This is a genomic window from Nocardia brasiliensis (assembly GCF_042691675.1).
Taxonomy (GTDB): Bacteria; Actinomycetota; Actinomycetes; order Mycobacteriales; family Mycobacteriaceae; genus Nocardia; species Nocardia brasiliensis_D.
Window position 1 is genome coordinate 7,695,234 of record NZ_CP170507.1, and the last position, 55,761, is coordinate 7,750,994.

The 55,761-nt window shown below is 67.4% G+C and carries 56 protein-coding genes (2 of these 56 running past the window's edge); 26 read left to right on the top strand and 30 right to left on the bottom strand.

The genetic code is table 11. From position 1 onward, the window contains the following. Positions 1–52, bottom strand: partial view of a gephyrin-like molybdotransferase Glp gene (gene glp / locus ACFK0J_RS35490; RefSeq protein WP_218471705.1) — the 5' end (the start) only. 1,208 nt of this gene lie to the left of the window's left edge; 52 of the gene's 1,260 nt are visible here — the first part of the coding sequence; it begins with the start codon at positions 50–52; the stop codon falls past the left edge of the window. A gap of 211 nt (positions 53–263) precedes the next feature. Continuing rightward, positions 264–1,220, bottom strand: coding sequence for a UTP--glucose-1-phosphate uridylyltransferase (locus ACFK0J_RS35495; RefSeq protein ID WP_218471706.1), 957 nt, complete (start codon positions 1,218–1,220; stop codon positions 264–266). 79 nt (positions 1,221–1,299) lie between these two features. Here ACFK0J_RS35495 and ACFK0J_RS35500 point away from each other — a divergent pair, with 79 nt between their 5' ends. The 4 genes from ACFK0J_RS35500 (at position 1,300) to mscL (ending at position 3,545) form a co-directional block, all read left to right on the top strand. Next, positions 1,300–1,896, top strand: a complete 597-nt coding sequence (locus tag ACFK0J_RS35500) for a 5-formyltetrahydrofolate cyclo-ligase (RefSeq protein WP_378734072.1) — start codon at positions 1,300–1,302, stop codon at positions 1,894–1,896. A 69-nt stretch (positions 1,897–1,965) separates the two neighbouring features. Next, positions 1,966–2,268: an FmdB family zinc ribbon protein gene (locus ACFK0J_RS35505; RefSeq protein ID WP_378734073.1), complete on the top strand. Its 303-nt coding sequence runs from the start codon at positions 1,966–1,968 to the stop codon at positions 2,266–2,268. An 88-nt stretch (positions 2,269–2,356) separates the two neighbouring features. Further along, on the top strand, positions 2,357–3,016 hold the full coding sequence (locus tag ACFK0J_RS35510) for an SAF domain-containing protein (RefSeq protein ID WP_378734074.1): 660 nt from the start codon (positions 2,357–2,359) through the stop codon (positions 3,014–3,016). A 124-nt stretch (positions 3,017–3,140) separates the two neighbouring features. Further along, entirely contained in the window at positions 3,141–3,545 is a 405-nt protein-coding gene (gene mscL / locus ACFK0J_RS35515) for a large conductance mechanosensitive channel protein MscL (protein ID WP_378734075.1), read from the top strand. A 3-nt stretch (positions 3,546–3,548) separates the two neighbouring features. On the opposite strand, the gene ACFK0J_RS35520 is transcribed toward mscL, so the two are convergent. The 7 genes from ACFK0J_RS35520 to ACFK0J_RS35550 form a co-directional block, all read right to left on the bottom strand. Beyond that, on the bottom strand, positions 3,549–4,211 hold the full coding sequence (locus ACFK0J_RS35520) for an MspA family porin (protein WP_378734076.1): 663 nt from the start codon (positions 4,209–4,211) through the stop codon (positions 3,549–3,551). 167 nt (positions 4,212–4,378) lie between these two features. Continuing rightward, positions 4,379–5,047: an MspA family porin gene (locus ACFK0J_RS35525; RefSeq protein WP_378734078.1), complete on the bottom strand. Its 669-nt coding sequence runs from the start codon at positions 5,045–5,047 to the stop codon at positions 4,379–4,381. Between the two features lie 71 nt (positions 5,048–5,118). Next, complete coding sequence (locus ACFK0J_RS35530; RefSeq protein WP_378734079.1) at positions 5,119–5,793, bottom strand: MspA family porin; 675 nt, start codon at positions 5,791–5,793, stop codon at positions 5,119–5,121. A gap of 698 nt (positions 5,794–6,491) precedes the next feature. Then, entirely contained in the window at positions 6,492–6,986 is a 495-nt protein-coding gene (locus ACFK0J_RS35535) for a molybdenum cofactor biosynthesis protein B (RefSeq protein WP_218471713.1), read from the bottom strand. An 80-nt stretch (positions 6,987–7,066) separates the two neighbouring features. Next, positions 7,067–8,506, bottom strand: coding sequence for a S1C family serine protease (locus ACFK0J_RS35540; protein ID WP_378734080.1), 1,440 nt, complete (start codon positions 8,504–8,506; stop codon positions 7,067–7,069). Positions 8,507–8,709: 203 nt separating this feature from the next. Then, the gene (locus ACFK0J_RS35545; protein ID WP_378734081.1) at positions 8,710–10,194 is read right to left on the bottom strand and encodes an ATP-binding protein; all 1,485 of its coding nucleotides are present in this window, start codon (positions 10,192–10,194) and stop codon (positions 8,710–8,712) included. Between the two features lie 8 nt (positions 10,195–10,202). Continuing rightward, a complete protein-coding gene (locus ACFK0J_RS35550; RefSeq protein ID WP_218471716.1) occupies positions 10,203–10,889 on the bottom strand; it encodes a response regulator transcription factor in 687 nt (228 codons plus the stop codon). A 367-nt stretch (positions 10,890–11,256) separates the two neighbouring features. On the opposite strand from ACFK0J_RS35550, the gene ACFK0J_RS35555 reads away from it, so the two are divergent. From ACFK0J_RS35555 to ACFK0J_RS35585, 7 genes are all read left to right on the top strand, one after another. Then, positions 11,257–14,049: an ATP-binding protein gene (locus tag ACFK0J_RS35555; protein ID WP_378734082.1), complete on the top strand. Its 2,793-nt coding sequence runs from the start codon at positions 11,257–11,259 to the stop codon at positions 14,047–14,049. Continuing rightward, positions 14,046–14,453, top strand: a complete 408-nt coding sequence (locus ACFK0J_RS35560; RefSeq protein WP_218471718.1) for a roadblock/LC7 domain-containing protein — start codon at positions 14,046–14,048, stop codon at positions 14,451–14,453. Before ACFK0J_RS35555 ends, ACFK0J_RS35560 begins: the two co-directional genes overlap by 4 nt. Before the next feature lie 7 nt (positions 14,454–14,460). Further along, positions 14,461–14,832 (top strand): DUF742 domain-containing protein, encoded by a 372-nt coding sequence (locus tag ACFK0J_RS35565; RefSeq protein WP_029900002.1) that lies wholly within the window; start codon positions 14,461–14,463, stop codon positions 14,830–14,832. A gap of 52 nt (positions 14,833–14,884) precedes the next feature. Then, on the top strand, positions 14,885–15,451 hold the full coding sequence (locus tag ACFK0J_RS35570; protein WP_029900001.1) for an ATP/GTP-binding protein: 567 nt from the start codon (positions 14,885–14,887) through the stop codon (positions 15,449–15,451). Next, positions 15,448–16,206 carry an MHYT domain-containing protein gene (locus ACFK0J_RS35575; protein WP_378734083.1) on the top strand — a complete coding sequence of 253 codons (759 nt, stop codon included), beginning with the start codon at positions 15,448–15,450 and terminating at the stop codon, positions 16,204–16,206. The genes ACFK0J_RS35570 and ACFK0J_RS35575 overlap by 4 nt, the downstream gene beginning before the upstream one ends. A 70-nt stretch (positions 16,207–16,276) precedes the next feature. Then, positions 16,277–17,293: a glycoside hydrolase domain-containing protein gene (locus tag ACFK0J_RS35580; RefSeq protein ID WP_378734084.1), complete on the top strand. Its 1,017-nt coding sequence runs from the start codon at positions 16,277–16,279 to the stop codon at positions 17,291–17,293. A gap of 434 nt (positions 17,294–17,727) precedes the next feature. Continuing rightward, complete coding sequence (locus tag ACFK0J_RS35585) at positions 17,728–17,952, top strand: hypothetical protein (RefSeq protein WP_378734085.1); 225 nt, start codon at positions 17,728–17,730, stop codon at positions 17,950–17,952. Between the two features lie 172 nt (positions 17,953–18,124). Here the strand turns inward: ACFK0J_RS35585 and rpmF are convergent, their stop codons facing one another. From rpmF to mrf, 3 genes are read right to left on the bottom strand one after another with little or no spacing between them, the layout of a single operon-like run. Continuing rightward, positions 18,125–18,298 carry a 50S ribosomal protein L32 gene (rpmF, locus tag ACFK0J_RS35590; RefSeq protein WP_378734086.1) on the bottom strand — a complete coding sequence of 58 codons (174 nt, stop codon included), beginning with the start codon at positions 18,296–18,298 and terminating at the stop codon, positions 18,125–18,127. Between the two features lies 1 nt (position 18,299). Beyond that, entirely contained in the window at positions 18,300–18,563 is a 264-nt protein-coding gene (locus tag ACFK0J_RS35595) for a type B 50S ribosomal protein L31 (protein ID WP_378734087.1), read from the bottom strand. After that, entirely contained in the window at positions 18,560–19,885 is a 1,326-nt protein-coding gene (gene mrf, locus ACFK0J_RS35600) for a ribosome hibernation factor-recruiting GTPase MRF (RefSeq protein ID WP_378734088.1), read from the bottom strand. The genes ACFK0J_RS35595 and mrf overlap by 4 nt, the downstream gene beginning before the upstream one ends. A 95-nt stretch (positions 19,886–19,980) precedes the next feature. Here mrf and rpmB point away from each other — a divergent pair, with 95 nt between their 5' ends. From rpmB to rpsR, 4 genes are read left to right on the top strand one after another with little or no spacing between them, the layout of a single operon-like run. After that, positions 19,981–20,217, top strand: a complete 237-nt coding sequence (gene rpmB / locus ACFK0J_RS35605) for a 50S ribosomal protein L28 (RefSeq protein ID WP_378734089.1) — start codon at positions 19,981–19,983, stop codon at positions 20,215–20,217. Between the two features lie 13 nt (positions 20,218–20,230). Further along, positions 20,231–20,401, top strand: coding sequence for a 50S ribosomal protein L33 (rpmG, locus tag ACFK0J_RS35610; RefSeq protein WP_378734091.1), 171 nt, complete (start codon positions 20,231–20,233; stop codon positions 20,399–20,401). A 1-nt stretch (position 20,402) separates the two neighbouring features. Beyond that, complete coding sequence (rpsN, locus tag ACFK0J_RS35615; RefSeq protein WP_218471726.1) at positions 20,403–20,708, top strand: 30S ribosomal protein S14; 306 nt, start codon at positions 20,403–20,405, stop codon at positions 20,706–20,708. A 33-nt stretch (positions 20,709–20,741) separates the two neighbouring features. Then, a complete protein-coding gene (gene rpsR / locus ACFK0J_RS35620; protein ID WP_040738992.1) occupies positions 20,742–20,996 on the top strand; it encodes a 30S ribosomal protein S18 in 255 nt (84 codons plus the stop codon). Between the two features lie 70 nt (positions 20,997–21,066). Here rpsR and ACFK0J_RS35625 read toward each other — a convergent pair whose 3' ends face one another. After that, the gene (locus tag ACFK0J_RS35625) at positions 21,067–21,954 is read right to left on the bottom strand and encodes a TIGR01777 family oxidoreductase (RefSeq protein ID WP_378734092.1); all 888 of its coding nucleotides are present in this window, start codon (positions 21,952–21,954) and stop codon (positions 21,067–21,069) included. Between the two features lie 227 nt (positions 21,955–22,181). On the opposite strand from ACFK0J_RS35625, the gene ACFK0J_RS35630 reads away from it, so the two are divergent. Genes ACFK0J_RS35630 through ACFK0J_RS35650 form a run of 5 tightly spaced genes read left to right on the top strand, consistent with a single transcriptional unit; the run spans position 22,182 to position 27,403 of the window. Continuing rightward, entirely contained in the window at positions 22,182–23,240 is a 1,059-nt protein-coding gene (locus ACFK0J_RS35630; RefSeq protein ID WP_378734093.1) for a beta-ketoacyl-ACP synthase 3, read from the top strand. Positions 23,241–23,292: 52 nt separating this feature from the next. After that, positions 23,293–24,291 carry an AvrD family protein gene (locus tag ACFK0J_RS35635; protein ID WP_378734094.1) on the top strand — a complete coding sequence of 333 codons (999 nt, stop codon included), beginning with the start codon at positions 23,293–23,295 and terminating at the stop codon, positions 24,289–24,291. Beyond that, complete coding sequence (locus ACFK0J_RS35640; protein ID WP_378734095.1) at positions 24,288–24,956, top strand: hypothetical protein; 669 nt, start codon at positions 24,288–24,290, stop codon at positions 24,954–24,956. Before ACFK0J_RS35635 ends, ACFK0J_RS35640 begins: the two co-directional genes overlap by 4 nt. Before the next feature lie 18 nt (positions 24,957–24,974). After that, positions 24,975–26,603 carry an MFS transporter gene (locus ACFK0J_RS35645; RefSeq protein ID WP_378734096.1) on the top strand — a complete coding sequence of 543 codons (1,629 nt, stop codon included), beginning with the start codon at positions 24,975–24,977 and terminating at the stop codon, positions 26,601–26,603. Positions 26,604–26,614: 11 nt separating this feature from the next. Next, positions 26,615–27,403: an AAA family ATPase gene (locus ACFK0J_RS35650; protein ID WP_378734097.1), complete on the top strand. Its 789-nt coding sequence runs from the start codon at positions 26,615–26,617 to the stop codon at positions 27,401–27,403. Positions 27,404–27,480: 77 nt separating this feature from the next. Here ACFK0J_RS35650 and ACFK0J_RS35655 read toward each other — a convergent pair whose 3' ends face one another. Then, a complete protein-coding gene (locus ACFK0J_RS35655; RefSeq protein WP_378734098.1) occupies positions 27,481–28,050 on the bottom strand; it encodes a LysM peptidoglycan-binding domain-containing protein in 570 nt (189 codons plus the stop codon). Between the two features lie 210 nt (positions 28,051–28,260). Here ACFK0J_RS35655 and ACFK0J_RS35660 point away from each other — a divergent pair, with 210 nt between their 5' ends. Next, entirely contained in the window at positions 28,261–28,722 is a 462-nt protein-coding gene (locus ACFK0J_RS35660) for a hypothetical protein (RefSeq protein ID WP_378734099.1), read from the top strand. Positions 28,723–28,898: 176 nt separating this feature from the next. Here ACFK0J_RS35660 and purH read toward each other — a convergent pair whose 3' ends face one another. From purH to ACFK0J_RS35705, 9 genes are all read right to left on the bottom strand, one after another. Then, positions 28,899–30,479 carry a bifunctional phosphoribosylaminoimidazolecarboxamide formyltransferase/IMP cyclohydrolase gene (gene purH / locus ACFK0J_RS35665; RefSeq protein ID WP_378734100.1) on the bottom strand — a complete coding sequence of 527 codons (1,581 nt, stop codon included), beginning with the start codon at positions 30,477–30,479 and terminating at the stop codon, positions 28,899–28,901. Continuing rightward, on the bottom strand, positions 30,476–31,132 hold the full coding sequence (gene purN / locus ACFK0J_RS35670; protein ID WP_378743258.1) for a phosphoribosylglycinamide formyltransferase: 657 nt from the start codon (positions 31,130–31,132) through the stop codon (positions 30,476–30,478). Before purN ends, purH begins: the two co-directional genes overlap by 4 nt. A 58-nt stretch (positions 31,133–31,190) precedes the next feature. Continuing rightward, the gene (locus tag ACFK0J_RS35675) at positions 31,191–32,705 is read right to left on the bottom strand and encodes a DUF6350 family protein (RefSeq protein ID WP_378734101.1); all 1,515 of its coding nucleotides are present in this window, start codon (positions 32,703–32,705) and stop codon (positions 31,191–31,193) included. Between the two features lie 232 nt (positions 32,706–32,937). After that, positions 32,938–34,017, bottom strand: coding sequence for a DUF5336 domain-containing protein (locus ACFK0J_RS35680; RefSeq protein WP_378734102.1), 1,080 nt, complete (start codon positions 34,015–34,017; stop codon positions 32,938–32,940). Positions 34,018–34,213: 196 nt separating this feature from the next. Further along, positions 34,214–37,234 (bottom strand): BTAD domain-containing putative transcriptional regulator, encoded by a 3,021-nt coding sequence (locus tag ACFK0J_RS35685; protein WP_378734103.1) that lies wholly within the window; start codon positions 37,232–37,234, stop codon positions 34,214–34,216. A gap of 132 nt (positions 37,235–37,366) precedes the next feature. Further along, entirely contained in the window at positions 37,367–37,534 is a 168-nt protein-coding gene (locus ACFK0J_RS35690; protein WP_378734104.1) for a hypothetical protein, read from the bottom strand. Between the two features lie 188 nt (positions 37,535–37,722). After that, positions 37,723–38,637 (bottom strand): succinate--CoA ligase subunit alpha, encoded by a 915-nt coding sequence (gene sucD / locus ACFK0J_RS35695; RefSeq protein ID WP_378734105.1) that lies wholly within the window; start codon positions 38,635–38,637, stop codon positions 37,723–37,725. Positions 38,638–38,648: 11 nt separating this feature from the next. Further along, complete coding sequence (sucC, locus tag ACFK0J_RS35700; RefSeq protein WP_218471741.1) at positions 38,649–39,815, bottom strand: ADP-forming succinate--CoA ligase subunit beta; 1,167 nt, start codon at positions 39,813–39,815, stop codon at positions 38,649–38,651. 393 nt (positions 39,816–40,208) lie between these two features. After that, the gene (locus tag ACFK0J_RS35705) at positions 40,209–40,346 is read right to left on the bottom strand and encodes a hypothetical protein (RefSeq protein WP_378734106.1); all 138 of its coding nucleotides are present in this window, start codon (positions 40,344–40,346) and stop codon (positions 40,209–40,211) included. A 15-nt stretch (positions 40,347–40,361) separates the two neighbouring features. Between ACFK0J_RS35705 and ACFK0J_RS35710 the strand changes: the two genes are divergently transcribed. After that, entirely contained in the window at positions 40,362–41,624 is a 1,263-nt protein-coding gene (locus ACFK0J_RS35710) for a M23 family metallopeptidase (protein ID WP_378734107.1), read from the top strand. A gap of 242 nt (positions 41,625–41,866) precedes the next feature. Beyond that, entirely contained in the window at positions 41,867–43,246 is a 1,380-nt protein-coding gene (locus ACFK0J_RS35715; RefSeq protein WP_378734108.1) for a DUF1731 domain-containing protein, read from the top strand. Between the two features lie 14 nt (positions 43,247–43,260). Here ACFK0J_RS35715 and ACFK0J_RS35720 read toward each other — a convergent pair whose 3' ends face one another. Beyond that, positions 43,261–43,686 carry a hypothetical protein gene (locus ACFK0J_RS35720; protein WP_378734109.1) on the bottom strand — a complete coding sequence of 142 codons (426 nt, stop codon included), beginning with the start codon at positions 43,684–43,686 and terminating at the stop codon, positions 43,261–43,263. 74 nt (positions 43,687–43,760) lie between these two features. Further along, a complete protein-coding gene (gene pcrA, locus ACFK0J_RS35725) occupies positions 43,761–46,382 on the bottom strand; it encodes a DNA helicase PcrA (protein ID WP_378734110.1) in 2,622 nt (873 codons plus the stop codon). Between the two features lie 385 nt (positions 46,383–46,767). Here pcrA and ACFK0J_RS35730 point away from each other — a divergent pair, with 385 nt between their 5' ends. Beyond that, the gene (locus ACFK0J_RS35730) at positions 46,768–47,061 is read left to right on the top strand and encodes a chorismate mutase (RefSeq protein WP_218471746.1); all 294 of its coding nucleotides are present in this window, start codon (positions 46,768–46,770) and stop codon (positions 47,059–47,061) included. Between the two features lie 127 nt (positions 47,062–47,188). On the opposite strand, the gene ACFK0J_RS35735 is transcribed toward ACFK0J_RS35730, so the two are convergent. Beyond that, entirely contained in the window at positions 47,189–48,643 is a 1,455-nt protein-coding gene (locus ACFK0J_RS35735) for an NAD-dependent succinate-semialdehyde dehydrogenase (RefSeq protein ID WP_378734111.1), read from the bottom strand. A gap of 179 nt (positions 48,644–48,822) precedes the next feature. Here ACFK0J_RS35735 and pgi point away from each other — a divergent pair, with 179 nt between their 5' ends. Then, positions 48,823–50,460: a glucose-6-phosphate isomerase gene (gene pgi / locus ACFK0J_RS35740; protein WP_378734112.1), complete on the top strand. Its 1,638-nt coding sequence runs from the start codon at positions 48,823–48,825 to the stop codon at positions 50,458–50,460. A gap of 13 nt (positions 50,461–50,473) precedes the next feature. Here pgi and ACFK0J_RS35745 read toward each other — a convergent pair whose 3' ends face one another. From ACFK0J_RS35745 to ACFK0J_RS35760, 4 genes are all read right to left on the bottom strand, one after another. Then, positions 50,474–51,154, bottom strand: a complete 681-nt coding sequence (locus tag ACFK0J_RS35745) for a nucleoside/nucleotide kinase family protein (RefSeq protein ID WP_378734113.1) — start codon at positions 51,152–51,154, stop codon at positions 50,474–50,476. Between the two features lie 118 nt (positions 51,155–51,272). Next, entirely contained in the window at positions 51,273–52,868 is a 1,596-nt protein-coding gene (locus ACFK0J_RS35750; RefSeq protein WP_378734115.1) for a M4 family metallopeptidase, read from the bottom strand. A gap of 440 nt (positions 52,869–53,308) precedes the next feature. Continuing rightward, positions 53,309–54,928 carry an acyl-CoA dehydrogenase family protein gene (locus tag ACFK0J_RS35755; RefSeq protein ID WP_378734116.1) on the bottom strand — a complete coding sequence of 540 codons (1,620 nt, stop codon included), beginning with the start codon at positions 54,926–54,928 and terminating at the stop codon, positions 53,309–53,311. Continuing rightward, a complete protein-coding gene (locus tag ACFK0J_RS35760; RefSeq protein ID WP_378734117.1) occupies positions 54,915–55,562 on the bottom strand; it encodes a TetR/AcrR family transcriptional regulator in 648 nt (215 codons plus the stop codon). The genes ACFK0J_RS35755 and ACFK0J_RS35760 overlap by 14 nt, the downstream gene beginning before the upstream one ends. Positions 55,563–55,626: 64 nt before the next feature. Between ACFK0J_RS35760 and ACFK0J_RS35765 the strand changes: the two genes are divergently transcribed. Continuing rightward, on the top strand, positions 55,627–55,761 hold the beginning of the coding sequence (locus tag ACFK0J_RS35765) for a crotonase/enoyl-CoA hydratase family protein (protein ID WP_378734118.1). Its footprint extends 627 nt past the window's final position; 135 of the gene's 762 nt are visible here — the first part of the coding sequence; its start codon is at positions 55,627–55,629; its stop codon lies off the right edge, out of view.

Genomic DNA, 55,761 nt, shown 5'->3' on the forward strand with positions numbered 1-55,761 from the left:
GCGCGACCGCCGCGGCGGTCACCTTGATCTGCTGATCCTCAACCGAGCGCATCCAGCCCTTCCTGATCTCTTCGCACACCACCGATTGCACCGCGCGATGTCGCTCCGGCACAACCGGTTAGGCGCACGCCAGTGTCCCATCGGCGGTGCTCGCTGCCCCTTCGTGGTTACGCGAGCTACCGCCGCCGGGTCTGACGCTCACCCCGCGTGGTGAACCATCATTCGTACCCGACGGTCCACTATCGGCGAAACCGACGCCCGCCTCAGTCGTAGGCAGTCAACTGCGGATCCCAGTCGGGACCGAGCCGATGCTGCAGCCACTCCCGCAGGGCAGGGCCGTATTCGTCGCGTTCCAAAGCGAAATCGACCGCAGCTCGAAGATAGCCGCCCGGGTTGCCCAAATCGTGGCGCGACCCACGGTGCACCACCACATGAACCGGATGACCCTCGGCGATGAGCAGCGCGATGGCGTCGGTGAGTTGCAATTCGCCGCCCGCACCGGGCTCGATTCGGCGCAGCGCGTCGAAAATGGCGCGGTCCAACAGATATCGACCGGCGGCGGCGAAGGTGGACGGCGCATCGGCGAGCGCGGGCTTCTCCACCATGCCCTTGACGCGCAGCACATTCGGATTCACCGCGTCCGGCACCGGCGCCACGTCGAACACGCCGTAGGCGCTGACCTCGTCCTTGGGGACGTCGATGGCGCACAACACGGTGCCGCCGCGCTTGCGCCGGACCCGGCTCATCACGTCGAGCACACCCGAAGGCAGCACCAGGTCGTCCGGCAGCAGCACGGCGATGGCATCTTCGTCGTCATCGAGGGCCGCCTCGGCCTGGGCGACCGCGTGGCCGAGGCCGAGCGGTTCGTCCTGCACCACCGAGGTGACGTCGAGCAGGCCGGGCGCCTTGCGCACCTTCTCCAGCAGTTTGAATTTGCCGCGCTCGGCGAGGGTGCTCTCCAGCACGAGGTCCTCGATGAAGTGCGCGACCACACCGTCCTTGCCCGGCGAGGTGACGATGACCAACCGCTCGGCACCGGAGTCGGCGGCCTCGGTGGCGACCAGTTCGATACCGGGGGTGTCCACCACCGGGAGGAGTTCCTTGGGCACCGTCTTGGTCGCGGGCAGGAATCGCGTTCCGAGCCCGGCTGCGGGCACCACGGCCGTGCGGAAGCACGAGACCAGCGTGGCGTCGCCGGGTTGTCCGGCCTTTGCTGTCATGCGCATACCCTATCCATCGTCACAGCCCCTGACTCGGCGTCGAGCCGACCGGGATTCCGGCCAGCCTATGGTGATCGACATGGAGATGCCCGGTGAGCGCGATAAACATGCATGGCGCACCGAAATTCTTGCTCGACGGGCGGCGATGACTCCCGAGGAGCACGCGGCGGACGCCATGTCCCTGGTCGCGGCCGCCCGTGCGCTGGAAGTGGGCGGATGGGTCTGCGCGTACGTGCCGGTGCGCGGCGAACCGGGGTCGACGCAGGTGCTGGACGCGCTGCGGGAGGCGGGTGCGCGCGTGCTCGTTCCGGTCACCGGGCCGCCGGGGCCGCTCAATTGGGCCGAATACACCGGGCGGGAAAGTCTGCGGCGAGCCAGGTTCGGCCTGCTCGAGCCCACCGGCGAGCCGCTGCCCACCACGGCGGTCGGCTGGGCAGAGCTGATCCTGGTTCCCGCCCTCGCAGTGGACCGGCGTGGTGTGCGACTCGGCCGCGGCGCGGGATACTACGACCGGACGCTGGCCGCGGCCAGGGCGGACGCGCGGCTGGTCGCGGTGGTCCGGGACGACGAGCTGGTCGACCGGCTGCCCGAGGAACCACACGACCTGAGAATGGGCTGGGCCCTCACGCCACGCGGCGGGTTGCACCGGCTTGTCGAAGATCACGTCGCGGAATGAACGGTAGATTGGCAACGTTGGCACTGTCGGCTGTAGAGTGCCAGATGACGAAAACCTGCGGAGGATGCTGTGCCAACTTACTCGTATGCGTGCACCCAGTGTGACAACCGCTTCGACATCGTTCAGTCCTTCTCCGACGATGCGCTGAGCGTCTGCCCGGAGTGCTCCGGAAAGCTGCGCAAGCTGTTCAACTCGGTCGGCATCGTGTTCAAGGGCAGCGGCTTCTACCGCACCGACAGCCGCGGCGGCTCGGCCACCGCGAGCGAGCCCGCGAAGTCCGACGGCGCCGCGAAGGAATCGAGTTCGTCGAGCTCGGATTCCAGCTCGTCCAACGGCAGCAGCGCGGCGGCCAGTACCGCTGTGGCCAGCTGATTCGCCGAGTTATCCCCAGCCCCTTCGTTATCCACAGCTAGCCCTTTTCCGCGCTCGGCGGGTGTGTTCACGGCCATAGGATCCGGCCATGACTCGATCATTCGCCGATCTCGGCCGCGGCGGCGGCTTCCGCTTCGGGGCGTGGCAGCGACCGCCCTGGGCCGACAGCGTGCTCGCGCGGCGGCTACTCGCCGCGGGCCTGGTAGCGCTGGCGGCGATCATGTTCCTACGCGGCGATCCCGGCGCGCAACGATCCACGGTCGTCATCGCCGGACGTGATCTGGCACCCGGCCACGTCCTCGACGCGGGCGATCTACGCTCGGCTCCCCACGAATCCGCCGCACTACCCGATGGTGTCGTGCGCGATCCGTCGGACGTGATCGGCGCGACGTTGACCGGGGCGATGCGCGGCGGCGAGGTATTCACCGACATCCGCGTCGTCGGACCCCGGTTGGCCGCGGTCGCGACCGGCGCGCGGGACGCCCGAATCGTGCCGATCCGGCTCGCCGACACCGCCGTCGCCGAAATCCTGCGCGCGGGTGACCGCGTCGACGTGATCGGCGGCGAGGAGCAAGGCTCTCGGCCCGCCCGCACGCTGGCGACCGACGCCGCGGTGGTGCTGGTGTCCAGCCCCGGCGACGGACGCGGCACCAAGGAACGCGTAGTCCTGGTGGCGATGGACGCCGAACACGCGGCGGTGGTCGCGGCCGCGTCACTGCACACCGCGCTCACCGTGGTCTTCCATTGAGTTGTCCGCACATTTGCCATCAGGTCAACTAGCATCGGCCGTACCGGAAGACCGCCGAGCACCACCTGTCAGCTCCACACGCAACGCTTACCCACTCCGCCAGCTCCGGAGGGAGATATCGGCAATGCTCAAGGGTTTCAAGGATTTTCTATTCCGCGGAAATGTTGTCGACCTGGCGGTGGCGGTGGTCATCGGTACCGCGTTCGTCGCGATCGTCACCGCGTTCACCAATGGCATCGTCAACCCGATCCTGGCCGTCTTCGGCGGCAGCGATGAGCTGGGTCTCGGTTTCCGGCTCGTGGCCGACAAACCGGCGACCTTCGTCCAGGTCGGTCCGATCATCACCGCCGCAATCAATTTCGTGATCATCGCCGCGGTGTTGTACTTCGTGCTCGTGCTGCCCGCCATGCACGTGAAGAAGCGGTTCAGCCCGGAAGCTGCCGAGCTCAGCGACGCGGAGGTGCTGATTCAGATCCGCGACCTGCTGGCCGAGGGCCAGCGCAGCGCGGGCGGTAAGCACGAGTCCTGAAGTTCAGATCGTAAAAGGCTCTCCCCACAACGTCATCCAGGTGACGACCTGGTCGGTCTCGACGCTGAGACTGACGAACGCTCGCGCCTGCGCGGGTCCGCCGCAGCCGGTCAGATCGATGGTCTCGTCGGCCCAGCTGACCGAGCCGTGATTGCCCTCGAACTGATTACGCGTTTCATGCACGGTGCTCCCGAAATCGTCACCCTGCTCCAAATCCAGCACGTAGAACGACTTCAGCTGACCGGGGCCGAGCGACAGAGTCCCACCGACGGCGGTACCGGCGTTCGGCTCGATCGCATTCCCACTCCAGTCCAAACCACCGGCGGCACCGCCGCCTGCGATATCCACCTCGCAGCCCACGGTGTAACCCGGAAAGATCGAGCCGCCTTTGCCCTCGGGCGCGCCGGACAATTCGACCTGCGCCGTACCGGAGACCCACACACTGCGGTGCTCCGGAGTGGCGCCCGCGGACAGGTTGATGTCGGCTGATTCATCGACCAGCTTTATCGTCACCACCGTGCCGTCCGCCAAGGTCTTGCGCGTCTCGCCACCGGGCAGCGGGATGAAGATATCGGCGTCGGCCGCGCCGGTCGAGAACAGGCCCAGCGCGACCGCGGCGGCGGCCCCGAGTCCGGCCTGCCGCGTCAGTTTCTTACGGTTGATCATGGTTGTCGACCCCTAGCGGAACGAATTCTCAACAGCGAGTGGAGATTTGACGCCCCCGCCGGGATGCCTTCGGGGGTGGCAGGGACATCGGCGGCAGGTGGGAACAACAAACGGGCCCGTCGCGGTGGCGACGGGCCCGCTTATCTTGTGCGAGTTGATATTTGGTGTCAGCCGAGGCTGAAGGGCTGGCCCCACAGCGTCACGTAGGACATGACGTTGTCGGTCTCGACCTTGACCTTGACGAACGAGCGCGCCTGCGCGTACCCGCCGCAGCCGGACAGACCGATGGTGGAATCGGCCCAGGTCACCGAGCCGTTGGTGCCCTTGAACGTGATCTGGGTGGAGTGATCCTCGTTGCCGTAGTCATCGGCCAGTTCGCGATCGAGCAGGTAGAACGCCTTCGCCTGGCCCGGGCCCAAGGTCAGGTTGGCACCGGTGTTCGCGCCGACGCTGCCGTCGCTACCGTCCCACTTGCCGCTGCCTTCGACGCCGCCGGAAGCCTCGCCGCCGTCGATGTTGACCTGGCAGCCGACCACGTAGCCCGGACGGATCTTGCCGCCGGTGGCACCCGAGCCGGACACCTCGACCCGCGCCGAACCGGACACCCACGCGTTGCGGTGCACCGGAGTCGAACCCAGGGACGGGTTGATGTTGGCCGACTCGTTGACCAGGCGGACCGTCACGACGGTGCCGTCGGACAGCGTCTTGGTGATCTCGCCACCCGGCAGCGGCACGAAGGTGTCCGCGTTCGCGGCCCCGGTGGAGAACAGGCCCAAAGCGATGGTAGCGGCGGCACAGGCACCGGCTGCCCGCGCCACATTCTTACGGTTGATCATGTGTAATTCCCTCAGGGGTTGAGTTCGTTTCAGCGAGAAGAGTGTTCAACAATTCGTCAGTCGGACAGTCGTCAGCCAATGCTGAACGGCATCCCGTAGAGGGTGGTCTTCGAGTAGTGGTCACCGATGATCTCGACCACGGTGTAGGAGCGGGCCTGGGCGTAGCCCGCGCAGCCCTGGATCTCCATCTCGACGTCCTGGTACTCCACGGAGTAGGTACCCGGCTTGGTGATGTCCTTCAGTTCGATCTGCACGAACTTGACGTCACCGGGGCCCAGCTTCAGGCCGGCCGAGCCACTGAGGCCACCGCTGGTGAGGTCGACCTTCGCCGAAACACCAAGGGAGATCGCGTCATCGGCGATGCTGACCTGACATCCGATGATGTAACCGGTGTTGAGCTGGGACGTACCGTGCGTCGAGGAGTTGTTGGTGCCGGGGTTGTTGGTCGCGCCGTTCCAGGGACCGACCTTGCCTTCCGGGGTCTCGGTGACATCGGCCGAGGCGTTGCCGGAAACCCAGACAACGCGGCCCGCGCCGTTGGCCGCGAGCGACGGCGACACGACGGCATGCTCCCCGGTACGGGTAATGGTCACGCCCGGGCCGACCTTCTGGCCGTCCGGCAACGGCACAAAAACGTCAGCATTGGCGGCGCCGGTCGAAAGCAGGCCCATGGCCACGGCCGCGGCAGCGCCGACGCCCGCGACGCGGGCACCGCGGCGCAGACCGTTGGTGCGGTTCTCGCTCATACTTCCCCTCATCAGGTTTAAAACAGTCAGCCTCGACCATCGAGGCTGGACAGTGGTCCTCGCAGGCCCAGCTCAGTTTGTCGCCCCATTGTTGCCGGTATGTAACCAGCAATTCAGTTCGGCGCGACGCTTCGGCTGGCGACCGGAACCGAGCCAGGTTCCGCCGGGTCGACGCGTACGTGCCGTACCCGGGCCGGTGAAGTCCAGTGTGGGTGGCTCGTGGCGAACATTAAACGCTAGGTAACGGCACTGCAACGCGAGCTTTCATAAAGATCAATGTGATGTAGGTCACAGTCGAACTCATGCAAATAACGCTCGACATGCATAAATGCATTGGTGGAGACGGTCCGAGCGGCCGATCGATGCCGATGGAGTCACCAAAGTGCCAGCGCTGAATACGGGACAAGGCCGTAAGAATATCGTCAGGGTTTCGTCAAAAGTAAACAATCACGAGGAGATTACGGCGAGCCAACTTCTCAATACGCAGTTACTACGTAGATAAGGGCGTCAACCGTGGTGCGGCGGCTTCTGCGCGCGCAGCCAATCATCGGCGGCGGACTCGTCTGCCGAGCCGTCGCCGCGTTCGTCGCTCGTAGTGTCTGGGAGGGCGTCGCCGAAGATTTCGGCGAGACGCGCCGCATCCCTCGCCCGGCGAGCTGCCGGACGAGGGATGTCGTCGGAGGGACCGGAGACCGTAATTATTCGACCAATCCGGAGAGTTCGCCGATCACTTTGCTGGCCAACGGACCGAGGGTCGCCATGCCATCGCGTACCGCGGCCCGGGTGCCGGGCAGGTTGACCACCAGCGTGCTGCCGGAAACACCGGCGACACCGCGGGACAGACCGGCATCGAGCGAACCGGCCACCCGGCCGGACGAGCGCAGGGCCTCGCTGATGCCGGGCAACTCGCGGTCGAGCACCTGGGAGGTGGCCTCGGGGGTGACGTCACGCGGGGACATGCCGGTGCCGCCGACCGAGATGACCAGATCGACACCGCCGATCACCGCGGTGTTCAGCGCGTTGCGGATCTCGACCTCGTCGGCCTGTACCGACACCGATGCGTCCACGAGGAAGCCTGCCTCGGTGAGCAACTCGGTGACCAGCGGGCCGAGCGAGTCAACACCTCCATGCGCCGTTCGATCATCGACGACCACCACCAGAGCACGCCCCGCCACCGGAGCATCGATTTCCATGCTGCTCACCGTAGCGCTTGTGCCGAGAACGTCAGCGGCCGTATCGAGCAGCGGCGTCCAGCCGCCCTGCAGCACCCGCATCACCGGCCACCGTCCGCCGGTGCGCCGGTGAGGGTCACCTCGACGGTCTTGGGGTTGTTGCCTTGCTCATCGGTGTAGGTGACCTTCACTTTGTCTCCTGGTTGGTGCGAGCGAACGGCGGCGACCAGTGCGTCGCCGGTGTTGATGCTGCGGTCGTTCAGCTTGGTGACGACCGCGCCCGCGGGGATGCCCGCCTTCGCGGCGGGGCCGTCGGGAGTGACTTCCAGCACCCGGGCGCCGTTGATCGAATCCAACGCCTGGATCTTGACGCCGATCTGCGCGTAGGTGGCATGCCCGGTTTTGATGAGCTCGTCGGCGACGCGACGGGCCTGGTCGACCGGAATGGCGAACCCGAGGCCGATCGATCCGCTCTGCTGGCCTGCTCCCGGCTCACCGGCGCCGAGGCTGGCGATCGCGGTATTGATGCCGATCAGCTTGCCGTTGCCGTCGACGAGCGCGCCACCGGAATTGCCGGGGTTGATCGCGGCGTCGGTCTGGATGGCGTCGATCACCGGGTTGGCGCCCGCGGGGTTCTGCGGACCCTGGCCCTGGGTCGACACCGGGCGGTTCAATGCGGAGACGATGCCGGTAGTGACGGTCCCGGCCAGGCCGAGCGGCGATCCGATCGCAACGACCGGCTGGCCGACCTGCAGGTTCTCCGAGCTGCCCAGCTCGATCGGGGTCAGGTTGCTCTTGCCGGAAACCTTGATGACGGCCAGATCGGAGACGGGATCGGCACCGACGATGGTCGCGGGCGCCGAGCTGCCGTCGGAGAACACGACCTCCATCTTGGCGCTCGGGCCACCGCCCGCGGCCACGTGATTGTTGGTCAGGATGAGGCCATCGGAAGACAGCACCACCCCGGAGCCCTCGCCCTCGGCGCGGCTGCTGGCCACCTTGATCATCACCACACTGGGCAGCACCTTCTGCGCCACCGCCTGGGTCGAGCCCGCTGGTGCGTTGGAGACCGTGTTGACATTGGGTTTCGGCTGATCGAGCGCATTGGTGATCGGCGCGCGCCCATTGTCCGAATGGGTGGCCAGCGCGCCGACCGCGCCGCCGACGCCACCACTGACCAAGGCCAGCGCGACCGCTCCCATGACCAGACCGGTGCGGACCGGCCGCTTGGCCGGTGCCTGCTGCGCACCACCGAACTCCGGGCCGGGATACCCCGCCCCGTGCGGCGGCTGCGGATCGAAGTGCTGGGCACCGTAGTCCGGGCCGGGGAACGGCTGGGTGTGCTGATGCGGCGGTGGGTAGTGCCCCGCCGGATGCTGTCCGTCCAGGGGCCCGTAGCCCTGCGGTGCGTAGGCGGCGTCCGCCCCGTATGGCGTGCCCACCGGACCCGCCGGTGCGGCCGGGATCTGTTCGGCCGGCTTGGACAGGTCCGATGCGGCGTTCGCCGGCTCGTCCCGCCGGTCCTTCGAATCCTCGGTCATGGACTCCTCGTTTCTCCTCAGCGTCTGCCGACCAGCTTGACGACGACGACTGAGAGCGGACTGAGACCGTGCTTGCAATTGTCCGAGACTGCGTACCCACTCCGAGCGGCCCTACCGACCGCTCCCCCAGCCATACGATACGGCTCCGGCCGCCGCCGCGCGCGCCGTCGAATTCACCGGATCCGACTCCATCGAACGTTCCGTTATTCGGTCGTCGGCGCGCCCGGCTCCCCTGGTAGGACGATGCGCACCAACGTGCCGCCGCGCGGCGAGGTATCGATGGCGATGGTGCCGCCATGCTTGGTGACCACCTGTTTCACGATGGAGAGGCCGAGTCCGGAACCGGGCATGGAGCGCGACGCCGTCGTCCGGTAGAACCGCTCGAACACCAATTCCCGTTCGGCGGGCGGAATGCCGGGTCCCGCGTCGTCGACCGTCAATTCGAGCAAGCCGGGACCGGTTTCGTGCATGCTGATCCACACCTGCGCGCCGGCCGGACTCCACTTCGCGGCGTTGTCGAGGACATTGAGGATCGCCCGCTCCAGCCCGGCTTCGTGGCCGTAGATGAACCAGGGCCGCAGCCCGGCGACGAACTCGATACCACTGCGACGGCGTCGGGCTCGCTCCAGCGCGCGCTCGGCCACCTCACCGAGATCGACCCGGTCGTAGACGGTCTCGGGCGCGTCTTCGCGCGCCAGGTCGACCAGATCGCCGACCAGCGTGGACAATTCCTCGATCTGTGCCATCACGTCCGCGCGCAGCTCGACCATGTCCTCGTCCGGGATGCTCGGGGCCCCCGGTCGGCTCGACGCGATCAGCAATTCCATGTTGGTGCGCAACGAGGTGAGCGGTGTGCGCAATTCGTGTCCCGCGTCGGCCACCAATCGGCGTTGCCGGTCCCGTGATTCGGTGAGCGCGCGCAGCATGGTGTTGAAACTCTCGGTGAGCCTGGCCAATTCGTCGTCGCCGGTCACCGGGATGGGCGTCAGGTCGTCGGTGCGCGCCACTCGCTCGGTCGCCGCGGTCAGCCGCGCGATCGGCCGCAACCCGGTGCGGCCCACCGCGGTGCCCGCCGCCGCGGCCAGCACGACCCCGCAGCCGCCGACCACGAACAGCAGCCAGGCCAACCGGTCGAGCACCTCCCTGGTCGGTTGCAGCCGCTGCGAAATGACCAGCGTGACACCCGAATCGGTACGCCGAGCCAGGACCCGCTGGTTCTCGACGGTGCGCAACGATGAAGGCTGCTCGCCGCGTGCTACCGCCAGTTCCTCGGAAGCGATGGGCGGCCGGGTCGGTTGCGGCGGTACGTACGCCGGGATGGGGTTCACGGGTGCGCCGGGTGGGATCGGATAGATGATTCCCACCCCGATGTCGTTGGAGAACAACGTCGCCAGGCTCAGTGTCTGGAAGGTCATGTTGTCGATGTCGCCGTTGATCATCGTCGCGGACCTGGTGCGCAACTGCGCGTCGACATCGCCGTACAACGCGCGCGCCACCATCGCGTAGGCCGCGATCGAGGTCACGGCGACCGCGATGGCCACGACGGACGCGGCCAGCAAGGTCACCCGCCAGCGCAACGAGACCGAGCGGGTGAGCGGAATGGGTGGCCGCATTTCGGCCGGGTCGGGCGGGCGCTGTTGCTGTCCCAGCCCGGCGACCACGGGTCGCTTCGGAGCGGTTCTCGGCATGGCTTGCCCTAGGGGGGCGTCTCCCGCAGCACGTATCCGACGCCGCGGACCGTGTGGATGAGCCGTGGTTCGCCGTCGGCTTCGGTTTTGCGGCGCAAATAGCCGATGTAGACCTCGAGGGCGTTGCCCGAGGTCGGGAAGTCGTAGCCCCAGACCTCCTCGAGGATGCGGCTACGGGTCAGCACGCGGCGCGGATTGGCCATCAGCATTTCCAGCAACGAGAACTCGGTGCGGGTCAGGCTGATCGCGCGCTCGCCGCGAGAAACCTCTCGGGTCACCGGATCCAGCGACAAATCGGCGAACGTCATTGCCTCCGATGCCTCTCCCGGATCGGCAGTCGTGCGACGCAGTAAGGCGCGTAAACGCGCGAGCAATTCTTCCAACGCGAACGGTTTCGGCAAATAGTCGTCGGCCCCCGCGTCGAGGCCGGCCACCCGCTCGGATACCGAATCACGTGCCGTCAAAACCAAAATCGGAAGATCGTCACCGGTGCTGCGCAAGCGTCGGCAGACCTCCAGCCCGTCCATCCGGGGCATCATCACGTCCAAAACCAGGGCGTCCGGTCGCTGACTCGTCGCCTTGTCGAGGGCGTCGACGCCGTCCACCGCGAGGTCGACGGAGTAGCCGTTGAAGGTCAATGACCGGCGCAGCGACTCACGGACGGCGCGATCGTCGTCGACTACCAGAATGCGCATGCGACCAGTTTGACCGTATCGACTGAGAGGCGACTGAGAGGCGCCACCCGACACGCCGGGTCCGCGGTCGACCGGTATGCCGGATGACAGCACCCGTTCAGCTATCGACGATCTGGAGCTCCCTAGATCACCTGTCCAGTTAGTCTGTACACTCTAGAAGTCGTACAACGCGAAACCTGTTACGTGTAGCCATATTCGGGCACCGTCCGACCTTGTCCCTCAGATTGCCGATGGGCAGCCCTCGCGGTATGTTCCCTGCGGTAAAAAGAAGACCTTTAGTTGGTTCTCGGCGGGTAGATCCCACTTACGTTGAACAGCACGTGCCATCCCGAGGGCCCCTGCGCGGAGTGGAGGCGACGGAAGCGGAATGGAAGCAAAACCGCGTTCCTGGTATTTCAGCCTGTCCAACTTGCCGGTAACCCGGAAGGTCGGCATCGTTCTCCTGCTGCCCGTCCTACTGGCCTCTACCTTCGCGGTGTTGCGGATCAACGATGAGCTCGGCACGATTTCGCAGCTGAACGCGACCTCCGAGCAGGCGCGAATCATCCGTCCGATGCTTGCCTTCGGCGCGGCCACCGAACGCCTCGCGATCACCGCTGCCACCATGCGAACCAACCAGACGCAGGACCCGGAGCTCGACAAGGTCAGCGCCCGCTTCGATCAGACCGCGGTCGATCTGGAGACCACGCTGCGCACCGCCACCGGCGACAACCGCGTGACGACCGAACTCGGCGCCGCGATCGCGGCGGGCCGGACCATGCGCAACGGGCTGCTCAACAGCTCGCCGCAGACCATTGCCGAGCAGTCCGACGAAGTCGCCGCGCGCATCGGTAACGCCATCGCGGTGTCGCCGTCGCTCGAAGAGGTCACCATTCAGCGGTACTTCCTGCAACTCGGCGTCAGCACCAACGCGCGCCGGGTGTTCACCCAGGAATACCTGATGATCACCACCGCCGATCCCGCGCGCAATCCGGCCGTGCAGGCCAAGCTGCTGATCGCCGCCGGATCCGAGCTGGTGCTCAATGCGCAGTACGCGCAGCTCAACCCGGCCTCGGCAATCAACGCCGACACCCTGCTCAACGCCGTGCAGTCGCGCCTCGCGGCGCTCGGTCAGGGCGGTGGCGATCCCGCCGCCATCATGGATTCGCTCAACACCTCCAGCAAGGCCTACGACCAGGTCACCAACAACCTGGTCGACATCATCGATGACAAGCTGGCGAATCAGACCGCCGACGTGCGCAGCAGCGTGCTGCGCGATGTCGCGATCGTGGTCACCACGCTGCTCGCCTGCCTGGTGCTCGGCTTGGCCGTCGCGCGCTCGCTGGTGGTGCCGATTCGCCGGCTGCGCAGTGACGCGCTGAAGGTCGCGCACGAGGACCTGCCCCGCGAACTGGAGCAGGCCCGCTCCGGCGGCGCCACCCCGGAGATCGCCCCGGTCGACGTGCACACCACCGAGGAGATCGGCCAGCTGGCCCGCGCGGTCGACGACATTCATCAGGCCGCCCTGCACCTCGCGGCGGACCAGGCCCGGCTGCGCTTGCAGATCGGCAACATGTTCGAGACCCTCTCGCGGCGTAGCCAGTCCCTCGTCGAGCAGCAGCTCGCTCTGATCGAGGACCTCGAGCACGACGAAGACAACACCGAACGGTTGCAGAGCCTGTTCCGGCTCGACCACCTCGCCACCCGCATGCGGCGTAACGGCGACAACCTGCTGGTGCTGGCCGGTACGGCACTGCGCCGCGGCCAGCTGCACCCGGTCCAGCTCTCGGACATGCTGTGGAGCGCGGTCTCCCAGGTCGAGGACTACCAGCGGGTGGAGATCACCGCCGTCCCCGAGGGCATCGTCGCGGGCGAACCCGCGATCGACATCGAGCATCTGCTCGCCGAATTGATCGACAACGCGCTGCGGTACTCGCCGCCGACCACTCCGGTCACCGTGTCGGTGGCCCGCGCGGTCGACGGCGGTTACCTGATCGAGGTCACCGACCGCGGCCTCGGCATGGCCGCCGAGGATCTGAAGGTCATCAACGACCGGCTCGCCTCGGGTGGTGAGGTCACCGTCGAAACGGCGCGCCGGATGGGTCTTTTCGTCGTCGGCAGGCTCGCCAAGCGGCACACCATCACCGCCAGCCTGCGCCGCACCTCCACCATGGCCCAGCAGCCCGGCATCACCGCGAGCGTGCACCTGCCCGGTGCCCTGGTCTCCCCGCCGCTCGACGCCACCGACCCGAACGGGCAGTCGCTGCACTTCACCGGCGAGTACGCGCTGCCCGCGGCGCCGTCGCAGAACACGCAGCCGCGCAACCTGGTTCCGGTGCCGAGCCTGCCGCAGCACAACGCGCCGCGGTTCGAGGTGACCACGTCGGGACTGCCGCAACGCCGGCCTGCCATCCGGGTGGCCGAGGCGCCGGGGCAACCCGTGGTCTCGATGGCCGCCCGCAACAACACCCCGGACAGCGATCCGGACTCGCAGCCGCCGACCCAGCCGTGGTCGATCAACAACCAGAGCGACGACCGGTCCCCCTTCGGCCCGCCGACGGCGAACGAATCGAGCAACAGCCCGAACCGGCCCGCGGCCGCGGAGCAGGAGCAGAGCACCGACCTGTGGACCGAGCCGGAGCCGACGGTTGCGCGCGAGCCCGAGCGGCGCGACAGCCGCGACAACGCGGATGAGCAGCGCGACAACGCGGGTGAGCCCGCCCCGGCGACCACCTCGCGGTCCGGTCTGCCGATCCGGCGACCGGCCACCGTGCCTGCCGCCGAACCGGCTCCGCCGCGGACGCCGGAGCCCGCGATGGTCACCTCATCCCGGTTGCAGCCGGTGGCGGGTGCCTCGCCGACCCCGATCTATCAACGCATGGTCTCGGAATGGCTGGTCGAGCCCGCCACCTCGCAGGCGACCGAGACGACATGGACCTCGCCGGCCGATGCCGGCTGGATGGCCGCGGAGGAGGCCACTCGGCCGACCCCGACCGGTCGCACCAGCGGTGGGCTTCCTATCCGCACGCCGGGCGCGCAGCTCGTCCCCGGCGGCCTGGCCCAGGAAGACGAACCCGGAGCCCGTGACCCCGAGGAGATCCGGACCAACCTGACCAGGCATCTCAGTGGGGTCCGCAGTGGGCGGGCCAATGCGCAGTACAACGACGGAGGGCTTGCATGACCAACGCGAACAGCACCACGGATGAGAACCTGAACTGGCTGGTCGCCCGCTTCACCCGGGACGTGCCCGGCGTGTCCCATGCGGTGCTGGTGTCGGCCGACGGCCTGTTGCAGGCGACCAGCCCGCACCTGCCTGCGGACCGGGCCGAACAGCTCGCCGCCGTCACCGCGGGCCTGGCCAGTCTGTCGATGGGCGCGGCGTCGCTGTTCGACGGCGGCAAGGTGATGCAGTCGATCGTCGAGATGCAGCGCGGCTACCTGCTGGTGATGAGCGTGGGCAATGGCTCGCACATCGCCGTGCTCGCCAACAAGTCGCACGACATCGGCCGGATCGGCTACGAGATGGCACTGCTGGTCGACCGGGTCGGCACGGTGGTCACGGCCACCGCCCGCACCGCGGTTTGAGCGTGAGATGTCCAATCCATTCGGACCTGGACCAAAACCGACCACGCGTGTCCGACCCTATGCCCTGACGTCGGGGCGTACCGAGCCCGCGGTCGACCTGCCGATGGAGGCGGTCATCGAGACCCTGTCCTACACTGCGCATCTCGACTGGCCTACCGGTGATGTCCGCACGGATATTCTTCGGCTCGGCACGCACCGACTGTCTGTTGCCGAGATCGCCGCTCACCTGGATCGGCCGCTCGGCATGGTCCGGGTGATGATCGGCGACCTCGTCGTCGACGGCATCCTGCGTGTGCATTCGACACTGACTGACGAGGCGAGTTTCGACGAGCGCCGTTCTTTGATGGAGAGGACTTTGCGTGGACTCCGTGCCCTATAGGAAAATCGGGCCCGACACCAACACCGGCCATACCGACTCGGACAACAACCGGATGGCCTCGACGAAGATCGTGGTCGCCGGTGGTTTCGGCGCGGGCAAGACGACTTTCGTCGGTGCGGTATCGGAGATCGTTCCGCTGCGGACCGAAGCCATGGTCACCCGGTTCTCCGACGGTATCGACGATCTCGCCGACACCCCGGAGAAGGAGACCACCACCGTCGCCATGGATTTCGGCCGGATCATCCTGCCGGGCAACCTGGTGCTCTACCTGTTCGGTACGCCGGGGCAGCGGCGCTTCTGGTTCATGTGGGACGACCTGATCCGCGGCGCGATCGGCGCCGTCGTGCTCATCGACACCCGCAGGCTGGAGGACAGCTTCGCCGCGGTCGACTTCTTCGAGGCGCGCAACCTGCCGTTCCTCGTCGCGGTCAACCGCTTCCCCAACGCGCCCCGCTTTCCGATCGCCGAGCTGCGGGAGGCGCTCGCGGTGCGCGAGGGGGTGCCGATCGTCGACATCGACGCGCGCAATGCCAATGAGGTGCGGCAGTCGTTGGCCGCGGTGACCGAGTACGCCATTCAACGTCTCGCCGTGCAGGAACGCGAACAGGCGGTGCTTTGAGTTACTTCAGCATGGGCTACTGGATCATCGGCCTGTCCGTCGTGGTCTCGTGGGTCGGCGCGCTGATCGGTTTCAGCTGCGTCCGGCAGGCGGCGAAGTCGTCGACGGCCCAGTTCCGGGTGGTGTGGCAGGTTTCGGCGGCGATTTCGATCGGTGCTATCGGGGTGTGGCTTCCGGTGTTCGTCTCGATGTTGGGTGTCTCGGTGCGTGGCAGCCTGATTCGGTACGACGTGTTGAATGTCGCCGGGGCGGCCGTGGTTTCGGTGCTCGCGGTGTGGGCCGCGTTGGCGATCAACGGATCCGCGCCGCGGATACCCCGCCTGGTGGCCGCGGGCCTGGTGATGGGCGCCGGTTTGGGCCTGATGCACTTCCTGGCACTGGATGCCGTTCGGATTCAGGGTTCGACCAAGTTGACACCGATGCTGCTGCTCGCCGCGACGGCGATCGCGGTCGTGATCTCGCTCGCCGCACTGTGGTTCACCCAGACGTGGCGGTCGCTGCCTGCCCTGATCGGTGCGGCGCTGTTGTTCGCGGTCGGCGTCGCGGGCATGCATTACACCGATCTGGCCGGTCTGCGGACCCAGCTGTCGGCGACCGGCTCGATGCCGCCCGGTGAGGATTTGTTCGGTTTCTTCGTTCCGGTGTTCGTGCTCGGCATGCTGTCGCTGGCCATCCCGATCAGCGCGATCCTGATCGCGCCGGACCGGCGCACCCCCGTCCCGGTTCGGGTGGTGAAGTCGAACTCCGCAGTGTGATTCCCACGCCGGTCGCACGGGTTCGGCGATGCCACCGAAATCCTCGGCTGTCCGTTTTACAGTGAGAGACATGCGTTTCGGTCTGGACTACGCCGCGGCACGTCCGGGCGGCGCGGCGATCCGCGCGGCGGGTTTCGATTTCGTGGTCCGGTACCTGTCCCACGGTGGTCCCACCCTGCCCGGCAAACTCTTGACCCCGGCCGAGGCCGATGATCTACGGGCGCACGGTGTCTCGATCGTGTCGAACTGGGAGACCACCGCGGCCCGCATGCTGGACGGTTACGGCGCGGGCGTGGTGGACGCGCGGGCGGGGCTCGCGCAGGTGCTGCGCTGCGGTGGCCGGCAGGACCGGCCCATCTACTTTTCCGCGGATTTCGATGCCACGCCGCAGGACCAGCAACCCATCAATGCCTACCTGGATGGTGCGGCGACGGTGCTCGGACGCGCGAATGTCGGTATCTACGGCGGTTATTGGCCGGTGAGCCGGGCACTGGACTCGGGTAGCGCGACCTGGGCATGGCAGACCGATGCCTGGTCGGGGGGCAATGTGGAGACGCGGCGCAATATTCATCAGACGCTGCGCCAGCAGATCGTCGGTGGCGTGGTCTGCGATGTGAACGTGGCCGAGACGACCGATTTCGGTCAGTGGGATTTCATACAGGAGGCGGACGTGACGCCGGAGCAAGAGGCAGTGCTGCGCGATATCCAGATCCAGTTGCGCGGGCCGGGCCTGTCCGGCTGGCCGCAGTTGGGTACCGACGCGGAGGGCCGCAATCGCACACTGGTGGACGGGGTTGCTGCCGCGTTGGCCAGGATCGGCGAACTGGAGGACGAGGTCGGTGAATTGCGCACCGAGATCAGCGAGTTGGAGGCGACGACGGCCGATCTCACCGAGCAGGTGCAGCGGCTGAGCGGGCGGAATTGGCCGTGGCCGTTGTCGTTGATCGAGGGGCCCGCGGCGTTGGTCGGTGAGCAGTTGGCGCGACTGGAGTCGAAGTTGCCGGACTTGCCCGGTTTGCCGGGGCATGGCGCGGGTACGCGGGACACATCTGGTAGTGGTGCGCTGGAATCGCGTTCGACGCGATGATGTCGGCTTGCGCGGAGGGGAACTTTCGCGGCCGGAATGTTGGCGATGAGCGGGTTCTCTCGGGAACCGGGAGAACCCGCCCTCTCGCACGAGGGTACCGGCGCCAGGACACGATCGCATCACTTCATGGAGACTTTTCCGCCTGCCAAAAACCAACTCACAGTAGGTATTTCGCCTGGTAGCTACCCGATCGCAATCGCGTCGCGCACAAGGTTGCAACGTCGCCCCCACCAGGCCGGTAGCTAGCCAGTTGCCGATGTTGTGCAGTATCGAGTGCTGATCGACCACCAAGCCGATACGACGTCCTGACCGCTCGCTCGACCCTCGACCCCGTCGCGTTCGCCCCCCACGACAGCACCATCCGAGTTATCGTCGGCTGGCACAAGGCGCCCGGACGGGCGCCGCACATCCAGGTTCGTTCGAAGGAGTTCGCAATGGCCGTCAACGTGGTGCTCGACAAGGCTCTCGACAAGGCGTACGAGAACAAGTCGCTGAACGAAATCCTCTCCGCTCCGCCGTCGGCCCTCGCCGGTCTCACCGAAGAGCACGACAAGCAGCTGCTGGAGGCGCTCGAGATCAAGACGATCGCCGACCTGGCCAACAACAAGTACTTCCGGCTCGCGGCCACCCTCGCGGACCTCGCGGCCAAGGAAGGCTGAAATATCTGCCACGCCTTCGGCGCGGCGTGTCCGCGGCCCCCTTATGGCTCGTGTCTCAGCGACCGCTGCTTGCGACTTCGTCACATGCGCAGCGGCCACTGAGACACGAGCCGGGCCGCGAACGGCGCTCGCAGGACTCGCGTGGTGGTTGATCCGGGTGCGCCGCCCGGCCTCAGATCCGATTCAGATCGATCAGCCCCCGGCGCACTGCCGCGACCAGTCGGCGCGGCACCTTGTGCACCACACCGGCGACCGTCACGGGCACCAGGTCCGGCGGTGTCGCCTTCCACTGGGCACGCCTGCTGCGGGTATTCGACCGCGACATCTTCCGCTTCGGCACCGCCATCTCAGACCTCCCCGCGGCGCGTGCGCTTGCCGTACTTGCGCTCGAACTTCTCCACCCGGCCCTGGCTGTCCAACACGCGCTGCGCGCCGGTCCAGAACGGATGCGAGTCGGCGGTCACGTCGACGGTCAGCAGCGGGTATGTATTGCCGTCCGACCACTGCACGGTGCGGGTGCTGGTCGCGGTCGACCGGGTGAGGAACTGCTTGCCGGTGCCGGCGTCCTCGAATACCACCGGGTGGTAGTCCGGATGAATCCCTGATTTCATTTCGCTTCTCCTCTCGGGCCTTTCACGTCTTCGATCGGCAGGTTCGTGGCTTCGGCGGTCTCACACGGGTCGGCGTGCCAGCTGCCGAACGGGTCCTCCCACTGGGCGACCCGCTCGGGTGCCCGCTCGACCAGCCGCAGCTCGTCGTCCTCCACCAGCGCCCAGTGCAGCGCCTCGCGGATCTCGGTGGGGTCGGCGTCGTGCACCAGGATCACCAGTGAGATGTCCCGGTCGCCGAACTGGTCGTCCCAGCGCAGCGCGGCCATCGCCCGCCGGTCCGGATCCGCCTGAGCGAGTTCGGCTTCCGACATCGCGGCCAGCCAGCGGCCCGCGCTGCCGACGCGCAGGCCACCGCCCGCGGACTCCAGCCAGGCCACCTCGTCGGGCTGGGTGGCCAGCCACATGCGGCCGCGCGCGGTCACCACGCCGTCGAAGAGCACGTCGAGCGCCTCGTGCAGGCGGCCGGGGTGGAACGGCCTACTCGCGGCGAATTCGAGAAGTGTGACGCCGTAGTCGCTGGTGAGCGGTGGCTGTCCGCGCAGCAGCGGTGCGTGCGCGTCGAACACCCGGCCGCGCCGGGCGTGCGCAGGCACCAGGGCGAGCAGTGCCTCGACCCGGTCGGCGGTGATCGTGTGCGGCTCGTCCACCCAGGCCACGGGCGCGTCGGGGACGAGCCGGGTCAGCACGGCCGCCAGCTTGCCGCGATCGGTCTCGGCTCCGGGCTCGGCCGGGCCCAAGGCCATTACCGCGTCGGCGAATTCGACCTGACCGACGGCCAGCTGAGCCACCGTGCGCTCGTCGTCGGCGCGGGCCAGGCCACGCTCGGCCAGCGTCTCCTCGCCGGTGGCGTCGGCGAGCCAGGCAGCCGCGTCCAGGAAGGTGAGCACGGCCTCGATGCGCACGTCGCGCCCGGCCGGGCCGTCGACCCGGCCCAGGATGCCCTCGACCACCACATGTTCGATGGCGTGGCAGACCGCCTCGGCCTCGAAGGCGGGATCCAGCGCCAGCACGATACGGTCGACGGAGTCCCGCGCGGCGAGTGTGCGCAGCAGCGGCAGCAGGTCGATGCGCAGCGTGCAGGAGACACAGCCGTGCGCGAGTTCGAGCACGTCCGACGTCTCATAGGTCGCGCTGCGCACCGTGCGATGCACGATGCCCTCGCGCAGCTGGCCCAGATCATGGTGAACGACGACGGTGCCAGGGGCGTCGTTGCACAGCGCTGTGGCCGCGTGGTCCATGCCCGCCGCGGCGAGCCCGGCGAAGCCCGCGAGTACCACGACGGGTGTTCTCCGGTCGGCCTCAGGTGGAAGCACGGACAGCACCCCTTTCGATAACGATTTTCATTTGCGTCACAGCAACGGTACATTGTCGATCAATCGTTGTCGAAAATGATTGTCATCTACCGGAGGGAGCCCGTATGTCGGCCCACTGCCAGGTCACCGGGCGCAAACCCGGGTTCGGCAAGTCCGTGTCGCACTCGCACACGCGGACGAGCCGTCGCTGGAATCCCAACGTCCAGCGCAAGACCTACTACCTGCCCAGCGAGGGCCGGCGCGTCACGCTGACCGTCTCGGCCAAGGGCATCAAGACCATCGACCGGGACGGGATCGAGGCCGTGGTGGCTCGGATCCGGGCCCGGGGCGACAAGATCTGACGAGGAGAAATTCATGGCGTCCAAGTCGACCGAGCTGCGGCCGATCGTCAAACTGAAGTCCACCGCGGGTACCGGATACACGTATGTGACCAGAAAGAACCGGCGCAACGATCCCGACCGGATGGTGCTGCGCAAGTACGACCCGATGGTCCGCAAGCACGTCGATTTTCGCGAGGAGCGCTGAGATGGCGAAGAAGTCGAAGATCGCCCGCAACGAGCAACGCCGAGCCGTCGTCGAGCGCTACGCCGCGCGCCGGGCCGAGCTGAAGGAGCTCATCCGCAAGCCGGGCACATCGGACACCGCGCGCGCCGATGCCCTCGCTGAGCTGCGGCGACAGCCGCGCGATGCCAGTCCGGTACGATTGCGCAATCGGGACGCCGCTGACGGACGACCGCGCGGTCATCTCCGGAAGTTCGGACTTTCCCGTGTGCGTGTACGCGAGATGGCCCACCGGGGCGAGTTGCCCGGTGTGCGCAAATCGAGCTGGTAGACAACCACTGTTCTCGTACGAAGGATCCCGTATATGGCAGTCAAGCGAGCACCGTCGAAGAAGGTTCGCGCCGAGCAGGCCCGCCGTCCGAAGAAGAACCCGCTCATTGCCGCGGGCATCGAGAAGGTCGACTACAAGGACGTGAATCTGCTGCGCACGTTCATCTCCGATCGCGGCAAGATTCGCAGCCGCCGGGTCACCGGGCTCACCCCGCAACAGCAGCGTCAGGTTGCCGTCGCGGTGAAGAACGCCCGCGAGATGGCGCTGCTGCCCTTCACCAGCCGGTAGCTCCGAGCGCGGCACAGCAGACGACGAGGCCCTCGATGCGATGCATCGCGGGCCTCCTCGCGTCCAGGGGCTACTTGCCGGGGAACGACCACTCCATGGCACGTTGCAGGGTGGGGTGGGTGAACTCGAAACCGTTTGCTTCCAAGACCTTCGGCCGCATCTTGTGGCCGTGCAGCAGCTCGGCCCCCGCCTCGCCGCCGACGAGCTTCAATACCGCGCCGGGCAGCACTAATGCGGCCGGGCGGTGCAGCGCGGCCGCGAACGTTTTCGCGAATTCCGCGTTGGTGACGGCCTCCGGGGCCACCAGGTTGACCGGGCCCGTGGTCGAGCCGGTCAACAGCGACGCCACCGCGGCGGTCCAGTCGAGCAGCGAGATCCACGGCAGGTACTGTCGGCCCGTGCCGAATCGGCCGCCGAGACCGAGTGTGAAGATCGGCTTCAACCTGGTGACGATCTCGGCATCCGCGGCGAGCACATTCGAGGTGCGTAGCAACACGACCCGCGCACCCGCCGCGGCCGCCACCGCGGTGGCCGCCTCCCATTCCCGGCACATGGTGCCGAGGAAGTCCGTTGCGGCCGGTGCGGATTCGTCGACGTCTTGATCGCCGGTGTCGCCGTACCAACCCGCCGCCGAGGCGTTGAGCAGCACCGGAACCCCCGCGGCGGCAACCGCCTCGGCCAGCACGCGGGTGGGCACGATCCGGCTGGTCCGCAGTTCTTCCTTATAGGACGGTGTCCAGCGTTTGCCCGCGACCGCGGCACCGCACAGATTTATCACCGCGTCGGCCCCCGCGAGGAGGTCTGCGGCGAAGGCGGGACCATAAGGATCCCAGGTGATTTCATCAGCGGCCGCCGCGTCGCGCCGGACCAGCCGAATGATGTCGTGGCCGCGATTGCTCAGTTCGGTGACCAGGTGCTTGCCGAGGAATCCAGAGGATCCGGCCACAACGATGCGCATGGACGTCATTCTGCACCAAAGGAATCCGCCGCGCCCGCGCACGCCCGGCCGAGCAGGACGGAGGACGGGGCGCACCCGATGTCGAGATCAGGTACCTGCCGGTACACGGAACAGGTTGCCGCACAGTGGATTCTGAACGACACTCCCCATTTGGTGTGATATCCGTCACACCAACGGGCGGGTCTGGTGTTATAGCAAAATGTTCTAACACCCTGTCCCATCGCCGGATGTTAGATTATCTAACTGATAACAGACTGATAAAAAGGCCGCCGCCGGGTGAGTTGAGGAGTCGCGACATGACTTTACAGGCCGGCATATCAATGATCGGCGTCTACCGACCCGATCGAATTGTGTCCAACGCCGAACTGGCTCCTGGACTGAATGTAAACGATGAGTGGATAATTCGGCGGACGGGGATTACCGAGCGTCGTTTCGCGGGCCCGCACGAGACCGTCACGACCATGGCGACACGGGCGGCGGACGCCGCTCTCAGTGCCGCCGAAATGCGCGCTGAACTGGTCGATATGGTGATTCTCGCGACCTCGACACAGCTCACTCAGACACCGGCCTGCGCCCCTGCGGTCGCCGCGCAATTAGGCTGCCGTCACCCGGCCGCGTTCGATATATCGGCGGGTTGCTCCGGGTATGCCCACGGAATCGGCCAAGCGGCCGCCCTCATCAACGCCGGGCAAGCCGACACGATATTGGTAATCGGTTCCGAAAAGCTCAGCAATAATATTGACCTCGAAGAACCGTCGGTCGCCCCCATTTTCGGTGATGGCGCAGGCGCCGCAATTGTGACACGGGTCGATTCAGGACACATTCGACGCACGGTCTGGGGCAGCGCGGGCGAGCATGCCGAGCTGATCCGGCAAGAGCCCACCTGGGAAGAATTCCGCGCTGATCCCACCCTGGTCGCCCCCTCGCTACGGATGGACGGCACCGCTGTCTTCCGCTGGGCCACCGCGACGGTACCGAGCCTGGTGCGCCGGATCGCCGAGGCGGGTGAGATCGCGCTGTCCGAGGTGGAGGTCTTCATCCCGCACCAGGCGAACCAGCGGATCATCGACAGCGTCGTGCGCGAAATCGGTTGGGAGAACCAGTCCGTCGCGATCGCCGACGACGTCCGCCGGTCGGGTAACACGTCCGCCGCGGCCCTCCCGCTGGCGATCGACGACCTGGTGAATTCCGCGCGGGCAAAGCCCGGACAGCTTGCGTTGCAAGTGTCCTTCGGTGCCGGGCTCTCATACGCGGGTCAGGTATTCGGCCTTCCGAAGGTTGCCTGACCCCCTTCTGTGTCATCTGTTCGATCTGTGTTCGAAAGTGCGGTGCCCCAGTATGAAACAGTCATTCTCCAGTTACGACGAACCACTCGGCCCGCACGCCATCCGATATTTCGGAGACGGCTACAAGAATGTCGGTAGGGACTTCACCGAGCTCTCACTCAGCCGGTCGAGTTCCATCGGCGCCCAGCACACCGGACGCGCCATCCTGAGTTATCCGGCAGGCTGGTCCACCAAGAAGAACAGTGAACTGGTACCCCACGTGAGCAGCGTGGATACCATCATGCTCGCCGTGGCGCTGTGCGACGCCGCGGTCGCACGGACGCGCGCATTGACTCCCGCGGAGTCCGGGCGGTCGTGGGTGCGCCATGCCACGGTGCGAGCGGGCGCCAAACCACACGAGGACCTGGCGAACGTCCCCGTGGCGGCGACCGTGATCGGCACCTCCGATACCGCCGACACCTGCGAAGCGGAGATCGAGACCAGTTTCAAGTTTCAGGTCGGACCGCTCAACGGCACGCTCGCCATCGTGCACCCGCCGGGCTGCGGTCCGCGGTCCGAGCCAGGGATCGAACGTTTCGGCAGCATCGCCGAAATCTTCGGCCCCGCACCGCATTACTACCTCAACGGCCTGGTAGACCACACGTTGACCGCGACCGAGCTCACGGTGGACGAGAGCGGCGGCCGGATCACCGGGCAGCACCGAATCACTCCGGGCACCGTCGGCGGATACTCCGGCGCGGAGTCCGCGTACTCGGATTCGTCCTCGCCCATCGATTCCGTGGTCGGCGCGGCCCAGTCCTCGCAAATCCTGCTCTACCACTTGGATTCGCTGGATCGGACGAACAGCAACACCCTGTGGATGCGCAAGCTCGAGTTCGTCACCGCCGGACCGCACCGCCCGATCGACGATTCCTTCGAAGGCATCCTCGAACTCCGGCGCGCCTCGATCATCGATCGCGGCGGGAGTCGCTGGCGCAGTGCCGATATCCAGATCAAGGCCTTCAACGGTGTGACCGGCTCCTGCCTGCTCGCCCACCAGCTACCGGAATGATCACCGACACGCTCGACCGTCCGGCACCAACCCAGGTCCGGACGGAGCTACCCGCTGTGCGGCTGGCGATCACCGGTGCGCCACGCACCGGTAAGACCACGCTGGCCACCGCGCTGTCGCTCGCGACAGGGCTCCCACACACCGGGCTGTCGCCGGAATCGTCGGTGACGGTTGGTCAGCGGCGATTGGCACGGACCGTCGAACTGCCGGTGCGCATGTTCGAACGGCGGGTGGACGCCGAGGCGAGAGCCGAATCCGGCTTCGTCTCCGACGGATCGGTGCTGAACGAGTGGGCGGTGGCCGAAACCATTCGCCGCAGCCGCGGGTTGCTCAGCTGGCTGACGAACCCGTTCGATATTCCGAATCGCCTCTTCGAGAACGGTTTTCTGACCGCACACGCGGGAATCGTCGCCCGCCGCGCCGACATCTCCTACGATGCGTTTGTTCACCTCCGGATAGACCCGGAGACGCTCATCGGCGACGATGCCGAGCAGCGCACACTGACCGAACGCATCCTGCTCGAGACCCTGCACGCATCGACCATCCCCTACTTCGTGTTCGGTGGACCGCTCGAGGATGTGATCACCCACGTGACGCGACTGTATCGTCTCCCCGAACTCGTACCAGCGGACAAGGCCGTCGCGTTCGCGTCGAAAGCCGCCTGAACAGAGGACAACTCGCACATGGCCATCGGACCGACCGACACCACGCACCAGCGATCGGACACCGCGATCTGGACCTTGGTCGCGGTGGCCGTGGCCACCTTCATGCTGATGCTCGACCTGACCGTGGTGAACGTGGCCCTCCCCGATATCCGTGCGGCCTTCGACTCCTCGTTCTCCTCACTACAGTGGATTCTCGACTCCTACGCGCTCGGCCTCGCCGCGATCCTGCTGGCCGCGGGTTCCCTGGCGGACCGCATCGGGCGGCGCACCGTCTTCAACGCGGGGATGATCATCTTCGCGCTGTCCTCCCTCGCCTGCGGGCTGGCGCCGAACGTCTTCGTACTCATCGTGGCCCGGCTCGTCCAAGGGCTCGGCGGCGCAATCCTTTTCGCGGTCGGTCCGGCGCTGCTCGGCCACGAGTTCCGGGGCAAGGACCGCGGCGTGGCCTTCGGCGTGTTCGGTGCGGTGACCGGTCTCGCGATCGCCTTCGGCCCGCTGATCGGCGGCGGTCTCACCGAAACGGCCGGTTGGCGGTGGATCTTCCTGATCAACGTGCCGCTCGCCATCGGCGCGCTCGTGCTGGGTGTGCTGAAGATGCGCGAATCTCGCAGCTACACAACACCACCGGTGGACTGGCCGGGCATGATCACCTTCTCGGCCGGGCTGTTCTTCCTGGTTCTCGCGCTGCTGCGGGGCCAGGAGGACGGCTGGGCAAGCGCCAGAATCATCCTTTGTTTCCTGGTGGCGGTGCTCCTGCTGGCCTGGTGTGCCCGGTCCCAGGTCACCCGGCGCAGCCGCGCGATGTTCGACCTGAATCTGTTCCGCAACAATACTTTCGGCGGTCTGTCGGTGGTTACCGCACTGTGCGCGTTCACCGTCATGCCCGCACTGTTCCTGCTCATCTCCTACGTTCAGAACCAACTCGGCTACTCGGCGCTGGCCAGCGGAATCCGCTTCCTGCCCTTGACATTGCTGCTGTTCGTCGCGGCCGCCATCGCGGGCGGGTTGGTCACCCGATTGGCGCCCGCCGTGCTGGTCGGCACCTCGCAGCTGTTGATCGCCGCGGGCCTGGCCGCGGTCTGCCTGGTAGACGTGGACTCCGGCTGGACCGCCCTCATCCCCGCCATGGTCTTGATCGGGCTCGGCATGGGCATGTTCAATCCGCCACGGGCCGCGCTGTCGATCGCCGTGACCATTCCCGACAAGGCGGGCATGGCCTCCGGAGTCAACGAGACCTTCCAGCAGGCGGGCCTCGCGATCGGCATCGCGGCCATCGGCGCGTTCTTCCAGAACCGGGTCGGCGATGCCTTCGCCGAGTCGGAAGCGGCCCGAACCATGCTGGGCGACAAGGTCTCCGAGATATCCGACGTGATCGCCGCGGGTGGCGGCGCGCACGTGGCGAGCACCGGGCCGGTCCGGGCGGCCGCGGAAGCGGCCTTCCTCGACGGACTCCATCAGGCGATGCTGCTCGCCGCCGTCCTCGCCGCGATCTCGGGACTGATCGCCTTCGCCACCCTGCGGCGCGGCGACCTGAACGAGGCGGCCTTGGCAACGCCCGGCGTGCCCGCCGAGGACGACAACATCACCCGCCCGCTCCGGCTGCCCGACACTGGGCGCGCGGCCGTGCAGTTACGCAAAGAGCGATAGGAGACGGGCCCGTGTACCTGATCGGCGGACAACGACGTGAGCACATCAAGCTGGCCATCTCCGGCACCTACGGCGTAGGCAAGAGCACAGCCACCGAGGCGTTGTCGATCGCCACGGGTATCCCGCGCACCCATGCGCTGACGTCCCGCGAACTGCTGGTCGACCTGGTGCCGGGCAAGACGGTCATGGAGCTGAACTCGATCGAGCTGCTGCAGCTCGGGCTGCGCCGGTTCGAGGAGCGGGTACACAACGAATCACGGGACGGCTCTTTCATTTCCGACGGATCGGTGGTGCACGAATGGGTGTACGGCACCGCTCGGATGGCGGTCGGCATCAATCCTGGCGCCTCGTGGGCATTGCGGGCGGTGAAGTCGGTGGCGGGCCTCGGACGCAAGCAGCCGCTACGGGAATACGTGGACATTTTCGGCGACATCGTCAAAGACCGGGCCCGCTACCTCTACGACGCGTTCGTGCACCTGCCCGTCGAATTCCCGATGAAGACCGACGGGCATCGCCCGGTCTCGGAGCCGTTCCGAAAGCTGTCCGACGAGAGTTTGATCGCCGTGGTCAAAGAGCTCGGGCTGCCCTACGAGATCGTCGGCGGCTCGGTATACGACCGGGTCACCCGGATCATCGAATTGTTCGACCTCGACACGGTCATGCCGGTGGAGCAGGCCATGGCGCAGGCGCAGAATCGGGTCGCGAGCGCCACCAAGGTGCTCGAGCAAGACGACCGGTTCCAAGCGGCGCAGCGCAAGAAGTCACTGGCGCGCCGCGTCTCCTATGCCATGCGGTACTGAACCGGCCGCGCCGATAGACCCGTGGGACCCCGGCTACTTGCGCCGGGGCCCCACGTTTTGTCTTGCACCGCAATGATTTACGGGATGGTCAGCACCTGGCCGGGGTTGATCGCGTCCGGGTTCGGGATGCCGCTGGCGTCCGCGATCTCCTGGTAGCGGTTGCCGTCACCGTAGAAGCGCTCCGCGATCGCCCACAGGGTGTCGCCCGGCTCGACCGTGTAGGTGCGCGCCTCGGGGGCAGGCGGCGGGGGCGCAACCTCTTCGGCGGCGGGCGCCGCGGCGGCCGACTCCGGCTCCGGGGCCGGCAGCGGGTTGTCGGTCTTGGTGTCCGAGGCCCACAGCGCACTGCCGTCCTTGCCGTACAGCACCACATTGCGGTCCGCCTGCACGACCAGCCGATCCGCGTCCTTGCCATTGGTCTCGGTGGACCAGGCCGAACCCTCACCCTTGTACAGCACGAAGTTGCCGTCGTCCTGCAGGGTCGCGCGCTCGACACCCTGATTGTGAGTCAGGGTGGACCACACCACATTTCCGTCCGGCTCGGACAGCACGAGATTGCCGTCGTCCTGCAGGGTAAGGGTGTAAGCACCACCCTGCAGGGACTGGCCCAGTCCGAGTTCTTCGCCAACGCGCAGTGTGTCGCCCACGGTTCTTCCTTTCGAAGGTTCTGAAGAGCATCCGACTTCGACACGCGCCGTGGTGCTCGGGCACGCATCTAGGCCGAAGATACTGCTCTGACCCTGGTTACGTAGGGATTACGCGCACGGTTCGCCGAAAGTTCACTGTGGGGTGTGTCCTATTGCCGGGCCCGTTCCGATGTGAGATGACCGGAGGTGTTGCCCACTAGGCTTGTGGGCATGACTCGGATCTCGGGCGGGCGTGCCGCCGCAGCTGTTGCCGTTGTGCTCGGGTGCCTCGTCGCGGCGGGGTGCGGTGGTACGGATGATGGTGTGGCGCAACCGAACACCATCACCTCGACCAGTGCCGCGCCGAGTACGCCGACGGAGGACTCGGGCCCCAGCACCGGCAGGCAGTTCACCGCCGACCCGACCATTGTCGGTGCGCACCCGATCCCGTTCACCTCGTGGACTCGCCTGGCAGACAACCGGATCGCGGTCAACTTCCAGACCGGTTCGCCCGAATGTTATGGCGTCGACGCCACCGTACGGGAAACCGATTCGACGGTCACCGTCGAGCTGCGATCCGGCGCTCGCGCCGACGCGGTGGGCCGGATGTGCACCATGATCGCCGTCTTCGGCACCCTCGAGGTGCCGCTGAAGGCACCACTGGGCAACCGGCAGGTGCTGAGCGCGGCGTAGCCCGGAACCGCGCTACGCCGCGGGTTCGCCGATAGCGTCTCTCAGCGCCGCGAATTCGAGATAGCTGCCTGATTGCGGTGGGCGCTGGATCGCACAGCTAGTAGGTGATAGGCGGGGGCGTACTGATACCGAAACGCCACGCCTGCGGACCGGCGTGGCGTTCGGGTATCGGTGACTCAGTGCGCGAAGTGGCGGGACCCGGTCAGGTACAGCGTCACTCCGGCCTCGCGGGCCAGGTCGATGGTTTCCTGGTCACGGACCGAGCCGCCGGGCTGCACGATGGCCCGGATACCCGCCTGGACGAGTTGCTGCGGGCCGTCCGGGAACGGGAAGAACGCGTCCGAGGCGGCGACCGAACCCTTGGCGCGGTCACCTGCCCGCTGCACGGCCAACTGCACCGCGTCCACCCGGTTGACCTGTCCCATGCCGACGCCAACCGAGGCGCCGTCGTGGGCGAGCAGGATCGCGTTGGACTTCACGGCACGGCAAGCACGCCAGGCGAATTCGAGATCGGCGAGGGTCTCGGCGTCGGCCGCCTCGCCCGCCGCCAGTGTCCAGTTGGCCGGATCGTCGCCCACCGCGTCCAGGATGTCGCGCTGCTGCAGCAGCGCGCCGCCGCTGATCGGCCGCAGCTCGGCACCGGCGCGCCGTGGCGGTTCGGCGATCAGGATGCGCACGTTCTTCTTGCGCTGCAACACTTCTACCGCGCCATCGGCGTAGCCGGGAGCCACGATCACCTCGGTGAAGATCTCCGCGACCTGCTCGGCCATCTCCACGGTGACCTCGCGGTTGGCCGCGATCACGCCGCCGAACGCGCTCACCGGATCGCAGGCATGCGCCTTGCGGTGCGCCGCCGCGATGTCGGCGCCGATCGCGATGCCACAGGGGTTGGCGTGCTTGATGATCGCCACCGTCGGCGCGGTGTGGTCGTAGGCGGCGCGCCACGCGGCGTCGGCATCGGTGTAGTTGTTGTACGACATCTCCTTGCCGTGCAACTGCTGTGCCTGCGCCAGCCCGAGGCTGCCGTCGTTGTTGGTGTACAACGCGGCGCCCTGGTGCGGGTTCTCGCCGTAGCGCAGCACCGCGGCGCGCTCCCAGGTTCCGCCGAGCCAGCCCGGGAACAGCTCGGTAGCACCCGCCGTCGCACTCTCGCCGACCGCAGGGACCAGCGTGTTCGTCAACCAGCTCGCCACCGCGACGTCATAACTCGCGGTGTGCTGGAATGCCTTGGCCGCCAACGCGGTCCGCTCGGCCAGGGTGAAGCCACCGGACTTCACGGCGGCGAGTACGTCGTCGTAGTCGGCGCTGTCGACGACCACGCCGACCGAAGGATGGTTCTTCGCCGCGGCACGCACCATCGACGGTCCGCCGATGTCGATCTGCTCGACGCACTCGTCGGGACTCGCCCCGCTGGCCACTGTTTGGGTGAACGGGTACAGGTTCACCACCACCAGCTGAAAGGCTTCGACACCCAGCTCGGCCAACTGGTCGACGTGCTCCTGCTTGCGGAAGTCCGCGAGGATGCCCGCGTGCACCCGGGGGTGCAGCGTCTTCACCCGGCCGTCGAGGGTCTCCGGGAAGCCGGTGAGGTCCTCGACCTTGGTCACCGGGATACCCGCGTCGGCGATCTTGCTCGCGGTCGACCCGGTCGACACCAGCTCGACGCCCGCGGCGTGCAGGCCGGTGGCGAGCTCGATGAGGCCCGTCTTGTCGTAGACGCTCACCAGCGCCCTGCTGATCGCCTTGCGCTCACTCACCGAAGTACTCGCTCATCTGGGATAACTGCCTTTCGTCCGTCGGAAACAATGCCCCGCGTCGCGACAGCGGCGACGACCTGCGCCAGCAACCGCCGTTCGACAACTTTGATGCGCTCGTGCAGGCTGGCCTCGTCGTCGTCGGGCAGCACCGGCACCGCCTCCTGCGCGAGAATCGGCCCGGTGTCCACACCCGCGTCGACCAGGTGCACGGTCGAGCCGGTGACCCGCACGCCGTAGGCGAGCGCGTCGCGCACCCCGTGCGCGCCCGGGAAGGCGGGCAGCAGCGCGGGATGGGTATTGATGATTCGGCCGCCGAACCGGTCGAGGAAGGCCGGGCCGAGGATCTTCATGAACCCGGCGGAGACCACCAGATCAGGTGCGTAACCGGCGACCGCGTCGGTCAGCGCGGTGTCCCAGGCGGCGCGATCGGGAAAGTCGTTCAGCGCCACCTTGAAATGCGGTACGCCCGCGGCTTCGGCGTGCTCGGTGGCCGCGCAGGTGCGGTCGACGCCGACCGCGACGATCTTCGCGGGGAAGTCCGCGGCGCTCGCCGCGTCGAGCAGCGCGCGCAACAGGGATCCGGTGCCCGAGGCGAGCACGACGACGGTCGCCGGGGCCGCGGCGGGTGTCCACGGGGCATGCGGGGGCGTCAGGGGTCTACTCCTGCGAGTCGATCGGATGGCGGACGGGAGAGCTCCGCCGCGTAAGAGCCTAACGACCGTCGACCCGGTCAGTTTCCGGCAGGTCCGCCTCGACCACCTCGGCGTCGACGATGTCAGGTGTGGTATCCGGGCCGGTGGCGCGCACGGTGCCGATCGCGGTTTGTTCCTCGACGAGTTCGCCGTCCAGCTCGACTTCCAGGTCCGGTCCGTCGTAGTCGGCGTAGTCGTCTTCGAAATAGTCGTTCTCGGCGTAGTCGTCGTCGGTGTAGTCGTCGTCCGTGTAGTAATCGTCGTCGGCGTAGTAGTAGTCGTCGTCCTCGTCGTAGGGGTCGGCGTAGTCGGCGGGCGCCGCGCCGACCGGGACGAGGAACCAGCGCGAGAACGCCAGACCGGCATAGCCGGGGATGGCCAGCCAGGCGAAGGTGACCGCGGCGAAGATCGGCAGGTCGAGTCCGATCCGGCCGAACGTACCGAGCTCGCCGCCCGCGATCGCGCCGAGCAGCAGCAGTGCGACGGTGGCCAGTCCCGCCGAGCTGAGCGTGGCCCACGGCGCACCGACCCGATCGGTCGAGGTGCGGGCGAGGTCGAGGCCGCCGAGTACGCCGATCGCGGCCGGAATCAGCAGCAGCACGGGCCACCAGCCCGCCGCCGGTCCGGTCGGCACCGCGGCCATCAGCGGCACGGCCGGAATCGGGCCGCCGGCAACGGAAAACACCCCGAACGACGCGGCACCGACCTGCGCGCTCGAACCGACGAGCACGCCAACCGCCTGGACCACCAGGTTCGGCAGGTAAGCCAGCGACAGCAGGGTCAGCCCGATCACCCCGGCGGCGTTGCCCGCGCTCTGATAGGTGTCACCGACGCGTGGGATGTGCGCGAGGAACGCGACGACGGTGAGCGCGGCGGCGCAGCCGAGCAGCCGAAGCACCGCACGACCCGCGCCGTACACGCCCGAGATCGCCCACTCCGGCAGGCGCAGCAGCGCGAACAGCTGCCGCCGGTTCTCGGTCGCGATCCCGCTCACCGCCGCGAGCAGGTACAGGCCGCCAACCCAGGCGAACGCGGCGAGGGTGTTCGGTGGTTGCAGCGCGACGACGCTGGACGCGTCCTCGGCGACCGCGAGGCAGATCGCCGTGATCAGGAGCGGCCCGCCGAGCGCGGCACCGACGATCCAGCCGAGATCGGCGCGCGTGCAATCGGGTTCGACGGCGCGGGCACATTCCCGGGCGGCCAGCCAGACCACGAGCGCGGTCGGCAGCAGCGGCAGCAGGCCGAGCGAGGTCTTCCCGATCAGCAGCGGAACCTGGTGCACGCCAAGCCATCCCGCGGCGATCGCGCCCGAGGTACCGGCCAGGTTGCTACCGGAGGTCAACAACGTCGCGAGGGCCAGCACGATGATGGCGGTGAGCGCGTAGGCCGTCGGCCGCCCGGCGACCAGGACAAGGACTCTGGCGCGTTCGGGTGTCAGTGACAGAAATCCTGCTTCCTCGGTGTCGGCGGGCGGCTCCGACACACCGCGGGACCCGGCGGTCCGGCGTGCAAGGGAGTTTCGGGAGCCGGTCACGACTCCGTCTCGCTACCGCTCAGCTCCGCCGTGCCCGGCAGCGCGCTGTTTCTCCGGTTCGCTCGCTGACGCTCGTTCACGGCCGCGACCCACTGACACTCGGCTTCGTGCACGCGGGCGCGCTGTGTCCCTGATTCACTCGCAGACGCTCACTCATGACAATTCAGCGTGGCAGGCTCCCCGGCGCGGGCGGCTCAGGCGCGCCGCGAAACGCGCGCCGGGGGAACGACTGCTACTTGTTGTCTTCGGACGGGCGGAACGCCTGGGTGGCGTCGGAGGACGGGTCGCCGCCCTGCTCGCCGCCGAACGGCTGGCCCTGCTGAGCGCTCTGCTGGCCGCCGGTCTGACCGGACTGACCGTAGTTCGACGAACCGTACGGCGACTGCTGCGCGGGCTGGGCGGCGGAGCCGAAGTGCTGGGTGGCACCCTCCTCCTGGCGCGGCTGGGCCGTGCTCGGCGAGCTGTACGGCGAAGCCTGCTGCGGCGCACCGAAAGCGGTGGTCGGCGGCTGCTGACCGTACGCGGGCTGCTGACCGTAGGGCTGGCCGGGCTGGCCGTACGCGGGCTGGTTCGGCTGGCTCTGGCCGTACGGCGACCCCTGCGCCGCACCGTAACCGGGCTGCTGGCCGTAGGGCGGCTGCTGGCCGTAGGGCTGCTGCCCCGGCTGGCCTTGGCCGTAGCCGGGCTGGTTCTGACTGAACGCGGGCTGGCTCTGCCCGAACGACGACGGCTGCTGCTGGCCGTAGCCGCCCTGGCCGAAAGCTTGCTGGTTGGCGGGCCGCGGCGCGGGCGCCTTCACGATGCCCGACTCGAACAGCACCGCACCCACCGCGACCGCGGCCTGCGCGAAGGCGAGCACGAGCAGGACGTACGCGCCCCACTCCAGCTCGATGCCGTCGGCGAGGGTGAAGGAGTGCAGCAGCAGCGCGAGGAAACCCGCGACGGAGGCCGCCGCGGCCGCACCCGTCCAGTTCTGCTTCGGCAGCAGCGACAGACCGGCGAGGAGTCCGCCGAGCAGCAGAATGCCGAGCAGCGCGGCACCGGAGGCCTCGAACAGGTTCGCGGTCTCACTGCTCGCCACCCGGGCGCCGCCGAAGTCGATGGGCTTGCTGCCGATGAAGGGCACGAAACCGAGCAGGAAGTTGATCACGCCGAGCGCCGCGACACCGACCACCAGGAAGAACGGCAGACCCTTGGCCTCCGCACCGGACGCGCTCGAACCTGAACTGGCACCACCGGCCGTCGAACCGATGCTGGATGGTGTGGAGGGCGCGGGTGTGTTGTACCCGGAGCCCCCGGACGGGTATGACATGTCGTCGTCTCCTAGGTCGAGTCATACGTGGTCTTCAACTGCTGGATCCCTCCTGACGCTACTGCACTCGCTCGTCCAGGTCACCCTCAACAAACCGGCCGGACGACCCGCTCGGCGCCGCAAGCCCAGGTCGCGACCCGTTTGCCGACTGCTAGCACCGCCGATGGCAGCGTCTCAGCGCGGCGTCACCCGCATTTCACAAGGTGGTCAGCCGGTCGGTGTAGCGACGCCAGCCGAAACCCGCCGCCGCGAACTCGCCGCGGACCTCTTCTTGCAGCGATTGGGCCTTCTCGTCGCCCTCCGCACGCAGCAGTGCCACCGATACCGCTCGCGCGGCCAGCCGCGGCACACCCCCGATCGACGACGTGAAGATCTCATCGAGCAGGGTGCCGGCCGCGGCGGTTTCCCCCTTGGCGATCAACACGTCGGCCAGGTCGATGCGGGCGAGGCCGGTCGCGTCCTCCTCCTGTCCGAGGGCGGCGCGACAGTACGACTCGGCCGCGTCGAGTTGCCCCGACGCGAGAGCCGCTGCGGCACGGGTCAAGTCGTTCAACGGCAGGATCTGCCGGTCGTCCAGTCGGCGGGCGTACCGGTCGGACTCCTCGGCGGCGGCCAGCGCCTCGGCCACCCGGCCGAGATCGAGCAGCGCCTTGGCCTGATTGCTCAGTCCGCGGGAGAGGCCGTGCTCGTCCGCGTGCGCCGCGTCGACCTTGCTGGAGCGGGTGTAGGCCGCGAGTGCCTCGGTGGCGTCGCCGGAGTACAGCAATGCCGTGCCGAGCGCGTCGGCGAACGACGCGGCCTGGGTGTCGCGCGCGGCCAGCCGCTCCCCCGCGCGCAGCCGGGCGACGGCCGCGGGCAGGTTGCCCCGTTCGATATCGACGATCCCTTGGTAGTAACGCACGGTCTGGGCGAGCTCCGCATCATCGAGCGGCTCGGCCAGCGCACCCGCCCGCGCCAGCTGCTCGGCGGCGGCTTCCAGGTCACCGGTCATCAACGTGTGAAATCCGTAGTGACTCAACGCCTGCGCCAACTCGTGCGGGGCGATATCGATCCCCTCCATCGAAGTCAGCGCCGCATAGTGGCGTTGCGCCTCGCGGAACCGGGCCCGGGCCAGCCAGGGCACATGCATTTCGATCGCCAGCCGCAAACCATCTGTCGGCCGCGAGGTTCCGGGCGCGCGTTCCAGAGCCGCCAGGATGTTCGGCCATTCCGCGAACACCGCTGCCACCGATTCGGCGGCGGCGAAATCGTCGGAGGCGCCGATCGAGCGCACCAGGCGCAGACACCAGCGCAGGTGCGCGGTACGCAGTGCCTCGGTCTCGTCCGCCTCGGCCAGCCGGGCCAGCGCGTAGTCGCGCACCGTCTCCAAGAGCACGAATCGCCTTGTCGCACCGTCGGTCTGGACGGCAACCAGGTTCCGGTTGACCAGGTCCACCATGGCCGGCGCGACATCGCCCGGCTCGAGGTCGCCGTCCGGCAGCACGGCCTCGGCCGCCTCCAGGGTGAACCCGCCCGCGAAGATTCCGAGCCTGCGCAGTACCGCCCGCTCCCGCTCCGCAAGGAGCTCATAACTCCAGTCGAGCGCGACCCGCAAGCTGGTGTGCCGCCCACCGGCGACGCCGCGCGCACCACCGACCAGCAGCCGGACCCGGTCGTCGATCCGTTGGGCCAGTTGGGAAATCGTCAATGTCCTGGTGAGACCGGCGGCCAACTCGATGCCCAGCGGCAGCCAGTCCACCGCCGCGCAGATCGCCACCAGTTGTTCTCGCTCCGCTGCCGTCACCAAGCCGTGCAGCCCGGCCCGCTCGATGAACAACGCCACCGCGACGCCGCGATCCAACGGCCCCAGCGGATGCACCGACTCGCCCGGCACACCCAGCGGCCGCTGCGAGGTAACGAGGACGGTGAATTCAGTTGCCGCCCTGACGAATTCGGTCACGGATTCCAGCACATGCTCCGCGTTGTCGAGGACCAGCAGGGCTGGCTCGCGGTCGTCCGCGGCACCCCCGAGTGCGGCGGTGATCCCGGGCAACTGGTCGGTCGGAGCTATTGCCCCCGCCGCTGCCAGGCCACCCGCCTCCACGGCCGCCGCTATCGTGGGCAGCACGTCCTCGGCGCGATCCAGCGGCGCCAGTTCGACGAGTACGACGGGTCTGCCGGACCGGGCGATCGAATGCGCGACTTCGGCAGCCAGGCGCGATTTTCCGCTGCCCGCGATGCCGACCACAGTCGTCAGCCCGGGCTCCACCAAAGACGTGGTGAGGGTGTTGAATTCGCGACCGCGGCCGATGAAGCTCGTCAACGGAGTGGTAATCACCGGCCGCGGAGCCGGTTCGGTCGCGGACACACCCGGTTCGACGTCGAAGCTCCACGTGGCATCTCCCAGGTCCACCTCGGATGACGCGCCTCCGGCCGCCGCGCCACCCGTCGCCGCGGTCCCCGGCGCCCCGGTCCCGCCCGGGGTGGCAGCAGACGCGGTGGCCTGGAGTGACGGATCATGTTCCAGGATGCGAAGTTCCAGCGACGCCGTATCCGGCGACGGGTCGACGCCGAGTTCCTCGGCCAGCGCCCGCCGCAACCGCGCCAGCCGCTCCAGTGCATCGGCCTGGCGCCCTGTGCGGTACAACGCCAGCGCCAGCAGGCACGACAGCGGCTCATGCATCGGATATCGCGCGACCAGGCCGGTCAGCTCGGTCACCACCTCGCCTGCCGCGCCGAGTTCGAGATTCGCCTCCAGCCCCGCGACGGTCAGCGAGAGCCGCCAATCATCGAGCCGCTCCCCTTCCGCGGCCGCGAACGGGATGGTGCGCAGATCGGCCAGCGCAGGCCCGCGCCACAGCGCGAGCGCCGCCTTGGCCGCGGCCGCGACGGCGGCGTAATCACCGGTGCGCCGGGCCGTATGCAGCCGCTGCGCCGCCGCCTCCGCCGCAAGCAGATCCGTTGCGGAGACCCTCGCCTGATACCCCGCGGGGGTCCGCCCGATGACCTCGGCCAACGGCCCGAGCGCCGCCCGCAGTCGCGACACCACCACCCGCAACCGCTGCACCGGTCGCTCGACCTCGGCGCCCCATAGCTCCTCGGCCAGTCGCCTATCCGGCACCGGAACGCGATTCGCCAACGCCAACCGCACCAACACTGCCCGCTCCAGCGGCCGATCGACGGTCACCGCCACACCGTCGGCCAACACCTGCACTGGACCCAACACCAGCACATCCACGGGTCAAGCATGCCCTGCCCGATATGCCCGCGTCTGCCCGCCCCGATGACCGAGTGCAGCCCGCCACCACGCATGACGAAGGCCGCCCCGAAACCCGAGGCGGCCTTCGTTCGAACGGACCAGGCGCGGACGCTAGGCCTTGAACGCGCCCGCGACGATCGGAGCCTGGTCGCCGGACGTCTGGGCGGGGCCTGCCTGCGCCACCGGCGCCGGTGGCACCGGATCGGCGGTTGCGGTGCCCGCGGCCCCCGCGGCGACCCCCGCGATGATGGCAATGGCGAAGACAGTTCTGGTAATCATGCGATCCCTCCCGATAAAGGGGCGGCCAATAATGCTCTCCCCCGGGCATTCCCCGGTGCCGCCCCGTCGCCATGCTACCCGGGACACCGGCTTGCCCGCGAGACTTCCACGGGGGCAAACGGATCGGTCCGCGGCACGACGAAGGCCGCCCCCGAATGCGGTGGGCGGCCTTCGTTCGTACTGTTGAATCAGGCGGTGACGCTTGCCTTTTCCAGGATCTCGCGGGCCAGCGCGGCGGTCTCGGACGGCGTCTTGCCGACCTTCACGCCCGCGGCCTCCAGCGCGTCCTTCTTCGCCTGGGCGGTGCCCGCCGAGCCGGAGACGATGGCGCCCGCGTGGCCCATGGTCTTGCCCTCGGGCGCGGTGAAGCCCGCGACGTAGCCGACGACCGGCTTGGTGACGTTGGCCTTGATGTAGGCCGCGGCCCGCTCCTCGGCGTCGCCACCGATCTCACCGATCATCACGATCAGCTTGGTCTCCGGGTCCTTTTCGAACGCCTCGATGGCGTCGATGTGGGTGGTGCCGATGACCGGGTCGCCGCCGATGCCGATGGCGGTGGAGAAGCCGAAATCGCGCAGCTCGTACATCATCTGGTAGGTCAGCGTGCCGGACTTCGACACCAGGCCGACCGGGCCCTTGCCGGTGATGTTGGCCGGGGTGATGCCGACCAGCGCCTCGCCGGGGGTGATGATGCCGGGGCAGTTCGGGCCGATGATCCGGGTCTTGTTGCCCTTCTCCACGTTGTAGGCCCACGCGAACGCGGTGTCCTGCACCGGGATGCCCTCGGTGATGACCACGAGCAGCGGGATCTCCGCGTCGATCGCCTCGATGATGGCGTCCTTGGCGAACTTCGGCGGCACGAACGCGATGGAGACATCGGCGCCGGTTTCCTTGATGGCCTCGGCGACGGTGCCGTACACCGGCAGCTCGACCGCGTTGCCGTCCTTGTCGGTGTGCGCGACGGTGGTGCCCGCCTTGCGCGCGTTGACGCCGCCGACGACCTGAGTGCCCGCCTTGAGCATCAGCGCGGTGTGCTTGGTGCCCTCGCCGCCGGTGATGCCCTGGACGATAACTTTCGAGTCCTTGTTAAGGAAGATAGACATTTCCGGATTCCTTACTTGGCCGCTGCCAGTTCGGCGGCCTTGTCGGCGCCTTCGTCCATTGTCTGCGCAAGCGTGATCAACGGGTGCGCGGCATCGGCGAGGATCTGGCGACCCTCGTCCACCTTGTTGCCGTCGAGACGGACGACCAGCGGCTTGTTCGCCTCGGCGCCGAGGATCTCCAGCGCCTTGACGATGCCGTTGGCGACCGCGTCACAGGCGGTGATGCCACCGAAGACGTTCACGAACACGCTCTTGACCTGCGAGTCACCCAGGATGACGTCGAGGCCGGCGGCCATCACCTCGGCCGAGGCGCCGCCACCGATGTCGAGGAAGTTGGCGGGCTTGACGCCGCCGTGGTTCTCGCCCGCGTAGGCGACCACGTCGAGGGTCGACATGACCAGACCGGCGCCGTTGCCGATGATGCCGACCTCACCGTCGAGCTTGACGTAGTTGAGGTCGTTCTCCTTGGCCTTGAGCTCCAAGGGATCGGTCGCGTCCTTGTCCGCGAAGGCCTCGTGGTCCGCGTGGCGGAACTCGGCGTTCTCGTCGAGGGTGACCTTGCCGTCGAGGGCGAGGATCTCGTCCTGCGGGGTGCGTACGAGCGGGTTGACCTCCACCAGGGTGGCGTCCTCCTTGACGAACACCTCCCACAGCTTCTGGATCGTCACGGCGGCCGCGTCGAGCACCTCGGCGGGCAGGTGGCCCTGCTCGGCGATCGAGCGGGCGAATGCGAGGTCGACACCCTTGACGGCGTCGACGGCGACCTTGGCGAGGCGCTCCGGCTTGGTCGCGGCGACCTCTTCGATCTCCATGCCGCCTTCCACCGAGCACATGGCCAGGTAGGTGCGGTTGGACCGATCGAGCAGGAAGGAGATGTAGTACTCCTCCGCGATGTCCTTGGCTTCGGCGACAAGGATCTTCTTGGTGATGTGGCCCTTGATATCCAGGCCGAGGATGTTCTGCGCGTGCGTGAACGCGTCGTCCGGGGTGGCCGCGTACTTGACGCCACCCGCCTTGCCGCGGCCACCGGCCTTCACCTGAGCCTTGACCATCACCGGCTTGCCGATTTCCGCCGCGATGGCGCGGGCGTCCTCGGCCGTGTCCGTGACGCGGCCCTCGGACGAAGGCACTCCGTGCTTAACGAAGAGCTCCTTCGCCTGATATTCGAAGAGATCCATGTACTCACCGTCTCGTCTGCGTTGTGATGACAACGTCTTTGTTGGCGGCCCGACGTCGGAAGCGGGTCGGGTCGGACTCTAATCAGTCACATGGACGGCCAATCGGCCACGTTCATCCTAAGTGGCGCAGGTCACGGGCTCGTGCGCGGCGCGGAATAACCGCTGGCCATCGCTACTCGCGAGTAGGTTGTTGACACCGCGCCAGGTAGAGCCGCCGAACCCGGGAGCACGGCTGGATCTACTACAAATCGTCGTCGTTCCGCCGGGCGCGGGTGCCCAATGCACAGAAAGATATTCCGTGGTGTTACCGTGATCAATCTCACATGTTCGGACAGAACGGCCGCAGCGCTTGCGGGACCCGCAATCGTTTCGTTACCGTCATTGCGGTCGATGTCACAGCACGGTCACGACTAGGAGGACGGCAAGCTTGATGCAGCACAGCACTCCGCAGACGGAGAGCCGTTCCGCAAACGACCCGTCGACGCCGCTGATCAGCAGGCACCTCGGCCCCGCGAACATCTCTCGCTCCATGATGTGGCACCGCCGATGAACCATCGCTCCGCCCTTATTCCTGAAAATCGCGCTCGGTCCGGACATCGTTATCGCAACGATGACGACGCCCTCGGCGCCCAGGCTTCGCACGGCAGGCCCGCGGGCCCCTCGGTGGACCGGCAGCGGAACTCGCTGTACAACACGCCGCCCGCTGAGTACAACCCCGCGCCGCGCACCGACTATGCCGATGCCGCACCGCAGGGCGACTACTTCCACGCCGCCGGTGACGCGCGTCAAGCCGACGGGTACTACGGCCCCGACAACTCCTGGACCGCGAACGAGTCGTGGTCCCAGCAGGATTCGTGGGCACCGCAGGACTCTTGGTCGCAGCAGAGCTCCTGGTCCGACGGCGCCGCATGGAACGCGGGCGACGCCTGGGCCGACGAGCAGTACCGGACACCCGCGAACGAATACCGGGCACCCGAGGACGGCTGCTGGGCTCCGGAAGAGTCCTGGGCATCCGACGCCGAGTCCGACACGCCGGCCACGCCGAGCGTGATCCCCGGCCGCAGCGCCACCAAACGCGGTGGCGCACACCGGCTGCCCGCACCGCCCGCCGCCCTCAAGGGGCGCGCCGCGGTCGCCGCGGTGGCCGCGGGCGCTGTCGTCGCCGCGGGACAGGCCGCGCTCGCCTCGCCCGACCAGCCCGCGCAGTCCGTCGACTACCAGGCGGCCGGGCAGATCCACGAGATCGCCGCGCAGTCCGTCAGCCTGGCCGACCCCAACGCTTCGCCGGAGTCGCCCCAACTGCTCAACGTCTCGGGACCGACCCATCTCGGCGATTTCAACGACATTCTGCAAAAAGGCCAGAAGTACGCGCAGGATCTTGCCGAAGCGGAAGCCGCGAAGTTACGTCCCCTCTTCGCCAAGTTCGCCGCGGGTAACTTCACCTCCGGCTTCGGCGCCCGCTGGGGCGTACAGCATCTCGGTATCGACATCGCCGGACCGATCGGCACCCCGATCGTCGCGGTCGCCGACGGCACCGTCATCGAAGCGGGCCCCGCGGCGGGGTTCGGTATGTGGGTTCGGCTGCTGCACGACGATGGCACGGTCACCGTTTACGGACATATCGACACCGCCACGGTGTCCCAGGGGCAGCGGGTGATGGCGGGGGATCAGATCGCCACTATCGGAAACCGGGGGTTCTCTACCGGGCCGCACTGCCACTTCGAGGTTTGGTTGAACGGGTCGGACAAGATTGATCCGGTGCCTTGGTTGGCTACTCGGGGGATTAGTTTGGGGCCTCAGCGGGACTGAGGGGGCGGGGTTCGGGGCCGGGTTGGGGGCCGGAGGGTTGGTCAAGGGCAAGGGCAGGGACGCCTTACGGCGTCCCGGGCCGGAGGTTCATGATCAACGGGACGTGACGGTGGGGAAATCGGCGTGTCGCCGCCACCATGTCCCGTTGGCCTTGGTTCTGGTCCCGTTGATCTTGGTTATTGGGTGGGTGGGTGATGAGGCGCACGTACTGGTGGGGGTGGGTGGGGGCTAGCGTCGGGGGTATGGCACGTACGACGACGTACACCCAGTTCATTGCGTTACCAACGGAAGTCGTGTGGGGGGTGCTGGCGGATCCGGTACGGTGGCCGGAATGGAATCCGGCGGTTACGTCGGTGCGGCTGCACGGGGCGGTCGGGGTGGGTACGACGGGTGACTATCTGCCTAGGGGGCGGGTTTTCGAAACACTGCATGGGCGGACGGCGCCGCCGTTCGTTATCAGCACGCTGGTGTCTGGGCGGGTGCTGGCCATCGAGCAGCCGGAACCGGTGGGGCGGATGCGGTTGTCGTGGACGCTGACGCCGCGCGAGGGGGGCACCGAGATCAGCCAGCAGCTCACGTTCAGCGGTCCCTCGGCATCGGTCGCCAGGATGGTGGTCGGGTCGCTGCTGGAGACCGACGCTCGGGTCTGCTTCGCTCGGCTGGCCGGACTGGCCGGGATCGAACCGGGGGCTACCGCACTGACCGTGGTAATCGCCGGTGGCACAGGCGCATTGGGTAAGCACATCGCCGCTGATCTGACCTGCCGTGGGCATCGGGTGACCATCCTCACTCGTAAACGGGATGCGGGACTGCCGTTCGATCAGGTCGAGTGGGACGGGAAGACAGTGGGCGATTGGGTTGCCGCACTGTGCAATCCGGGGGCGACGGCGATCGTCAATTTGGCGGGCAAGCTGGTCGACTGTCGGCCTACCGAGCGCAATATCGACGAATTGCGGCGCAGTCGAGTGGATTCCACTCGGGCGCTGGTGGACGGGGCCGCTACTCTCGACGCGCCGATCGACTACTGGGTGCAGGCTAGCACCACCGCGATCTGGTCTGATGCGGGCGAAACCCGGTGCACCGAAACAACTCCGCTGCCGGTCGGGCTGCCGCAGATGACCGGCGTGGCCGAACCGTGGGAGCGGGCGTTCGACGGTGCCGATGCCACACACTCGACCATCCTGCGCACCTCGATCGTGCTGGATCCGCAAGCCCCGGCGCTGAAACGCCTCGGCCAGTTGACCAAGGCGGGTCTCGGCGGGCGCGTCGGGCCGGGCGACCAATGGTTCAGCTGGATTCACGTCGAGGACTGGCTGGCCATCGTCCGTGCCGCCCTCGGACTCGACCCGACGGTCACGTTGCCGGACGGCGTCTTGGTGGCCGCCACCGACTTTCCGGTCCGCAATCGGGAACTGATGGCCGCCCTGCGCAGGCATCTGCGCCGCCCACCGGCCCCCCCTACCCCGGTCACGCTATTGAAGATCGGCGCGGTCCTCCTCCGCTCCGATTCGGCACTAGGTCTCACCGGCCGCCACGCAACCTCGGAAGTGCTGCGCCAGAGCGGCTTCACCTTCCGCTACCCCACCCTGGACGAAGCTCTCACCGACCTGTTGCCCAGCTGAGCGCGGAACCACCGCTAGGGAGCAGCGGCGATCGCCAATCCGATCAGCGCCACCACCTTGACCACTTCCAGGCCGATGTACCAGAAGTGGGCGTGCGACCGCGGCAGCTCTTCCCCGGCAAGCACGCGATCGGCGCGTCGGGTCAGCGGTGGCCGCACCAGCAGAAGTTGTGCCGCGAGCACCGCCACGGCGGCGGCCAGCCACCCCCAGGTGCCCGCGGCGGGCACGACGACGAGGGTGGCCACTGCCAGCGCACCGGCCAGCACGGTCTCGGCGATATTCAAGGCGCGAAACACCAACCGGCCGATTCCGAGTCCGAGCGCCAGGGTTACCCCCGGCGCGCGGAACTTCAGTGGTGCTTCCAGGAACGAGATCGCCAGCACCATGCCCAGCCAAAGCATCGGAAACAACCACAGGATGTGCTGCGCGATCGTGTCCATGGGTGGACCTTACCGATGCGGATCGGCCGCTCGGCAGGGTCGAACGGCCCCGCCGAACGGCCTTCGGCGACTGCTCAGAGCTTGACCAAGGTGCGGCTGTACTGCGGGATGAGCCGGATCTTGCCCGCGGTGCCGAAGTCGATGGTCACCGTGGCCAGCGGGCCGAAACCCTCCGCGGCGATCACCTTACCGAGGCCGTACTTGTCGTCGCTGACCCGATCGCCCACGGCGAGAACGAGATTCGCATTGTTGCGGGCAGCGGCACCAGGGGCGGGCCGACGCGGCCCTCGGTCCGCGCGGACCCCGGGTCGCTGTTCGGACCAGCCGTCGCCACGGGTCCAGTCGCGTTCCATCCGGTCGTCGTCACCCCGGCGGCGGATGCCCCGCGTCGCGGCGGAACCGGCCGGTTCCAGCCGCCGCCAATCGATCAGGTGATCCGGAATCTCCTGCAGGAAACGTGATTCCGGGTTGGTGACCGGCTGACCCCAGCCGGAGCGGACCACCGCGCGGGTCAGGTACAGCCGCTTCCTGGCCCGGGTGATCCCGACATAGGCGAGCCGGCGTTCCTCGGCCAGCTCGGCCGGATCGCCGAGCGCCCGCATGTGCGGGAACTGGCCGTCCTCCCAGCCGGTCACGAACACCACCGGGAACTCGAGCCCCTTGGCGGTGTGCAAGGTCATCATCGTGACCACACCGGCGCCCTCATCCGGGATCTGGTCGGTATCGGCCACCAGCGAGACCCGCTCCAGGAACGCGGCGAGCGACCCCGGGTCCGGTTCGCCCTCGCCCACCTCCGGCAGCAGCCCCTCCTGCCGGGCCGCCTCCGCGTTGTTGTGCGCCTCGGAACTGAATTCCCGTGCGACGCTCACCAGTTCGTTGAGGTTGTCCAGCCGGGCGCCGTCCTGCGGGTCGTCGGAGGCCTCCAACTCGGCACGATAGCCGGTGCGCTCCAGCACCGCTTCGACGACATTGCCGACATCCGGGAAGTCGAGGTCCTCCTGCACACCCGCCGCCCTGATCTCTTCCAGCAGATCGAGGAATCCGGCGATCGCCCGCTGCGCCCGCGTATTCAGCAGGGCGACTTTGCCGTCGGCCGCGTCGCGCAGCGCGGCGGCGAAACCGATGCCCCGCTGATCGGCGTGCACCGCGACGCAGGCCTCGGCCCGATCGCCGATGCCACGGCGCGGGGTGTTCAGGATCCGGCGCACGCTCACCGCGTCCTCGGGGTTCTCCAGCACCCGCAGGTAGGCGACGATGTCGCGCACCTCCTTGCGCTCGTAGAACCGGACGCCGCCGACCACCTTGTACGGCAAGCCCATCCGGATGAAGATCTCTTCCAGCGCACGGGAGTTGTTGTTGGTCCGGTAGAACACCGCGACATCGCCGTAGTTCGCCTCGCCCTGATCGACCAGCCGATCGATCTCGCGCGCCACGAACGCGGCCTCGTCGTGCTCGTTGTCGGCGACGTAACCGGTGATCAGGTCACCCTCGCCGGAATCGGTCCACAACTTCTTGTCGCGCCGGTTCTCGTTGCGCGAGATCACCGCGTTGGCGGCGGACAGGATGTGCTGGGTGGAGCGGTAGTTCTGCTCCAGCAGGATGGTTTCCGCGTCCGGGAAGTCGCGCTCGAACTCCTCGATATTGCGGATGGTCGCGCCGCGGAAGGCATAGATGGACTGATCCGCGTCACCGACCACGCACAGCTCGCTGGGCGGCGCCTGATCCTCGCCGCGGTCCTCCCGGTGATGACCGACCAACTCGCGCACCAGGATGTACTGGGCGTGGTTGGTGTCCTGGTATTCGTCGACGAGCACATGCCGGAACCGGCGCCGGTAGTACTCGGCGACCTGCGGGTGATTCTGCAGCAGCGCCACCGTCTCGCCGATCAGATCGTCGAAATCCAGCGCGTTCGCCGCGCGCAAGCGCCGTTGATATTCGGCGTAGACGCGGGCGACCAAGCCGGGCAGTTCGGTTTCGTCCGACTCGGCATCCGCGCTCGCCTGTTGCGGCCCGATCAGCTCGTTCTTCAGATTGGAGATCGCGGTCGACAGGAGTCGCGCGGTGTATTTCTTGGTATCGATGTCGAAGTCGCGACTGATCATGGTGAGCAGTCGCCGCGAATCATCGGCATCGTAGATGGAGAAATTCGAATTCAAGCCCGGCAGCAGGGCCGCTTGCATGCGCAGGATGCGGACACAACTGGAGTGGAACGTGGACACCCACATGTTGTTCGCACGCGGACCGACCAGTCCTATTACTCGCTCCCGCATCTCCGCAGCAGCCTTGTTGGTGAAGGTGATCGCGAGCACCTGGCCGGGGGTCACGCCGCGGGCGGCCAGCAGGTAGGCGATGCGCCGGGTGAGCACGGCGGTCTTGCCGGAACCAGCGCCCGCCACGATCAACAGGGGTGCGCCACTGTGTACGACGGCGGCGCGTTGCTGCGGATTGAGGCCGTCGAGCAGGTGCTCGGCCTCCTCGGCGCGCCGCTTCTCCCGTTCGACACGCCGCTGTTCCTGTTCGGCGGCCGACGGCGGTGGTTCGGGAACAGCGGCCCGCTGGGTTTCCGGCACCGCTCGCACCTCCTCCACAGCCGACACCGCTTCCTCGGCGTTACCACCGGTGACCTGCGGTTGATGTATCGAATCCGGTTGCCGGGCGCGACCGGCCTGCGTCTTGGGAGCCACCGTGATGTCCATCGCCCATCCACGCTACCGGCGCGCACCGACAGAGATGAAGCCCCGGGTTGTCCCGCGCTCGGTTCGGTACCGCGACAGCGAACGGAGAGTGAACTCAGCGGGCAGCGGCCGCGCTGAATCCGGGTCCGTCTTCTCAGCAGATTCACAAAACGAATCGTTTTGCATACCTACCGGCCCGTGGCAGACTGGCGACATGATGAGTGCCCACGCGATACATCCGTTTCGGTTACCGACCGGATATCGTGATCGCGGCGCTGGTATCTGAGCGCACCATCCTGGGGGGACAATTCGAAGGCCCTACCAGGGCTGTTTCACGGTGAAAGAACCGATCGGTAACGAGCCGGGCTCACCCGCCGATCCATGTTCTGACACGAGGAGATGAATGATGAGCACCCCCGCAACGACGACCGGGTCCGATTCGGCGCTGCCGCAGAGCGACGCGGAGATCGACAAGCTCCGCAAGGAGATCGATCACCTCGATGCCGAGATCCTCGCCGCCATCAAGCGCCGCACGGAGATCTCCCGGATCATCGGCCGGACGCGGATGGCGTCCGGCGGGCCCCGCCTCGTCCACAATCGGGAAATGAAGGTGCTGGAGCGATTCAGCGAACTGGGCCAGGAAGGCCACACCCTCGCGATGCTCCTGCTGCGCCTCGGCCGCGGCCGCCTCGGCCACTGACCTCGGCTGGTCCCACCGGCCGCTGAACGCGGCCCTGAACCCATGCGGCAAAAGCACGACAACCGCATCCCCAAGGCCGCCCCGGGTGTATATCACCCCGGGGCGGTCGTTTCGTCTCCGTCCGCGCTCAGCTGAGCGCGATGTACTTGGTGGAGAGGTACTCCTCGATGCCCTCGGTGCCGCCCTCGCGGCCGAAGCCGGAGGCCTTCACACCGCCGAAAGGTGCTGCCGGGTCGGAGATTACGCCGCGATTGACGCCGACCATGCCGGACTCCAAGCCCTCGGCGACCCGCAGGGCGCGGTCCAGATCAGCGGTGTAGACGTAGCTGACCAGGCCGAATTCGGTGTCGTTCGCCGCGGCGAGGCCCTGCTCCTCGGTGTCGAAGCCGACAATCGGGGCAACCGGCCCGAAAACCTCCTCACGCAGAATCCTGGCCTGCGGCGGGACGTCGCTGAGGATGGTGGCGGGATAGAACCAGCCGGGCCCGCCGGGCGCTTTGCCACCCAGCCGGACCTGAGCGCCGGCCGCGACGGCGTCCTCGACGAGCTCGCTGACCGTGTCGAGCTGTTCCTCATTGATCAGCGGGCCGAGGGTGGTGTTCGGGTCGGTGCCCGGCCCGAGGGTCACGCTGGACGCCATCGCCTCGACGAACTTGCCGGTGAACTCCTCGAGCACGCCCCGCTGGACGTGGAAGCGGTTGGCCGCGGTGCACGCCTCGCCGCCGTTGCGCAGCTTCGCCAGCATCGCGCCCTGCACGGCCGCGTCGATGTCCGCGTCGTCGAACACCACGAACGGCGCGTTGCCGCCGAGCTCCATCGAGGTGCGCAGCAGTCCGTTCGCCGACTTCTCCACCAGCTTCTTGCCCACCTCGGTGGAGCCGGTGAAGGTCAGCTTGCGCAGCCGCGGATCGTCGAGCAGCGGCTGGGTCACGGCGCCGGACCGGCTCGAGGTGATCACCGAGAGCACCCCGTCCGGCAGCCCGGCCTCGCTGCACAGCTTGGCGAGCAGCAGCATGGTCAGCGGTGTCGCCGAGGCGGGCTTGACGATCATGGTGCAGCCCGCGGCCAGCGCGGGACCGATCTTGCGGGTACCCATGGCCAGCGGGAAGTTCCACGGCGTGATCGCCAGACAGGGCCCGACCGGCTGCTTGTGCACCATGATCCGGCCGGTGCCGGACGGCGCGTGCAGGTAGCGCCCGTGCACCCGCACAGCTTCCTCGCTGAACCACCGGAAGAACTCCGCGCCGTACTTGACCTCATTGCGGCTCTCCGGCAGCGCCTTGCCCATTTCCAGGGTCATCAGCAGCGCGAATTCCTCGGCCCGGGCGGTGATCTGCTCGAAGACCGCGCGCAGGATCTCGCCGCGCTCCCGGGACGGCCGCGCGGCCCACTCCGCCTGCACCGCGACGGCGGCGTCCAACGCCCGCACCGCGTCCTCGGGCGTGGCGTCGGCGACCCGCGTCAGCACCTCCCCGTTCGCCGGATTGTGCACCGCGAAGGTGCCGCCGCCCGTGGCGGCAACGGGCCCGCCGATCCACAGCTGCGTCGGGACGGATTCGAGAAGTTCGCGTTCGGACACCATGAACCAAGCCTAATCCGCGCAGCCGGACGCGGGCCGTCATCGGACCGCGCATGATTGGAGTGGATGCGAAGGCGCGCATAGGCGGGCGCCAGGATCCGGCCGGGTCCCCACCGGCCTGAATCGACGCTCCGGGGTGTTTGCCGTGCGCGCGCTTGGAGCGGTGAGTAACCTCGGCGGACGTGAGCAGCGACATCACCGCGACGGCGGCCTGGCGGAAACTGCACGAACACTTCGACGGGATCGCGGGGCGGCACCTGCGCGACCTCTTCGCCGACGATGAGTCGCGCGGCCGTGCGATGACCGTCGACGTGGCGGACCTGCACATCGACTACAGCAAGCACCGCGTCACGCGGGAAACCCTGCACCTGCTCGTCGAATTGGCGCGCGAGGCGAAGGTGGCCGAGCGTCGCGACGCGATGTTCCGCGGCGAGCACATCAACACCTCGGAGGATCGCGCGGTCGCGCACATCGCATTGCGCTTGCCCGAGGGTCGGTCGCTGACCGTCGATGGCGCCGACGCGGGCACCGAGGTACACGAGGTGCTGCGGCGGATGGGTGAGTTCACCGACGCGGTGCGCTCTGGCGAATGGCGCGGCGCCACCGGCGAACGCATCAGCACCGTGGTCAATATCGGCATCGGCGGGTCCGATCTCGGGCCGGTGATGGTGCACCAGGCGCTGCGGCATTACGCCGACGCCGGAATCGGCGCCCGGTTCGTCTCCAATGTCGATCCGGCGGATCTGGTGGCGAAACTCGACGGACTCGACCCGGCCACAACGCTGTTCATCGTCGCCTCCAAGACCTTCTCCACGCTGGAGACGCTGACCAACGCGACCGCAGCCCGGCGTTGGCTGGTGGCGGCACTCGGCGAGGACGCCGTCGCCAAGCATTTCGTCGCCGTCTCGACCAATGCGGAGAAGGTGGCGGAGTTCGGCATCGACACCGCCAATATGTTCGGCTTCTGGGACTGGGTCGGCGGCCGCTATTCGGTGGATTCCGCGATCGGCCTCTCGGTGATGGCCACTATCGGCAAGGAACGCTTCGCCGAGTTCCTCGCGGGCATGCACGCCATGGACGAGCATTTCGTCAACGCGCCGCTCGAGGCGAACGCACCGGTGCTGCTCGGCCTGCTCGGCGTCTGGTATTCGAACTTCTTCGGCGCGGAATCCCGTGCGGTGCTGCCCTATTCGAACGACCTGGCCCGTTTCCCCGCCTATCTACAGCAGCTCACGATGGAGTCGAACGGCAAGTCGGTGCGCGCCGACGGCACCCCGGTCACCACCGCCACCGGCGAAATCTTCTGGGGCGAGCCGGGAACCAATGGCCAGCACGCGTTTTATCAACTGCTGCACCAGGGCACCCGTCTCATTCCGGCCGATTTCATCGGATTCGCCCGCCCCACCGACGATCTGCCCACCCGCGACGGCACCGGCAGCATGCACGACATCCTGATGAGCAACATGTTCGCGCAGACCAAGGTGCTCGCGTTCGGCAAGACCGCGGACGAGATCGCCGCCGAGGGCACCGACCCGAAGGTGGTGCCGCACAAGGTGATGCCGGGCAACCGGCCGAGCACCACCATTCTCGCGCCGCAGCTCACCCCGTCGGTGGTCGGCCAATTGATCGCCCTCTACGAACACCAGGTCTTCGTCGAAGGCACCATCTGGGGCATCGACAGCTTCGACCAGTGGGGTGTGGAGCTGGGCAAGCAGCAGGCACTGGCGCTCGCACCCTCGCTCACTTCCACGGAATCGCCTGAGCCGCAAGGGGACTCGTCTACCGATGCGCTGATTCACTGGTATCGCGCCAAGAAGTAGGGCTCCCGCCGGATCAGTGCCGGAACGCGACCTCGTAGCGTCCGGCAGTCTGGCGTAGCACCAGATCGGCGCGGTCCTTTGTGGCGGCGATCAGATCGGCGTTGCGCAGATCGCTGTCGTGTACCTTCGCGGCAGCGGCCTCGGGCGTGCGGCCGCCGCGAATGTGTCTGCGCAGCAAGCGATCCTCGATCAGCTCACGCGGCGCGTCCAGGTACCAGCATTCGTCGAGCAGCTTGCGCACCGCCGACCATGCCCGGTCCCCGACATCGTCCAGCAACAGGTAGTTCCCCTCGGTGATCGCGATCAGCTGCCGATCGAAGACAATGCCCGCCGGGATCGGATCATGCACGGTGCGATCGAAGATCGGCCACGGCACCGGTTCGCCGAGCGGAGTGTCCCGGAGCCTGCGGAGATTGTCGAGATAGGCCGCGGTGTCGAAGGTGTCCGGTTCACCTTTGCGGGCAAGGCTTCCCGCGGCGCGCAACACCTCGTTGGTCAGGTGGAAGCCATCCATCGGCGCGATCTCGGCGATCGGCGACTCGGCATTGAGCGCATCCCGAAGCCGGACCGACAGGGTGGACTTCCCCGCGCCCGGTGGCCCAGCGATACCGAGCAGATACCGGCGACCGTCGGCGTGCGCGCGCACCCGATCGGCGAGCGCACGCAACGAGGTCTCGGAATACGGACTGTCCACCGCAGCCACCCTACCGAGCTGAAACCCATCGCCACCCGGCATGATCACCGCGTCCGGACAAAGACATCTCACCGAGCCCGAGGCGGGCACGGTGAGACGTCCGGTTTACCGGTAATTATCAGGTGCGGGCCTGGAGTTGCGGCAACCTGGTGGCCTGGGTGGCATTGGCCACCTGGACACAGTCAGCAGCCGTCGTCCCGGCGGTCCCGTTCCGGACATTGGTGTTGCACGCGTTCTTCAGCGCGCTGGACAATGCCGCGTAGTTGGAATTGGACGACAACATTGTCTGCGTCGTCCAGTACAGCGCGGCGGTCTTCTCGAGGCCGATCGCGGTGACGTTCACGCCGTTGAGGCTGCCGCCGTCGACCATCAGCTGCGCGGTCTTGTTGCCGACGCCGCTGTTGATGTGGACACCGCCATTGTCGCCGGTACCGGTGTACCAGTAGCGTCCCCGATACGTGTCGGGATCCTGGTAGGCGTTCGGGTTCTTCATATCCCGGATGACGCCGATGGCACTGCAGGCACCGAGCTTCCACCGATTGGCCGGAGTGTTGCACGGGTTGCTGGTGTTCACCAGGAAGGTGAGCTCGCCGAAGATATCCGACATGGATTCGTTGATCGCACCGGGCTCATTGCGGTAGACGAGACCGTTGGTCCGCTGTGTCACGCCGTGCGTGAGTTCATGTCCGGTGATGTCCTCGGTGGTGAGGCCCTCGCCGTAGGCCATGTAACTGCCGGACCAGAAGGCATTCCGGTACGGGCACGCGGTGGGGGTGCAGAGACGGACGGTCGCGCGCAGTGCTCGGCCCTTGCCGTCCCCGGTGTCGGAGCCGATGAGTGCGGTCAGGTCCTTCAGCCCGGTGTAGCGCGCGTAGAACGCATCGGTGTTGCCCAGGTAGGTGTAGATGTCGTCGACGTCCTTGATACCGACCGGCGGCTGGCCCTCGGACCTGGTGGACCGCAGGGTCCCGGTACCGCACCCGGCCCGGCTGGGGTCGATGCGCCGGTTCGCGTTATCGCACACCACACGGTTGAGGTGCTTGGTCTCGCTCCAGCTGTCCAGCACCTTGCCGGTGTTGTTGGCGTCGATGAACACGATCCACTCAGCGGGCTCGTCCTTCTCGATAACGCCGTCGATCTCGACCTTGTAAGCCGGGACCGCAACGCTTTCCGCCTCACCCTTGGCGGCCAGCTTCGCGTCGTACCAGTAGGCCTTCACCTCGGCGACGGTCAGCTTGTCGGCCGGCATCTTGCTCTGTTCGACCACCTTTTTCAGCGCGGTCGCCTTTACCTCTTCGGCCGGCGTAGTCGTCGTGTACTTGCCCTGCGACTTCTTGGACAGTGCACCGGTCACCGAGATGAGCGAACCGTCGGGGGCCAGCGACTGCGCCGCCGATGCGCCGAACACCGGCACCTTGTCGATCTCCTGACGCAGACGAACCGTGGACCCACCACCGACTGGGAACACGGATTCCACGACGAGGTCGCCCGCGGTATCGCCATTTCCGCCGAAGACCTTCTCTACTGCGCCCGCGTGCGCTTGCGCGACGGCGGGGGCTTCCTTCGGTGTTCCCGCCGGAACCGGGACCGGCTCTTTGGGCACTACCTGCTGAACGGCGCCCTGCGGATCCGTCAGCACCTCTTTCGGCACGGCCGACAGGTCGGAACCCGCAGGCGGCTGGCTGCTGGCACCAGGACCAGACGCGAACATCATTGCCGCAACGGCAATTAACGCGAAGGCGGTATTACGTCCCGCCCGTATTTGTGTGGGTTTCATGACCAAGTAGAACCACATACCGGCGGTCAACTCGACTGGAGACAGGACTGGGGAAAGGAATGGCGAGACCGGATATCTTCGGGCTATCGGCAAGCGCGGCCATAAATATTATGCGCGAATACCTTTCGTATCTTCTGGTCAGCCGTTCATGTCACGGCCTACCCGCCAGCGCACGCCGACGTCCAAATGTATTGATACGCCATAAAACTGAGGAGACGACGTATAAAAATGTTCAACTCGAGCAGGTTTCGCCAGACCCGGGGCTATCGTCGGCCCGGCCATATGTCGATACCAAGATCAACCGATGTGCCGGGCCGACTGCTGTATCTCCTGCTGTCCAGTCGATTCCGGCTACCGACCAGTGCTGCGCAACAAACTCAGAGCAATGCGCGCTCCAGGATCGCACCGGTGTCAACACCGGTGGGCAGCGTGCCGAAGGCGATGCCCCAGTCGTCGCCGAGCCTGCTGGCACAGAACGCGTCGGCGACCGCCGGGTGACCATGCCGCACCAGCTGCGCACCCTGCAGCACGAGCGCCATGAGTTCGACGATGCGACGGGCGCGGTATTCGATGTCGCTCAGGTCCGACAGTTCCTTGCCGACCCGGGTGATCGCGTCGTCCAGCCGTGGATTCTCGCCGCGCGCCAGCGAAACCTCGTTGAAATAGGCTTCGACGGTCTCCGGCTGCCGCCCCATGGCGCGCAACGCGTCCAAGGCCGCGACATTGCCCGAACCCTCCCAAATCGACATCAGCGGCGCCTCGCGATAAAGCCGGGGCATGCCCGACTCCTCGGCATAACCATTGCCGCCGAAGCATTCCAGCGCCTCCGCCGCATGCGACGGAGCCCGCTTGCACACCCAATACTTGGTGACCGCCAACGCGATTCGCCGCAGCGCGGCCTCGGCCGGATCTCTTGTCGCACGGTCGGTGGCACCGGCAAGCCGCATCATCACGGTGGTGGCGGCGTCGGATTCGATCACCAGATCCGCCAGCACATTCCGCATGGCAGGCTGGTCGATCAGCTTGGCGCCGAACGCTTCCCGGTGCCGGGCGTGATGCGCGGCGAACACTACACCGGTGCGCATGCCGGTGGCCGAACCGATCACACAGTCCAGCCGAGTCATATTCACCATCTCGATGATGGTTTTGACGCCCGCACCCTCCGCGCCGACGAGCCAGCCGGTGGCATTCTCGTATTCGATTTCGGAGGAGGCGTTGGACTTGTTGCCCAGCTTGTCCTTGAGCCGTTGGATGCGAATGGGATTGCGCGTGCCGTCCGGCAGCACCCGGGTCAACAGGAAACAGGACAGGCCGCCAGGCGCCTGCGCCAGCGTGAGGAACATGTCCGACATCGGCGCCGAGGTGAACCACTTGTGCCCGACGATCCGGTACGAACCGTCGGGTTGCGGCGTCGCTGTCGTGGTGTTGGCGCGGACGTCGGAGCCGCCCTGTTTCTCGGTCATCGACATGCCGGCGATCAGGCCCGCCTTCGATGACGGCGCACGCAGACCGAAGTCGTAGACGCGGGAGCCGAGCAGCGGTTCGTATTTCGCCGACAGTTCCTTGTTGTGCCGCAAGGCCGGAACCACCGCGTAGGTCATCGAGATCGGGCACATGTGCCCCGCGTCGGCGGCACCCCAGACGTAGAACTTGGCCGCGCGGGCGACGTGCGCGCCGGGCCGATCGTCCAACCACGGCGCACCGTGCAAGCCGTGGGACACAGCGACATTCATCAAGTCGTGCCAGTGCGGGTGGAACTCGACCTCATCGATCCGATGGCCGTACCGGTCGTGCGTGTGCAGCACCGGCGGATACTCGTTGGCCAGGCGTCCCCACTCCTGGGCCGCGGATCCGCCCGCCAGCACACCGAGTTCACGCACTTCGGCTTCGGCCCAGCCCGCGCCCTCGCGGTGCAGCCCCTCGAGCAGCGCGGGATTGCGCGAGACGTCGAACGGCGCGATATCCGGCACCTGGTTGAAGACTTCATGCGTCTGCATCGGACACTCCTGATTCCTGCCGAGCGATCGTGCTCGATTCCGCGCGCAAACCGAGTGCGCGTAAGGCGAAGGTAATGAGTTCGGGGACAACGGATTCGCTGTGCGGCGCGGCGGCGAGCGGTCCGACCAGGACCTCACCGATCGCCCCGACCATGGCGGCCGCCGTGGTCCGGGGGTCCTGCGCGGGCAGCTCGCCACTCGATACACCCTGGGCCACAGCCGATTCGAAGGCTTCGGCGAACGCACGGCGAAAATGCAGCCGTTCCGCGTCGACCACGGTATCCACCGGCTCGACGAGGAGCACGTAGGCGAGTTTCGGATTCTTCAGCGCACGTCCGGCGAAGGTCTCCACCGCGGCGCTCACCCGCTCGACCGCCGTGCCGGTGGCGCTCGCGGCGACCACGGCGGCGACCTCGCGGCCGACCACCTTCCGGAACACCGCGCTGACCAGTTCGGTTTTGCCCGCGAAATTCTTGTAGACGGTCCCGGTGGCCAAGCCCGCCTCGGCGGCGACCGCCGCCATGGACAGCCCGGCGTATCCCGCCCTGGACAAAACCTTGGTCGCGGCCTGCACGATCAGCCCCGCCTGCGCGTCCAGGCGGGCCTGTACGGCGGGAGTTCTGCGGTAGGCCACCCAAGAAGTGAACCATGAATTCATTTCTTGCCACAAGAGGGGTTTTACGGCGTATGTTCGGGCCATGACTGTACGAATCGAACGCACCGGGCCGGTGACCACCGTGATCCTGCATCGCCCCGAGGCACGCAACGCGGTCGACGGCCCGACCGCGGCGGCACTGGCCGACGCCTTCCGCGAGTTCGATGCCGACCCCGAC

What these genes read in the sequence shown, in the direction of transcription:
- ACFK0J_RS35750 (WP_378734115.1), bottom strand. Translation starts at nt 52,868, where the DNA reads ATGATGTTCGCGTCTGGTCCTGGTGCCAGCAGCCAGCCGCCTGCGGGT.
- ACFK0J_RS35530 (WP_378734079.1), bottom strand. Translation starts at nt 5,793, where the DNA reads ATGAGCGAGAACCGCACCAACGGTCTGCGCCGCGGTGCCCGCGTCGCG.
- ACFK0J_RS35630 (WP_378734093.1), top strand. Translation starts at nt 22,182, where the DNA reads ATGTTAGATTATCTAACTGATAACAGACTGATAAAAAGGCCGCCGCCG.
- rpmB (WP_378734089.1), top strand. Translation starts at nt 19,981, where the DNA reads ATGTCGGCCCACTGCCAGGTCACCGGGCGCAAACCCGGGTTCGGCAAG.
- ACFK0J_RS35730 (WP_218471746.1), top strand. Translation starts at nt 46,768, where the DNA reads ATGAGCACCCCCGCAACGACGACCGGGTCCGATTCGGCGCTGCCGCAG.
- ACFK0J_RS35625 (WP_378734092.1), bottom strand. Translation starts at nt 21,954, where the DNA reads ATGCGCATCGTTGTGGCCGGATCCTCTGGATTCCTCGGCAAGCACCTG.
- ACFK0J_RS35540 (WP_378734080.1), bottom strand. Translation starts at nt 8,506, where the DNA reads ATGACCGAGGATTCGAAGGACCGGCGGGACGAGCCGGCGAACGCCGCA.
- ACFK0J_RS35680 (WP_378734102.1), bottom strand. Translation starts at nt 34,017, where the DNA reads ATGTCATACCCGTCCGGGGGCTCCGGGTACAACACACCCGCGCCCTCC.
- ACFK0J_RS35710 (WP_378734107.1), top strand. Translation starts at nt 40,362, where the DNA reads ATGAACCATCGCTCCGCCCTTATTCCTGAAAATCGCGCTCGGTCCGGA.
- ACFK0J_RS35640 (WP_378734095.1), top strand. Translation starts at nt 24,288, where the DNA reads ATGATCACCGACACGCTCGACCGTCCGGCACCAACCCAGGTCCGGACG.
- ACFK0J_RS35755 (WP_378734116.1), bottom strand. Translation starts at nt 54,928, where the DNA reads ATGCAGACGCATGAAGTCTTCAACCAGGTGCCGGATATCGCGCCGTTC.
- ACFK0J_RS35585 (WP_378734085.1), top strand. Translation starts at nt 17,728, where the DNA reads ATGGCCGTCAACGTGGTGCTCGACAAGGCTCTCGACAAGGCGTACGAG.
- ACFK0J_RS35690 (WP_378734104.1), bottom strand. Translation starts at nt 37,534, where the DNA reads ATGATTACCAGAACTGTCTTCGCCATTGCCATCATCGCGGGGGTCGCC.
- ACFK0J_RS35555 (WP_378734082.1), top strand. Translation starts at nt 11,257, where the DNA reads ATGGAAGCAAAACCGCGTTCCTGGTATTTCAGCCTGTCCAACTTGCCG.
- ACFK0J_RS35570 (WP_029900001.1), top strand. Translation starts at nt 14,885, where the DNA reads ATGGCCTCGACGAAGATCGTGGTCGCCGGTGGTTTCGGCGCGGGCAAG.
- rpsR (WP_040738992.1), top strand. Translation starts at nt 20,742, where the DNA reads ATGGCAGTCAAGCGAGCACCGTCGAAGAAGGTTCGCGCCGAGCAGGCC.
- ACFK0J_RS35735 (WP_378734111.1), bottom strand. Translation starts at nt 48,643, where the DNA reads ATGGTGTCCGAACGCGAACTTCTCGAATCCGTCCCGACGCAGCTGTGG.
- ACFK0J_RS35550 (WP_218471716.1), bottom strand. Translation starts at nt 10,889, where the DNA reads ATGCGCATTCTGGTAGTCGACGACGATCGCGCCGTCCGTGAGTCGCTG.
- mscL (WP_378734075.1), top strand. Translation starts at nt 3,141, where the DNA reads ATGCTCAAGGGTTTCAAGGATTTTCTATTCCGCGGAAATGTTGTCGAC.
- ACFK0J_RS35525 (WP_378734078.1), bottom strand. Translation starts at nt 5,047, where the DNA reads ATGATCAACCGTAAGAATGTGGCGCGGGCAGCCGGTGCCTGTGCCGCC.
- ACFK0J_RS35705 (WP_378734106.1), bottom strand. Translation starts at nt 40,346, where the DNA reads ATGGAGCGAGAGATGTTCGCGGGGCCGAGGTGCCTGCTGATCAGCGGC.
- rpsN (WP_218471726.1), top strand. Translation starts at nt 20,403, where the DNA reads ATGGCGAAGAAGTCGAAGATCGCCCGCAACGAGCAACGCCGAGCCGTC.
- ACFK0J_RS35560 (WP_218471718.1), top strand. Translation starts at nt 14,046, where the DNA reads ATGACCAACGCGAACAGCACCACGGATGAGAACCTGAACTGGCTGGTC.
- ACFK0J_RS35565 (WP_029900002.1), top strand. Translation starts at nt 14,461, where the DNA reads ATGTCCAATCCATTCGGACCTGGACCAAAACCGACCACGCGTGTCCGA.
- ACFK0J_RS35660 (WP_378734099.1), top strand. Translation starts at nt 28,261, where the DNA reads ATGACTCGGATCTCGGGCGGGCGTGCCGCCGCAGCTGTTGCCGTTGTG.
- ACFK0J_RS35500 (WP_378734072.1), top strand. Translation starts at nt 1,300, where the DNA reads ATGGAGATGCCCGGTGAGCGCGATAAACATGCATGGCGCACCGAAATT.
- pcrA (WP_378734110.1), bottom strand. Translation starts at nt 46,382, where the DNA reads ATGGACATCACGGTGGCTCCCAAGACGCAGGCCGGTCGCGCCCGGCAA.
- ACFK0J_RS35635 (WP_378734094.1), top strand. Translation starts at nt 23,293, where the DNA reads ATGAAACAGTCATTCTCCAGTTACGACGAACCACTCGGCCCGCACGCC.
- ACFK0J_RS35720 (WP_378734109.1), bottom strand. Translation starts at nt 43,686, where the DNA reads ATGGACACGATCGCGCAGCACATCCTGTGGTTGTTTCCGATGCTTTGG.
- ACFK0J_RS35595 (WP_378734087.1), bottom strand. Translation starts at nt 18,563, where the DNA reads ATGAAATCAGGGATTCATCCGGACTACCACCCGGTGGTATTCGAGGAC.
- ACFK0J_RS35520 (WP_378734076.1), bottom strand. Translation starts at nt 4,211, where the DNA reads ATGATCAACCGTAAGAAACTGACGCGGCAGGCCGGACTCGGGGCCGCC.
- sucD (WP_378734105.1), bottom strand. Translation starts at nt 38,637, where the DNA reads ATGTCTATCTTCCTTAACAAGGACTCGAAAGTTATCGTCCAGGGCATC.
- ACFK0J_RS35645 (WP_378734096.1), top strand. Translation starts at nt 24,975, where the DNA reads ATGGCCATCGGACCGACCGACACCACGCACCAGCGATCGGACACCGCG.
- ACFK0J_RS35715 (WP_378734108.1), top strand. Translation starts at nt 41,867, where the DNA reads ATGGCACGTACGACGACGTACACCCAGTTCATTGCGTTACCAACGGAA.
- ACFK0J_RS35495 (WP_218471706.1), bottom strand. Translation starts at nt 1,220, where the DNA reads ATGACAGCAAAGGCCGGACAACCCGGCGACGCCACGCTGGTCTCGTGC.
- sucC (WP_218471741.1), bottom strand. Translation starts at nt 39,815, where the DNA reads ATGGATCTCTTCGAATATCAGGCGAAGGAGCTCTTCGTTAAGCACGGA.
- rpmF (WP_378734086.1), bottom strand. Translation starts at nt 18,298, where the DNA reads ATGGCGGTGCCGAAGCGGAAGATGTCGCGGTCGAATACCCGCAGCAGG.
- rpmG (WP_378734091.1), top strand. Translation starts at nt 20,231, where the DNA reads ATGGCGTCCAAGTCGACCGAGCTGCGGCCGATCGTCAAACTGAAGTCC.
- ACFK0J_RS35510 (WP_378734074.1), top strand. Translation starts at nt 2,357, where the DNA reads ATGACTCGATCATTCGCCGATCTCGGCCGCGGCGGCGGCTTCCGCTTC.
- ACFK0J_RS35545 (WP_378734081.1), bottom strand. Translation starts at nt 10,194, where the DNA reads ATGCCGAGAACCGCTCCGAAGCGACCCGTGGTCGCCGGGCTGGGACAG.
- ACFK0J_RS35580 (WP_378734084.1), top strand. Translation starts at nt 16,277, where the DNA reads ATGCGTTTCGGTCTGGACTACGCCGCGGCACGTCCGGGCGGCGCGGCG.
- ACFK0J_RS35535 (WP_218471713.1), bottom strand. Translation starts at nt 6,986, where the DNA reads ATGGAAATCGATGCTCCGGTGGCGGGGCGTGCTCTGGTGGTGGTCGTC.